At 71.2% G+C, this 43,256-nt stretch carries 40 protein-coding genes, 1 pseudogene and 1 riboswitch; of the genes and pseudogenes, 24 read left to right on the top strand and 17 right to left on the bottom strand.

Annotation, left to right across the window (positions count from 1 at the left end; translation table 11 throughout):
• A pseudogene (locus IE263_RS25775) lies at positions 1-158 on the bottom strand (esterase); the annotation flags it as partial.
• Positions 159-418: 260 nt separating this feature from the next.
• Here IE263_RS25775 and IE263_RS25770 point away from each other — a divergent pair.
• From IE263_RS25770 to IE263_RS25755, 4 genes are read left to right on the top strand one after another with little or no spacing between them, the layout of a single operon-like run.
• Positions 419-2,296 carry an amidohydrolase gene (locus IE263_RS25770; protein WP_189940164.1) on the top strand — a complete coding sequence of 626 codons (1,878 nt, stop codon included), beginning with the start codon at positions 419-421 and terminating at the stop codon, positions 2,294-2,296.
• Positions 2,297-2,341: 45 nt separating this feature from the next.
• A complete protein-coding gene (locus IE263_RS25765; protein ID WP_189940135.1) occupies positions 2,342-3,004 on the top strand; it encodes a hydrolase in 663 nt (220 codons plus the stop codon).
• 42 nt (positions 3,005-3,046) lie between these two features.
• Positions 3,047-3,565 carry a DoxX family protein gene (locus IE263_RS25760; RefSeq protein WP_189940134.1) on the top strand — a complete coding sequence of 173 codons (519 nt, stop codon included), beginning with the start codon at positions 3,047-3,049 and terminating at the stop codon, positions 3,563-3,565.
• Entirely contained in the window at positions 3,546-4,283 is a 738-nt protein-coding gene (locus IE263_RS25755; protein WP_189940133.1) for a YoaK family protein, read from the top strand. Before IE263_RS25760 ends, IE263_RS25755 begins: the two co-directional genes overlap by 20 nt.
• Positions 4,284-4,526: 243 nt before the next feature.
• Here IE263_RS25755 and IE263_RS25750 read toward each other — a convergent pair whose 3' ends face one another.
• From IE263_RS25750 to IE263_RS25735, 4 genes are all read right to left on the bottom strand, one after another.
• Positions 4,527-5,441, bottom strand: a complete 915-nt coding sequence (locus tag IE263_RS25750) for a helix-turn-helix domain-containing protein (protein WP_189940132.1) — start codon at positions 5,439-5,441, stop codon at positions 4,527-4,529.
• 113 nt (positions 5,442-5,554) lie between these two features.
• Entirely contained in the window at positions 5,555-7,432 is a 1,878-nt protein-coding gene (locus IE263_RS25745; RefSeq protein ID WP_189940131.1) for an AfsR/SARP family transcriptional regulator, read from the bottom strand.
• A 181-nt stretch (positions 7,433-7,613) separates the two neighbouring features.
• Entirely contained in the window at positions 7,614-10,454 is a 2,841-nt protein-coding gene (locus tag IE263_RS25740) for an AfsR/SARP family transcriptional regulator (RefSeq protein WP_189940130.1), read from the bottom strand.
• Between the two features lie 118 nt (positions 10,455-10,572).
• Complete coding sequence (locus tag IE263_RS25735; RefSeq protein ID WP_189940129.1) at positions 10,573-10,884, bottom strand: ANTAR domain-containing protein; 312 nt, start codon at positions 10,882-10,884, stop codon at positions 10,573-10,575.
• A gap of 292 nt (positions 10,885-11,176) precedes the next feature.
• On the opposite strand from IE263_RS25735, the gene IE263_RS25730 reads away from it, so the two are divergent.
• A complete protein-coding gene (locus IE263_RS25730; RefSeq protein WP_189940128.1) occupies positions 11,177-12,133 on the top strand; it encodes a helix-turn-helix transcriptional regulator in 957 nt (318 codons plus the stop codon).
• A 40-nt stretch (positions 12,134-12,173) separates the two neighbouring features.
• Here the strand turns inward: IE263_RS25730 and IE263_RS25725 are convergent, their stop codons facing one another.
• Positions 12,174-13,514, bottom strand: a complete 1,341-nt coding sequence (locus IE263_RS25725) for a glycoside hydrolase family protein (RefSeq protein WP_189940127.1) — start codon at positions 13,512-13,514, stop codon at positions 12,174-12,176.
• 182 nt (positions 13,515-13,696) lie between these two features.
• On the opposite strand from IE263_RS25725, the gene IE263_RS25720 reads away from it, so the two are divergent.
• From IE263_RS25720 to IE263_RS25705, 4 genes are all read left to right on the top strand, one after another.
• Entirely contained in the window at positions 13,697-14,719 is a 1,023-nt protein-coding gene (locus tag IE263_RS25720; RefSeq protein ID WP_189940126.1) for a LacI family DNA-binding transcriptional regulator, read from the top strand.
• 92 nt (positions 14,720-14,811) lie between these two features.
• Positions 14,812-16,155, top strand: a complete 1,344-nt coding sequence (locus IE263_RS25715; protein WP_189940125.1) for an ABC transporter substrate-binding protein — start codon at positions 14,812-14,814, stop codon at positions 16,153-16,155.
• A 65-nt stretch (positions 16,156-16,220) separates the two neighbouring features.
• A complete protein-coding gene (locus IE263_RS25710; RefSeq protein ID WP_189940124.1) occupies positions 16,221-17,228 on the top strand; it encodes a carbohydrate ABC transporter permease in 1,008 nt (335 codons plus the stop codon).
• A gap of 9 nt (positions 17,229-17,237) precedes the next feature.
• Positions 17,238-18,092 (top strand): carbohydrate ABC transporter permease, encoded by an 855-nt coding sequence (locus IE263_RS25705; RefSeq protein WP_189940123.1) that lies wholly within the window; start codon positions 17,238-17,240, stop codon positions 18,090-18,092.
• 70 nt (positions 18,093-18,162) lie between these two features.
• Here IE263_RS25705 and IE263_RS25700 read toward each other — a convergent pair whose 3' ends face one another.
• Positions 18,163-19,041: a sigma-70 family RNA polymerase sigma factor gene (locus IE263_RS25700; RefSeq protein WP_189940122.1), complete on the bottom strand. Its 879-nt coding sequence runs from the start codon at positions 19,039-19,041 to the stop codon at positions 18,163-18,165.
• An 83-nt stretch (positions 19,042-19,124) separates the two neighbouring features.
• Here IE263_RS25700 and IE263_RS25695 point away from each other — a divergent pair, with 83 nt between their 5' ends.
• Positions 19,125-19,574 carry a carboxymuconolactone decarboxylase family protein gene (locus IE263_RS25695; RefSeq protein WP_189940121.1) on the top strand — a complete coding sequence of 150 codons (450 nt, stop codon included), beginning with the start codon at positions 19,125-19,127 and terminating at the stop codon, positions 19,572-19,574.
• A gap of 314 nt (positions 19,575-19,888) precedes the next feature.
• On the opposite strand, the gene IE263_RS25690 is transcribed toward IE263_RS25695, so the two are convergent.
• The 4 genes from IE263_RS25690 to IE263_RS25675 all read right to left on the bottom strand — a co-directional run bounded on the left by IE263_RS25690 (position 19,889) and on the right by IE263_RS25675 (position 24,017).
• Positions 19,889-20,920: a LacI family DNA-binding transcriptional regulator gene (locus tag IE263_RS25690; RefSeq protein ID WP_189940120.1), complete on the bottom strand. Its 1,032-nt coding sequence runs from the start codon at positions 20,918-20,920 to the stop codon at positions 19,889-19,891.
• A gap of 75 nt (positions 20,921-20,995) precedes the next feature.
• Entirely contained in the window at positions 20,996-21,832 is an 837-nt protein-coding gene (locus IE263_RS25685) for an ATP-binding cassette domain-containing protein (protein ID WP_189940119.1), read from the bottom strand.
• Entirely contained in the window at positions 21,829-22,842 is a 1,014-nt protein-coding gene (locus IE263_RS25680) for an ABC transporter permease (RefSeq protein ID WP_189940118.1), read from the bottom strand. Before IE263_RS25680 ends, IE263_RS25685 begins: the two co-directional genes overlap by 4 nt.
• A 152-nt stretch (positions 22,843-22,994) precedes the next feature.
• Positions 22,995-24,017 (bottom strand): sugar ABC transporter substrate-binding protein, encoded by a 1,023-nt coding sequence (locus IE263_RS25675; RefSeq protein WP_189940117.1) that lies wholly within the window; start codon positions 24,015-24,017, stop codon positions 22,995-22,997.
• A gap of 248 nt (positions 24,018-24,265) precedes the next feature.
• On the opposite strand from IE263_RS25675, the gene IE263_RS25670 reads away from it, so the two are divergent.
• From IE263_RS25670 to IE263_RS25635, 8 genes are all read left to right on the top strand, one after another.
• Entirely contained in the window at positions 24,266-25,228 is a 963-nt protein-coding gene (locus tag IE263_RS25670) for a carbohydrate kinase family protein (protein WP_189940116.1), read from the top strand.
• Positions 25,229-25,450: 222 nt separating this feature from the next.
• Complete coding sequence (locus IE263_RS25665) at positions 25,451-28,012, top strand: GH32 C-terminal domain-containing protein (protein ID WP_189940115.1); 2,562 nt, start codon at positions 25,451-25,453, stop codon at positions 28,010-28,012.
• A 25-nt stretch (positions 28,013-28,037) separates the two neighbouring features.
• Positions 28,038-28,331, top strand: coding sequence for a putative quinol monooxygenase (locus IE263_RS25660; protein WP_189940114.1), 294 nt, complete (start codon positions 28,038-28,040; stop codon positions 28,329-28,331).
• Positions 28,332-28,575: 244 nt separating this feature from the next.
• On the top strand, positions 28,576-29,610 hold the full coding sequence (locus tag IE263_RS25655) for a LacI family DNA-binding transcriptional regulator (RefSeq protein ID WP_189940113.1): 1,035 nt from the start codon (positions 28,576-28,578) through the stop codon (positions 29,608-29,610).
• A 99-nt stretch (positions 29,611-29,709) separates the two neighbouring features.
• Positions 29,710-31,017 (top strand): extracellular solute-binding protein, encoded by a 1,308-nt coding sequence (locus IE263_RS25650; protein WP_189940112.1) that lies wholly within the window; start codon positions 29,710-29,712, stop codon positions 31,015-31,017.
• A gap of 74 nt (positions 31,018-31,091) precedes the next feature.
• Positions 31,092-32,045 carry a carbohydrate ABC transporter permease gene (locus tag IE263_RS25645; RefSeq protein ID WP_189940111.1) on the top strand — a complete coding sequence of 318 codons (954 nt, stop codon included), beginning with the start codon at positions 31,092-31,094 and terminating at the stop codon, positions 32,043-32,045.
• 1 nt (position 32,046) lies between these two features.
• Complete coding sequence (locus tag IE263_RS25640) at positions 32,047-32,964, top strand: carbohydrate ABC transporter permease (RefSeq protein ID WP_189940110.1); 918 nt, start codon at positions 32,047-32,049, stop codon at positions 32,962-32,964.
• A 99-nt stretch (positions 32,965-33,063) separates the two neighbouring features.
• The gene (locus tag IE263_RS25635; protein ID WP_189940109.1) at positions 33,064-34,527 is read left to right on the top strand and encodes a glycoside hydrolase family 32 protein; all 1,464 of its coding nucleotides are present in this window, start codon (positions 33,064-33,066) and stop codon (positions 34,525-34,527) included.
• A 25-nt stretch (positions 34,528-34,552) separates the two neighbouring features.
• Here the strand turns inward: IE263_RS25635 and IE263_RS25630 are convergent, their stop codons facing one another.
• The 3 genes from IE263_RS25630 to IE263_RS25620 form a co-directional block, all read right to left on the bottom strand.
• Complete coding sequence (locus IE263_RS25630) at positions 34,553-34,858, bottom strand: SCO0607 family lipoprotein (RefSeq protein ID WP_229911159.1); 306 nt, start codon at positions 34,856-34,858, stop codon at positions 34,553-34,555.
• A 237-nt stretch (positions 34,859-35,095) separates the two neighbouring features.
• Positions 35,096-36,100, bottom strand: a complete 1,005-nt coding sequence (locus IE263_RS25625; protein ID WP_189940108.1) for a YihY/virulence factor BrkB family protein — start codon at positions 36,098-36,100, stop codon at positions 35,096-35,098.
• Between the two features lie 169 nt (positions 36,101-36,269).
• Positions 36,270-36,755, bottom strand: a complete 486-nt coding sequence (locus IE263_RS25620; protein ID WP_229911152.1) for a MarR family winged helix-turn-helix transcriptional regulator — start codon at positions 36,753-36,755, stop codon at positions 36,270-36,272.
• Between the two features lie 165 nt (positions 36,756-36,920).
• On the opposite strand from IE263_RS25620, the gene IE263_RS25615 reads away from it, so the two are divergent.
• Entirely contained in the window at positions 36,921-38,075 is a 1,155-nt protein-coding gene (locus IE263_RS25615; RefSeq protein WP_189940107.1) for a PP2C family protein-serine/threonine phosphatase, read from the top strand.
• 119 nt (positions 38,076-38,194) lie between these two features.
• Here the strand turns inward: IE263_RS25615 and IE263_RS25610 are convergent, their stop codons facing one another.
• Positions 38,195-38,419, bottom strand: a complete 225-nt coding sequence (locus IE263_RS25610) for a heavy-metal-associated domain-containing protein (protein ID WP_189940106.1) — start codon at positions 38,417-38,419, stop codon at positions 38,195-38,197.
• 200 nt (positions 38,420-38,619) lie between these two features.
• Positions 38,620-38,802: riboswitch (cobalamin riboswitch) on the top strand.
• A gap of 30 nt (positions 38,803-38,832) precedes the next feature.
• Here IE263_RS25610 and IE263_RS25605 point away from each other — a divergent pair.
• The 5 genes from IE263_RS25605 to IE263_RS25585 all read left to right on the top strand — a co-directional run bounded on the left by IE263_RS25605 (position 38,833) and on the right by IE263_RS25585 (position 41,954).
• The gene (locus IE263_RS25605; protein ID WP_189940105.1) at positions 38,833-39,534 is read left to right on the top strand and encodes an energy-coupling factor ABC transporter permease; all 702 of its coding nucleotides are present in this window, start codon (positions 38,833-38,835) and stop codon (positions 39,532-39,534) included.
• The gene (locus tag IE263_RS25600; RefSeq protein WP_189940104.1) at positions 39,531-39,932 is read left to right on the top strand and encodes an energy-coupling factor ABC transporter substrate-binding protein; all 402 of its coding nucleotides are present in this window, start codon (positions 39,531-39,533) and stop codon (positions 39,930-39,932) included. Before IE263_RS25605 ends, IE263_RS25600 begins: the two co-directional genes overlap by 4 nt.
• A gap of 6 nt (positions 39,933-39,938) precedes the next feature.
• Positions 39,939-40,688, top strand: a complete 750-nt coding sequence (cbiQ, locus tag IE263_RS25595) for a cobalt ECF transporter T component CbiQ (RefSeq protein ID WP_189940103.1) — start codon at positions 39,939-39,941, stop codon at positions 40,686-40,688.
• Positions 40,685-41,542 carry an energy-coupling factor ABC transporter ATP-binding protein gene (locus tag IE263_RS25590; protein WP_189940102.1) on the top strand — a complete coding sequence of 286 codons (858 nt, stop codon included), beginning with the start codon at positions 40,685-40,687 and terminating at the stop codon, positions 41,540-41,542. The genes cbiQ and IE263_RS25590 overlap by 4 nt, the downstream gene beginning before the upstream one ends.
• 268 nt (positions 41,543-41,810) lie before the next feature.
• Positions 41,811-41,954 (top strand): hypothetical protein, encoded by a 144-nt coding sequence (locus IE263_RS25585; RefSeq protein WP_189940101.1) that lies wholly within the window; start codon positions 41,811-41,813, stop codon positions 41,952-41,954.
• A gap of 17 nt (positions 41,955-41,971) precedes the next feature.
• On the opposite strand, the gene IE263_RS25580 is transcribed toward IE263_RS25585, so the two are convergent.
• Positions 41,972-42,691: a DUF6766 family protein gene (locus IE263_RS25580; protein ID WP_229911151.1), complete on the bottom strand. Its 720-nt coding sequence runs from the start codon at positions 42,689-42,691 to the stop codon at positions 41,972-41,974.
• A gap of 82 nt (positions 42,692-42,773) precedes the next feature.
• A complete protein-coding gene (locus IE263_RS25575) occupies positions 42,774-43,181 on the bottom strand; it encodes a hypothetical protein (protein ID WP_189940100.1) in 408 nt (135 codons plus the stop codon).
• Between the last annotated feature and the right edge of the window lie 75 nt (positions 43,182-43,256).

Genomic DNA, 43,256 nt, shown 5'->3' with positions numbered 1-43,256 from the left:
TCCGGCTTGCCGATCTCGCCGGACTGCACCTCGTCGACGGCCTTGCGCCCTTCCGCCGGCGGCAGGTCGAACAGATACGGCGGGTTGGCGGTCGCCTCGGCGAACGCCGCGGCCTCGGGTTCCAGCACCGGTCGAACCGGCTCGACGACGTCGGACATGGGTGTCTCCAGCTGTTATCGGTGTGCGTGTTCCTGCCCGTCGACGCTAAATCCGCGGTGCGGCCGGACCTTGCCCACGCGTGCACCGGCACTGTCCTCACAGCGCACGGAGCACCGTGCGCTGTGAGCACTCATTCAGTGCGCTCAGGGAACACACGGCGTCTCGCGAACCGGTTTGAGTTGTCGGCGAAGCAACCGCGGTTCGTCGCACCGGACGCGCGATTGAAGGATTCCGGGAGGGATGTCACACCGTGTCAGCAATGCCGGTCGGCGGGCTGGTTCCCCAGGCCACCGACAATGCCGCGGAACTCGTCGTCCGCAATGCGCGGATCCATACGCAGGACGCGCGCCGCCCGCAGGCCGATGCGCTCGCCGTGCGCGGCGGTGTCATCACGGCCGTCGGCGACGACCAGGACGTGGCCGGGCACATCGGTCCGGACACGCGGGTGGTCGACGCGCTCGGCCGACGCGTGGTGCCGGGCCTCAACGACGCCCATCTGCATGTGATCCGCGGCGGCCTCAACTACGTCCTGGAGCTGCGCTGGGACGGCGTTCCCACCCTGCGGCAGGGGCTGGCGATGCTGCGCGAGCAGGCCGCCCGTACACCGAAGGGCCAGTGGGTGCGGGTGGTCGGGGGCTGGTCGGCGGAGCAGTTCGCCGAACGGCGGCTGCCGACCGTCGCGGAGCTGAACGCCGCCGCGCCCGACACGCCCGTCTTCGTCCTGCACCTCTACCAGTCCGCCGTCCTCAACCGGGCCGCCCTCAAGGCCGCGGGCTACGACCGGAACACCCCGGACCCGAAGGGCGGCCAGATCGTCCGCAGCCGCGACGGAGAGCCGACGGGCATGCTGCTGGCCGCGCCCAGCGCCCTGATCCTGTACTCGACGCTCGCCAAGGCCCCGGTGCTGGAGGGCGAGGACAAGAAGACCTCGACCCGGCACTTCCTGCGCGAACTCAACCGGTTCGGACTCACCTCGGCCATCGACGCCGCCGGCGGATTCCAGAACTTCCCCGAGAACTACTCCACCGTCGTCGACCTGGCGAAATCCGGCCAGTTGTCGCTGCGTATCGCCTATCACCTTTTCCCGCAGACACCGGGCCAGGAGATCGACGATCTCACCCGCTGGATCGAAACGGCCCGCCCCGAGGACGGCGACGAATGGCTGCGCCTGAACGGGGCGGGCGAGAACCTCACCTGGGCGGCCGCAGACTTCGAGAACTTCACCCAACCGCGCCCGGAACTCGCCGCATACGAGGCGGAATTCGAGAAGGCGGTACGGCTCCTCATGGAGAACGGCTGGGGATTCCGCCTGCACGCCACCTACGACGAGACCATCCGGCGCGATCTCGCCGTCTTCGAGAAACTCGCGGCCGAAGGCCTCTTCCCGGCCGGCAACCGCTGGCTGTTCGACCACGCGGAGACAGTCTCCCCGGCGAGCCTCGACCGCATCGCCGCCCTCGGCGGCGCCCTGTCCGTCCAGAACCGCCTCTCCTTCCAGGGCGAGGCGTTCCTACGGCGCTACGGCCCGGGCAGAGCCGCGGACGCCCCGCCGCTCACGGCCATGCTGGAGCGCGGGCTGACCGTCGCCGCCGGCACGGACGCCACCCGGGTGTCGACGTACAACCCGTGGGTCGCCCTGCACTGGCTGGTCAGCGGTCGCACGGTCGGCGACCTGACCCTGCGCCCGCCGTCGAACCGGGTCGACCGGCGGACCGCGCTCGCCCTGTTCACCCGGGCCGGCGCCGCGCTGACCGGCGAGGACGAGGTCAAGGGCGTGCTGCGGCCCGGCTGTTACGCGGACCTGGCGGTCCTCTCCGAGGACTACTTCTCCGTTCCCGAGGCGGACATCCCGCACATCGAGTCGCTGCTGACCGTCACCGGCGGCCGGATCGTGTACGCCGCCGGCGAGTACGAGGGCCTCGACGAGGAACTGCCGCCCGTCAGCCCCGGCTGGAGCCCGGTCGCCCGCTTCGGCGGCTACCGGGCGACCCCTCCCCCGGCCCGTGCGGGCGCCCGCCAGGCCGAACTGCTCGGCGAGGCCGTCGGCGAGTCGGAGGAGCAGCGGCAGTGGCGCGTGGGCCGCGGCCTCGTTCCGGAGGCCACGGACACACCGTTCGACCCCTGCTTCTCCCTCTGAACCATCTGTTCGCCCGTTTCAACCCATCAACCGAAAGGTTTCCCCATGGTCGACATCGCCGAGGTCACCGCGTCCCCCAGCCCCGACCTGCTCACGCCCGACAACTGTGCGGTGCTGTTCGTGGACCACCAGCCGCAGATGTTCTTCGGCACGGGCAGCGGCGACCGCACCGCGATCATCAACGCGACGCTGGGTCTGGCGAAGGCCGCGAAGGCCTTCGACGTGCCGGTCGTGCTGAGCACCGTGGCCGCCGAGTCGTTCTCCGGCCCGCTCCTGCCGCAGCTCGCGGACGTCTTCCCCGAGCAGAAGATCATCGACCGGACCACGATGAACGCCTGGGAGGACCTCGCCTTCGTCGAGGCGGTCAAGGCCACCGGCCGCAAGAAGCTGGTGATCGCCGGCCTGTGGACCGAGGTCTGCGTCGTCCTGCCCACGCTCTCCGCGCTCGCCCAGGGCTACGAGGTGTACGTCGTCACCGACGCGTCCGGCGGCGTCAGCCCGCAGGCCCACGAGCACGCGATCCAGCGCATGGTGCAGGGCGGCGCGATCCCGGTCACCTGGGTGCAGGTGCTGCTGGAGCTCCAGCGCGACTGGGCCCGTACGGAGACGTACGCCGCCACGACCGGCGTCGTGAAGGAGCACGGCGGGGCCTACGGCCTCGGCATCGTCTACGCGCAGGCCGTCATCGGCGCCCACGCGGCGGGCTGATCCCCGCACGGCACGGAAGAACAGGGAACAGGCAGGTACACGATGGACGCTGGACTGCTGGTCCTCCGGCTGGTGACGGGGCTCCTCATCGCCGGGCACGGGGTGCAGAAGGTGAGTTTCCTCCTCGGGGGACAGGGCCTCGCGGGCGGGACCGAGGAGTTCCGCCGCGACGGCTTCCGCGGCGGCCGGCTGACCGCGCTCGTCGCGGGCGGCAGCCAGCTCGGCGCCGGCCTGTTCCTGACCGCCGGGCTCCTCACCCCGCTCGCCGCGACGGCGGCGGCGGGCGTGATGACCGTCGCCGTCACGGTGAAGTGGCCCAAGGGCCTGTGGGTGCAGAACGACGGCTACGAGTATCCGCTCGTCCTCGTCGTCGTGTCGGCGGCGCTGGCCCTGACCGGGCCGGGTGGCTGGTCCCTCGACGAGGCGCTGGGCCTCACGCCCTGGCCCGGCTGGGTCGTGGCCGCGGCGATCGTGGCCGGCCCGGCCGGCGGGCTGCTCACCCGCCTGCTGCTGCAGGCACCACGGGCTGAGGAGGCGCGGTATGCGCGCGCTGCTGACTGACGCGCTGCGCACCCTCGCACCGCGCGGGGAGGAGCGTCATGGTCCGCTGCCGCCGCTGATGCTGGCGTTGACGGTGGTCACCGGGCTGGTGGACGCGGTGAGCTATCTGGCGCTGGGGCATGTCTTCGTCGCCAACATGACCGGCAACGTGGTGTTCCTGGGCTTCGCGCTGGCCGGTGCCGCGAACCTGTCCGCGCTCGCCTCCGTCGTCTCCCTGGCGGCGTTCCTCACGGGCGCGCTGGCGGGCGGCCGGCTCGGCGCACGGTTCGCGGCGCACCGGGGGCATCTGCTGCGGACGGCGACGGCGGCACAGACGGTGCTGGTCGCCGTCACGGTGGTCGTCGCCGCGGTCACCGACGGCCGGGTCGGCACCGGCGTGCAGTACACGCTGATCGTGTTGCTGGGTCTCGCCATGGGCCTGCAGAACGCGGTCGCCCGGCGCCTGGGCGTCCCCGACCTCACCACCACGGTGCTGACCCTGACGCTGACGGGTCTGGCCGCGGACTCCGCCCCGGCCGGCGGCGAGGCGCCGCGGCCCGGCCGCCGGATCCTGTCCGTGCTCGCCATGTTCCTGGGCGCGCTCGTCGGCGCGGTGCTCCTGCTGCACGGCCACCTCGTCCTGACGCTGGGACTGGCCCTGCTGCTGCTCGCGGTCACCGCCGTGACCACGCACCGGCTCTCGGCCGCGGACGCGCCGTGGGCGCGGCTCCGCGGCTGAGGCGGGGGCTCAGGGCCGGTCCGGCGGATCCTGCCGCAGACGCGTGGGCCGGCACGCCCTCCCCCGCTCCCGGCTTCTCCCCCGCTCCCGGTTTCTCCCCCACCCCTGGCTTCGCTCGAGCAGGAGGGACCCCCATGAGCGGGACGTGCCCCCACCGGCGTTGTCGTCGGTCGCCGGCTCCCCCGCGCCCGAACGGCCTCGCGCGGAGGCACCCCCGTCGCCCCGCTCACCTGCGTCGATGAGTCATCGCCGGTCTCCTGCGACCTGATCCGCCGGACAGCACACCTGGTGCCGTCCGGCGGCGTCCCGCCATTCGCGCGGGGACATGCCGTAGGCGGTGCGGAAGACCCGGCTGAAGTGCGTGGCACTCGTGAAGCCCCAACGGCCCGCCACCGCCGCGATGGTGCGGCTCCCCCGCCGGTGCCGTATCAGGTCGCGTCGGCACTCCTCCAGGCGGCGGCGCAGGATCCAGCGGCCGACCGTGGTGCCCTCGTCCCGGAACAGTTTGTGCAGATAGCGCACGGAGATGTGGTGGGCGCGGGCGAGGGTCTCCGGGGAGAGGTCGGGGTCGGTCAGGTGGAGTTCGACGTACTCGAGGATCCGCCCCAGCACCGGTGCCTGCCCGTCCGGCGTGCCCGGCGTGTGCGCGCCCACCTGCTCGGCGGCGAGGGTCGCCAGGAGGTTCACGGCGTTCCAGGCGAGCATCTCGCCGACCGAGGGCCCGGCCTGGGAGGCGGTGCGGGCGAGGTCGGACAGCAACGGCGACAGCAGTGTGCCGAGCCGGGACGCCCGCCTGACCGGCGTCCGTGTGATCCGTCGTGCGTCGGCGGGCGTCAGCCCGAGCAGATCGTTCGGGACGAGGAACACCGTCGCCCGGAACCGCTCGGGGAAGTCCAGGGCCGCCGGGCGTCGCACGTCGTAGAAGCAGAGGTCGCCGGGGGCGAGGTGCAGGGGGGCGGGCTCGGTGTCGGGCGGGGCGGTGACACCTCGCAGGCCCACGAAGAGGTATGCGCCGCGGTCGGTGGCGTGGAGCCGGTACGGCTCCGGATGCGGACCCGGCTCCCCCGGCAGCCGGCCCGGCCCGCGCTCGCCGGTCACGATCTCCACGCCCAGGGGCGTCGGGGAGACCCGGACGTCGATGGTGGTGGTAGTGGACATCCGCCGTTGCCTCCGGAGCGCCTGTGGTCTCGTCGCCGGGACAGTAGGTCGGGGCATGTGCAAAAAGTGTGACAGCGAAGTGAGAACGCCTGCGTACGGCGCCCGGGAGGCCCTCAGGGCACCTCCGACAGCCCTTGTTCCTGCGTGAGTTCGGCCGCGAAGACCCGCAGCAGATCGTGCAGGGAGTAGCGGCCGGGCGTGTGCTCGGTGACGAGGTGGGCGTCGGCGAGTTCACCGAGGAGCAGGCGGGCCCGGCGGACCGGCAGCCCGGTGAGTGCCGCGGCCCCGGCCGGGGTGAGGTCGGGTCCGGTGTGCCGGGGCAGCAGCCGGAACAGGCGGGCGCTTTCCGGGGACAGCAGGCGGTACGAGCCCAGGAAGGCGGCGCGCACGTCGGGCGTTCCGTCGGTGGCGGTGAAGGCGTCCAGACGGCTGTGGCAGTCGCGCAGTTCGGCGGCAACGGTGGAGAGGGCGACGTCCCGTCGGCCGGTGACGCGTGCGGCGACGGCGGACAGGGCCAGGGGAAGCCGGCCGCACCGGGCGACGATCTCGTCACCGGCGCGGGGCTCGGCGGCCAGACGATCGGCGCCGATCCGCAGGGCCAGCGTCTCGCGCGCGTCCTCGGCGGAGAGCGGCTCCAGGCGCAGCGGACGGGCGCCCGAGGCGATCAGGCCAGGCAGGGCGTGGCGGCTGGTGACCAGCGCCAGGCAGCCCGGTGCGGCGGGCAGCAGCGGACGCAGCTGCTCGGTGCCGGTGGCGTCGTCGAGCACCACGAGGACGCGCCGGCCGGCCAGCAGGGTGCGGTACAGACCGGTCAGGGCGGCCAGGCCGTCCGGCATGCGCGGCGCGGCCACGCCCAGCGCGGCGAGCATCCCGCGCAGCGCCTCCTCGGGCTCCACGGCGGGCCCGGCCGGGTCGAACCCCCGTAGTGGGACGTGGAGTTGGCCGTCCGGGAAGTGGTGGGCCGCCCGGTGTGCCCAGTGCACGGCGAGCGTGGTCTTGCCGACGCCCGCCATCCCGCCGATCAGCACGGCCGCCGGCGCCTCCGCACCGCCCGGTGACGGCCCCGCTCGGTCCGTCAGCCACTCCAGCTCGGCCCCGCGGCCGGCGAAGGCGGCGAGGTCGGGGGGCAGTTGGGCGGGACGGGCGAGCGGTGGCCCCTCCGGGGTGCCGCCGCTGCCGACCCGTACGGCCGGCACCTCCCGTCCGAGGTCCACCGTGGGCCCGGACGTCAGCCGCCCCACCTCCTGGCGGAGCACCCGGGTGTGCGCCGCCGCGAGTTCGGCGCCCGGGGCGATGCCGAGTTCCGCCGTCAGCCGCCGGCGGACGTCCTCGTACGCCTTCAGGGCCTCCGCCTGGAGGCCGCAGGCGGCCAGGGACAGGACCAGCCGGGCGTGCAGGGGCTCGTCGAGGGGATCGAGGGCGGCGGCCCGGCGCAGGGCGGGCAGGACCTGCTCGGCACGGCCGCACAGCAGGGCCGCGTCGGCCGCCAGCCCGGCCGTGTGCAGGAGTTCGCGTTCGACGGCCGTGAACTGGACATGCTCACGCGCGGACGCGGGGATCCCCATCGCCACCGGGCCGCGCCACTCCTCCAGCGCTTCGGTGAAGCTCCGGGCCGCCGTCTCGGGCCGCCCGGTGGCCGCCGCCCGCTTGCCCTGCCGGGTCAGTTCGCGGAAGCGCAGCAGGTCGACCTCGTCCGGTTCCGCCGCCAGGAGGTAGCCGCCGGGGCGGCGCAGCAGGCGCCGGCCGGGGGCGCGGGGCGGCAACTCCGGTTCCAGCAGGCGTCGCAACGCACCCGCGTAGCGGCGCACCACGTTCTGTGCGCTGGCGGGCGGGCGTTCGGCCCAGAGCACGTCGAGGACCTCGCTCGTGGGCACGGCCCGGCCGGTGTGGGCCAGGAGCAGGGCGAGGAGGGCGCGTTGCTGGGGGAACCCGAGATCGAGTTCGTCGTCCTCCCGCCACGCCCGGACGGGCCCCAGCACCTCGAACCGCATCGCCCCACCCTGCTCCGTCCCGGCTCCCCGCCGTCCCACCCTGGGAAAGACCTGTCGTACGGGTCTGCCCGACAGCGCTGTGCATCAAGAGCCCGTGCACTCCGGGTCAACGCCCGGGCCTCTCCGGGACCACGAGATCGGTGAGGACGGTCGCAGCGGGCGCGGTGGTGCGGTGCTCCGGTCAGCAGGCTCCGGCATGGCCGTCCCGTCCGCTCAGGCGGGCCTGGACGCGCTCGGCGTCGGGGTGGTCCAGGGACCTGAGCAGTGTGAGCGCCTGTTCCCAGGCGGTGCGGGCGCTGTCGTGGTCGCCCATGGCGCGGTGGGTGTCGCCGACGCGGGTGAGGATGTCGGCCTCGACGTAGGGCACTCCGAGGTCACGCAGGAGGGCGAGGGCGTTGCGGTAGCCGAGGAGGGCGTGCGGGTGGCGGCCGAGGTGCTGGTGGGCGTAGGCGATGCTGTCCCAGGTGGCGGCCTGGCCGTAGCGGTCGCCGAGCTCCTGGAGCATGGTCAGGGCTTCGAAGCAGTGCGTCAGGGCCTGTTGGTACTCGCCGAGCAGGGCGTGGTACCAGCCGACGGAGTTCAGGACGCTGGCCTGTGCGGCGCGGTCACCGAGGGCGCGGAACAGGTCGAGGGCGAGCTGGTTGTGGCGCAGAGCGCCGGGGAGGTCGCCCTGCTGGTCGCGTTCCCAGCCGAGGCTGCGGTGGGTGTGGGCGCGGCCGGCGTCGTCGCCCAGCTCGGTGAAGAGCGCGAGGGCGCGTTCGAGGCGGGGGACGGCATCGCCGTGCAGGCCGAGGCGGCCCTCGATACGGCCCAGTCCGCGCAGCCCGCGGGCCTCCAGGACCGGGTCGGCGAGACGCCGGGCGGCGTCGAGGGCGACGCGCTGCACGGCGAGCCCGTCGTGCCAGTGGCCGCGCCGGTCGAAGAACGGCTCCAGGGACCAGGCCAGGTGGCAGGCGAGACGTTCCTGCACGCCGGCGGCGGCCGTGTCGACGACGGCGAGCAGCACCGCGTGCTCGGCGGTGAGCCAGGCCAGGGCCTGGTCGTCGTCGGCGAGCGGTTCGGGGTGCACGCCCTCCGGTGCGGGCGGCGGGGGCAGCGGATCGGAGGCGGGGGCGAGCAGCCGGTCGGCGGTGTGGGCGGTGTGCAGATAGTGGTGGTGGAGCCGGTGCAGGGCCGCCTGCCGCTCGTCATCGGTGTGCTCCTCGTCGACGAGTTCGGCGGCGTGGGCGCGCAGCAGGTCGTGGAAGGCGTAGCGGCCGGGGCTGTGCTCGGTGACGAGGTGCAGGCCGGTCAGCTCGGCCAGCAGCGGCCGGGTCCGGCGCACCGGCAGGCCGGCCAGGGCGGCGGCGGCCGGCAGGGAGAAGTCGGGGCCGGGGTGCAGGGCGAGCAGCCGGAACAGCCGGGCGGCCGGGTCCGAGACCTCCCGTGAGGACCACGAGAACACCGTGCTCACGTCGACGGAGGCGTCGGAGCGGGCGAAGGCGTCGAGGCTGCCGTGGGCCTCGCGGAGCTCGGCGGCGACGGCCGCCAGCGGGAAGTGGGGGTGGACGGCGGCGCGGGCGGCGACGCAGGCGAGGGCGAGGGGCAGTCCGGCGCACAGTGCGCCGATCTCGTCGGCGGCGTCCGGCTCGGCCTCGACCCGCTCGGCGCCCAGGCGGCCGACGAGGAACGCCCGCGCCTGGGCGAGGTCGAAGGGCCGCAGGGTGAGGGCGCGGGCGCCGTGGGCGGCGACCAGCCCGGACAGTTCGTCGCGGCTGGTGACGATGGCGAGGCAGCCGGGCGAGCCGGGCAGCAGCGGCCGTACGTGGTCGCTGTCACGGGCGTTGTCCAGGACGACGAGGACGCGCCGTCCGGCCAGGACGCTGCGGTAGAGCGCGGCCTGCGCGTCCACACCGTGCGGCACCCGGTCGGGCGGCACGCCGAGGGCGTCCAGGAAACCGCGGACGGCCTCCCCCGGCTCCATGACGGCGCCGGACGGGTCGAAGCCGCGCAGATTGACGTAGAGCTGCCCGTCGGGGAAGCGGTCGGCGACGCGATGGGCCCAGTGCACGGCGAGGGTGGTCTTGCCGACACCGGCCATGCCGCCGATGGCGCTGATCACGACGGTGCCGGCGGACGGCTCGGCTCCGCCGGACAGGGCGAGGATCTCGTCCAGTTCGGCGTGGCGGCCGGTGAACGCCGGTATGTCGTAGGGAAGTTGGGCCGGTGCGGTGAAAGCGGCCGGTGCGGACGGGGCGGGCGGGCTCACCTCGTCGGCGGTAGCCGACTTCAGCACGGCCTCGTGCGCCTCGCGCAGCTCCGGTCCCGGATCGATCCCCAACTCCTCGGCCAGCCGAAGCCGTACGGCGTCGTACACGCCCAGTGCCTCCGGGCGGCGGCCCGCCGCCGCCAGCGCGAGGATCAGCCCGGCCTGCACGGGTTCGTCCAACGGGTGGTCGGTGGCGGCCAGTTGCAGCTGGGGCAGGATCGCGTCCGGCGTCCCGGCCCGCAGCGCCGCGTCGGCCGCTTCCCGTACGGCTGCGAGCCGTTCGCGGTCGGCCGCGCCGAACGCCGGGTGGGCACGGGCCTGTTCGGGAAGCCCGGCGGCGACCGGTCCTTGCCACAACGACAGGGCCTCGGTGAGCAGTTCCACCGCCCGCACCGGCGACTCCCCCGTGACCCGGCGCGCCGCCTCCCGCAGCGCGCGGAACCGAAGCAGGTCCAGACAGTCACCGTCGGTCACCAGCCGGTACCCGCCCGCGTCCCGCATCAGCCAGCGGCCCGCGGCACGCGGGGCGAGACCGGGTTCCAGCAGGCGCCGCAGCGAACCCACGTGTCTGCGGACCACGTTGACCGCGCTGCGCGGCGGACGCGTCCCCCACAGCACGTCGACGATCTCGTCCACGGCGACCGGCTGCCCGGCCCTGACCAGCAGCAGCGCCAGAAAGGCCCGCTCCTGCGGCCCTCCGGGCTCCAGCTCCGTCTCCCCCCGCCACACCCGCACGGGCCCCAGGACCGCGAACCGCACGGGCTCCAGCGGCACGTCTTCCCCCTCCGACAGTTCTCCCCCGAGGTCGACTGTACGTCACCACGGATATTACCCAGAGTTACCCAGGAAGGAAGGGCGGGGAGTCGCTCAGGAAGGACGGACCGGGGAGACCTCACTCCGCTTTCACGCGCCGCAGGGCGTCCGTGAGCGCGTGGTGGATCTCGTCGGGCAGCCAGTGGCAGTGGGCCCCCTGCACCACGTACTCCGCGACCTCCCGCAGTTTGGTGTTGGTGCGCTGGGAGATCTCCCTGAGGACCTCCCAGCCCTGCTCGGGCCGAAGGTGGGCGACGGCGATGACCACGCCGATCGCCTGGTCGACGACGGCGTGGGAGGCGACGGCCTGCCGGAGCTGGCCGACCTCCTCCTCCAGGACGGCGATCCGCTCGTTGAGCTCCACCTCCGTCAGCTGCTCCTCCGCTGGCATGGCGAACCGTCTCTCTCCTGGACCGGGGTACGGGCGGCCGACGTCCCCGGTGACATCGCGGGACCGTCCCGTCCCAGCCTGCACGCCACGCATCCGCCTGTCTGCACGCACGACGAACACCGTCGCCGGGGTCGGTCCGGAAAACGAACCCGGGCCCTGCATGCGGGCCCGCATGCAGGGCAGGCGAGAAGGGCGGGCGACCGGCGGTCCTGCCTCGCCGCGGTCGTCGCGACGAGCCGCCGACCGTCCCGCCCTGCCCCGCGCAGGCCGCCTGACATCGGACGAGGCCTTCATGGACACGCTGTTCTTCGACAGTGACGACCTGGACCTGACCGAGGACTTCCTCAGCCGGGCGTACGCACGCATGCAGATCGGCAGCAACGACCCGCAGGACAGCCGGGCGCGGATCACGCGCTCCGCGATGCCGTCGGTGACGGTGGACGAACTCGACCTGAACTTCGAGATGAGCTACTCCGTCACACCCCTGGGCCGGATCTGCCTGTGCCTCGTCCACGACGGCACCATCGAGGACCATGCCTTCGACGGCGTCCGGGACGCCTTCGGCCCCGGTGACATGGTGTCCATCGCCCCACCGGACCTGCCGTACTCGGGCCGGATCTGCAACGCCCGCTACAACATCACGATGCTGGAGACCGATCTGCTCGCCCAGGTCGCCGCCGGCGCGCCCGGCCGCAGACCCGAACCGGTACGGCTGACCGGCCACCGGCCCCACTCACCGGCCGCGGCCCGGCACCTGCGGCACTCCATCGGCTACCTGCGCGACCACGTCCTGAGCGACCCCGACATCGCCGACCAGCCCCTGATCGCCTCCACGGCCGCCCAGCACCTGGCCGCCGGCGTGCTCGCCGCCTTCCCCAACACCGCGCTCACCGACCCCACCGCGGCCGACCGCAACGACGCCCACCCCACGACGCTGCGCCATGCGCTGGCCTACATCGAGGACCACGCCGACGAGCCCATCACCGTGGCCGACATCGCCGCGGCCGCCCATGTCACGGTCCGCGCCCTCCAGTACGCCTTCCGACGCCACCTGGACACCACCCCGCTGGCCCATCTGCGCCGGGTACGCCTGTCCCACGCCCACGCCGACCTGCTGGCCGCGACCCCGCTGGACGGCACCAGGGTCACCGACATCGCGGCCCGCTGGGGCTTCTTCCACCCCAGCCGCTTCGCCGCCCTGTACCGCGAGGCGTACGGCCACCCACCGCACCGGACCCTCGCCGGCTGAGCGGTTTCGTTCGGATCACAGGGAGGCCGGTCGCCGTTCCTCAGGGGCCGGGCCAGACGGCCGAGGCGTCGTCGCGGTCGGGGTCGGGCAGGCGGATCGGGCGGACGGGGATCGTGCGGGTACGTCCGTCCGTGACCGCTGTCCACGAGGCGGGGCGGCCCGAGTAGCACAGGGTGGTCAGGGCGAAGACGCCGTCGGCGTACACCTCGACGTACTCGCCGATGGTGAGGATCCGCAGGGTCGTGGCGGGCTCGGTCAGGACCGTCTCGCCGAGGCGGTGTCCGTCGGGGCCGGTCACCCACAGGTTCTTGCCGTCGCAGCCGACGACGAGGGCGGGCCGTTCGCCTTCGTCGGTACGGGCGCGCAGGGTGATCTCCACGGGGCCGGTGACGTCGAGGTCGCCGACCGCGTGCAGGGCGGGCCGGTCGGTTTCCTCGCCGAGCCAGTCGTCCAGGCCGGGCCACCATTCCAGGCGAGGCGCGGAATCGCCTCGCACCACAAGGGACTTGGGCTGAGCGAGCATGCCGCGGCAGCGTTCGCCCGAGTCGCTGAGACCGACCTGGCGCGGCGTGGTGTGCAGCACGACGCGGGAGCCGTCGGGGGCGGCGATGATCCGCGGGGCGTAGGAACCGGTCGGACCGAGAGGGCCACGGCGGGTCCAGGGGCCGCGCAGGCTCGGCGCGGTCCACGACTCGAAGCCCCGGGTGGCGCCGATGGAGCCGAGCAGCAGCCAGCTGCCGTCGTCGAGGCGTTCCAGGACCGGGCACTCCAGCTCGTCGACGTCGCCCGGCGAGACGAGCGGCGGGTGGACGGTCCAGTGCTCCAGGTCGTCGGAGGTGGCCCAGGCGACGCAGCCGCTGACCTCGACCGGGAGGGAGGCGTCGCTCGCGCAGACGACCATCACCCAGCCGTCCGTCTCGTCGTCGCGTACGACGAAGGGGTCGCGCCAGCCCATCCGCTCGCCGGTGCGGTACCAGCGCGGGTCCGCCTCGAGCAGCGGTCCGGTGCCGTGGCGCCGCCAGCCGGTGCCGTCGGTGCGGTCGGAGTAGGCCAGCCCGACCGACTGCAACGGCCAGCCACCCGCCGTCAGTCCGCTCACGCCCGTGTAGAACATCGCCATTCCGCCGCCGTGCCGGACGGGGTGCATGGTCCACACCGCCTGCTGGTCGAAGCGGCCGGGCAGGCCGACCCCGAAGGCGGTGCCCTGCGGCTGCCAGCCGACCAGGTCGGTGGAGGTGGCGCGGCCGTAGGAGGTCTCCATCCGCAGGTGGTCGAACTCGGCCGTCCAGGGCCCCTGCAGATGCAGCACCGCGTACGTGCCGTCCTCGTCGCGGAGGAGGGCGAAGTCGTTCACGCAGAGGCCGGGCGGGGCGTATCGCATGGGCAGTTCCTGTCGGCTCACAGCGCCCAAACGCATGCGCTGACCATCGATCAAAACGGGTCTCACTTTGGAATCGGCCCAAGTAAATATGAACGCAAACGCTTGCGCAACAGCGGGGTCGGGTTTACGGTCACGTCACCCACAGCTCACACCGAGGTGACATCAACGGGAGGAACCGCACCGTGACGGCCAGCATCAACGACGTCGCCCGCGCCGCCGGCGTCTCCGCGTCCACCGTGTCCCGCGCCCTGCGCGGCCGGCCGGGCGTCTCCGACGAGGTGCGCTCGCAGATCGCGGCCGTCGCCGCCCAGCTCGGCTACACCGCCTCCCGCTCGGCCTCCAGCCTGGCCAGCGGCCGCACCTACACCATCGGCGTCCTGGTCCCGTACGTGGGCCGCTGGTTCTTCGGCACCGTGCTGGACGCGGCCGAGAAGGTGTTCAGCGCCGCCGGGTACGACGTGCTGCTGTACAACCTGGGCTCGGCGGAGACACGCAAGCGCTTCTTCACCAGACTGCCGGTCCGCAAGCGGGTGGACGCGGTGCTGTCGCTCCTCATCCCTGACGACGCGGAGTCGGCCGCCCTGCGCTCACTGGGGGTGCCGCTGGCCACCACGGTCGGCGGCACCCGGCCCGGCTTCACCGTCGTCGGCATAGACGACCGGGCCGGCACCGAGAGCGCCGTACGGCATCTGGTGAACCTCGGCCACCGCCGCATCGGAATGATCTCGGGGGCCAGCGGTCCGCTGCACTGGACCACCCCCATCGAGCGCCGCAACGCCTACCTGGACGTCCTGGCCGACGCGGGCATCGAGCACGACCCGGCCCTGGAGGCGGACGGCGACTACACCGTCGAGGGCGGCGAGCGGGCCATGACCGAACTGCTGGCCGCCTCCCGCCCGCCGACGGCCGTGTTCGCGCAGTCCGACGAGATGGCGATGGGCGCGCTGCGCGCCCTGCGCCGCCATCGCCTGAAGGTTCCGGAGGACGTGTCCGTCGTCGGCTTCGACGACCACGAACTCGCCGACGTGGTCGGCCTGACCACCGTCGCCCAGCCGGTCGCCGAGCAGGGCGCCGAAGCCGCCCGTCTGCTGCTGCGCCAGCTGGACGACCCCGACGCGGCACCGCCCGCCGGTCAGGTGCAGATGCCCATCCGCCTCGTCCTGCGCGAGACCACCGCGCCGCCCCGGCCGCGCGGACCGCAGTGACCCCCACCCCGCAAGCCCCACACCCCATGCCCCCACGCCTCGACAAGCACTCCCGCACCTCACACCCTCACCACAGCACGGAGGCCCAGACCATGAGCTCGACCAGCAGAAAGTACCGCCGCACAGCCTGTACGGGCCTGGCTCTCGCCCTGCCCCTGGCGGCACTGGCCGCCTGTGGCGGGGGCGGCGGCACCGACGCCTCCGCGGAGGGCGGCAGCGGCAAGGGCACCATCAGCGTCTGGGCCCACCAGGGCCAGAAGAGCGAGGACGCCGCCCTGCAGGCCGCGGTGAAGTCCTTCAACTCCTCGCAGAGCGACATCAAGGTCGAGCTGAAGCTGATACCGGGCAACGACTACACCAAGACCATCACCGCCACCAACGCCTCCGAGCTGCCGGACGTGCTGGAGTTCGACGGCCCGACCATGGCGAACTTCGTCTACAACAAGAAGCTCGCCCCGATCGACGACTACGTCTCCTCCAAGACGATGGCCAACGTCACCGACGCGAACAAGTCGCAGGGCGAGATCGGCGGCAAGCACTACGGCCTGGGCATGTACGACTCGGGTCTCGGGATCTACGGCAACAAGAAGCTGCTGGACGCGGCCGGCGTGAAGTACCCGACCAGCCTGTCCGACGACTGGACGGCGGAGCAGTTCACCGCCGCGCTCAAGGCGCTGAAGGCCAAGGACTCCGACGGCAGGACCCTCGACATCCAGGAGAACAACGGCCTGGCCACCGAGTGGGGCACCTACGGCTTCGCCCCTGTCGTCTGGTCGGCCGGCGGCTCGCTGATCAAGGGCGACAAGGCGGAAGGCGCCCTCGACACCCCGGACGTGGTCTCGGCGCTGAAGACCGTCCAGTCCTGGAAGACCTACGTCGACCCCAACACCGACGGCAACGCCTTCGCCAAGGGCCGCGTCGCCCTGAGCTGGGTCGGCCACTGGATGTACCCCACCTACAGCAAGGCCCTCGGTGACGACCTCGTCGTCCTGCCGCTGCCCGACTTCGGCAACGGCCCCAAGACCGGCCAGGGCTCCTGGGCCTGGGGCATCGGCGCCGACACCAAGAACGCCAAGGCCGCCGGCGCCTTCCTCGACTACCTCCTCAACGACACCAACGTCACCGCGATGACGACGGCCAACGGCGCCCCGCCCGCCACCCGGACCGCCCTCGCCGCGAGCCCTCTCTACAAGCAGGGCGGCCCGCTCCAGCTCTTCGCCGACCAGCTCGCCAAGCCCTGCGGCGACAGCGACATCAGCACGTCCTGCGTCGCCGTCACCCGCCCGGTGACCGCCGGATACCCGACCGTCACCGCCAAGTTCAGCGAGGCCCTCAACTCGATCTACGGCGGTGCCGACCCCAAGGACGCCCTGTCCAAGGCCGCCCGCGCCATCGACCAGGACTTCTCCGACAACGCCGGCTACCAGATCCCGTAGGACCCATCGGCCAGGGGCGGGCCGGCGCAGACCGCGCCCGCCCCCGCCGGGAACAGGACCCATCCGTGAAATCCGTCGAACCGGCGCCCGCCGCGCCCCACGCCCGGGAGCAGGCCCCACCCGTGACCGCCGCCAAGCCCGCGCGTCCGGCGCACCCTGTGCGCCCCGGGCGCAGGAACCGCGACTGGTTGCACGGACTGCTCATGTCCACGCCCGCCGTCGCCGGGCTCATCGCCTTCGTCGGCATACCGTTCGGCTACGCCGTCGTCCTCTCCTTCTACAACGTCCGCCTCGGCTCCCCGCTGCCACCGTCCTTCTTCGGCCTGGAGCAGTACCGCCGGCTGTTCACGGACCCCGACCTGTCCGGCCCGTTCCTGCGGGCGTTGCTGAACAACCTGACCTTCGCCGTCGTCGTCGTACCCGTCCAGACGGGCCTCGCGCTCGGGCTGGCGATCCTCCTCAACCGCAAGCTCAAGGCGATCGGCCTGTTCCGGTCCTTCTTCTTCATGCCGGTCGTCTTCCCGATGGCGCTGGTCGCCGTGATCTGGCGGCTCATCCTCGCCCGCAGCGACCAGGGCATGCTCAACTCCGCGCTGGACGCGGTCAGTTTCGGAAACTGGGGGGCCTTCGACTGGCTCGGTGACTCCGCCACCGCCATGGCCTCGATCATCGTGCTGTCCGTCTGGCAGGGCGTCGGCTTCCAGATGGTCATCCTCCTCGCCGGCCTCCAGCAGATCCCGGGCGAGCTCTACGAGGCCGCCCAGCTCGACCGGGCCTCCCGCTGGCAGCAGTTCCGCCACGTCACCCTGCCCGGCATCCGCGGCACCCTCGTCTTCGTCGCCATGCTCACCTCGGTGCTGTCCTTCCGCGTCTTCGACCAGGTCTACGTCCTCGTCAAGGGCGGCGGCCTCAACGAGGACGCCACCCGCACCGTGATGTACCAGGCCGTCACCACCGCCTTCGACCGGAACAACATCGGCCAGGCGTCCGCGATCACCGTCGTCTTCTTCCTGATCGTCGTCGCCCTGACCCTCATCCAGCGCCGCGTAGTCCGGCCCGACAACGAGGACTGAGGACTGACCATGAGCACCCACACGGGCCTCACCCGCACGCCCCTGCGCCGTTTCCTCGACTACGCCGTCCTCAGCGTGCTGGCGTTCGTCTTCGCGCTGCCCGTCCTCTACCTCTTCATGGGCAGCCTCAAGCCGTCGGACGAAGTCCTCAACGGCCTGTCCGGCTTCCTCCCCACCCACCTGTCCTTCGACAACTACACGGCCGTTCTCGACAGCCTCAACTCCGACAGCACCGGCTACTTCTGGCGCTTCATGGGCATCTCGCTGCTGCTGTCGTTCGTGGTCGTCACGGGCGGGCTCTTCGTCAACTCAATGGCGGCGTACGGGCTGTCACGGCTGAAGTGGCGCGGCCGGAACGCCGTCTTCACCCTCATCCTGCTGCTGATGCTGGTCCCGTTCGAGTCGGTGGCCGTCCCGCTCTTCTACATGTTCAACGACCAGCGCAACACCCTGTTCATCCAGGCGATCCCGTTCATCGCCAACGCCTTCTCGGTCTACCAGTTCCACACGTTCTTCCGCTCGATCCCGCCGAGCATCGAGGAAGCCGCCCGCCTCGACGGCGCAGGCCCCTGGCGCACCTTCTTCGCGATCATCGTCCCCATGTCGAAGCCGGCCTTCGCCTCCGTGGCGATCCTGACCTTCCTCACCCAGTGGGGCTCCTTCCTGTGGCCGGTGCTCATGGTCTCCGACCCCTCGGTACGCCCCCTGCCGCTGGAGATGAGCGTCTTCCAGGCCCAGCTTCCCCCGGACTGGGGGCAGATCCTCGCCTTCGGTGTCCTCCTCGTCCTGCCCGTTCTGATCGTCTTCGCCTTCTTCCAGCGCTGGTTCGTCCAGGGCGTCGCCAGCTCCGCCGTCAAGGGCTGAGCGGCTTCCTGAGGAGCCGTTGTCCCCAACGGGACTTCGGCGCTCGGCGACGACCCGTCCCGGCAGGGACTCACGCCGGATCCGGCAGGTCCATCAGCGCGAGCCTGGCCGGGTCGATCACGACCGTGATGTCGGTGATCCGGCCGCCGACGACGGTGAACGCGAGGACCGAGAGCGGGGTGCCGTCCTCGCGCCAGGACATGATCCCAGGGAGGCCGTTGACGAGCACCGCCCGCCCCTGTGCGGCTGCGCCGGCGGACAGTCGCGCGCCGGCTGCGACCTTGGTGGCGCCGAGGGTGACGACTACGCCGGACGGGGTGTCGACGGTCAGTTTCACCTCGGGGTCGAGTACCCGCAGCAACTCCTCGAAGTCGCCGCGGCGAGCCGCCGCCAGGAAGGCCTGGACCACATCTCGCTGCTCCCGTCCGACGCCGGTCGGCCGCTCGATCGCCCGCACCTTCCTGCGGGCGCGGCTGGCGAGCATCTTGGCGGCGGCGGTGGACTTGCCGAGGATCCGGCCGATCTCGTCGAACGGCACCGCGAACAGGTCGTGCAGCACGAACGCCAGCCGCTCGCTCGGCCCGAGCGACTCCAGGACGACGAGCAGCGCGAGCCCGACCGAGTCGGCGAGCACCGCGTCGTCCTCGGGAACGGGACTGTCGTCGAGCGTCACCACGAGCTCGGACATGCGGTCGTCGTAGGACGCCTCCGGGCGGGCCTGGCGCGATCGCAGGACATCGAGGCTGATCCGGCCGACCACTGTGGTCAGCCAGCCGGCGAGGTTGTGGATGGTCGCCGCGTCCTGACGGGAGAGGCGCAGCCAGGCCTCCTGGACGACGTCCTCGGCGTCGGCGTGCGATCCGAGCATGCGGTGGGCGACCGCGCGCAGCCGGTCACGCTGGGCTTCGAACGCCTCGGCCATCGGGTCCGTCGGGCTGGTGTCGGACATGTTGTTACCTTCCTCGGCTCTGTTCCGTCGTGGGTGATGACGGGCCCGGAGGGGCTCAGGTAACCGATGAAGGAGCAGCACTGATGGAAGCACGCGTGAACGGCCCGGCGAACCCCGATGTGATCACAGCGATCCAGCACCTCTACAAGGCGATTCACGCCGGGGGCGTCGACAGGCGCCTGCTGTCGCTGGTCCATCTGCGTACCAGCCAGATCAACGGCTGCAGCCCGTGCGTTTTCGCCTCGATCGAGTCGGCGCGGAAGGCCGGTGAGACGGACGAGCGGCTGCACAACGTGGTCGCGTGGCGCGAGACGCCCTTCTACACCGAGGAGGAGCGGGCGGCCCTCGCCCTGACCGAGGCCGCCACCCGGCTCCAGGACGGCGCACCGGGCGTGACCGACGAGATCTGGGACGCCGCCGCCGACCACTTCAGCGAGGAGCAGCTGAACGCGATCATCCTGGAGATCGCGATGACCAACTTCTTCAACCGGATCAACCGCACGATCCGAGAGCAGGCGGGCAAGACCTGGTGAGCCGGGCGGGGCGTCATCCTCCGGAGGCCGCGCCTTCCTGACGTCAAGGGATGACGCCCCGAGCCGGCAGAGGGTCTACCGGCGCTTCGCCCAATGGAGCCGAGTGAACAGCACCCCTCCGTGGAGACGCTGCACGATGGTGAGTCGCGTGCAGAGAACCACTGAGCCTGAAGCCGCTGTGGCCCGCTTGTGGCAGGAACGCCTGCGCGCGGATGCCGGCCCACAACCCACCAGATGAAACGACCTCCGAGAGCGTGCCGACGAGGGCGCCCCCGTAACCTGTGGCCCGCGCCGCGCTCCTACGGAGGCGACCTTCATGCCTCCCGCGTCGCGAGCGCGGGCTGCTCGCCCGAGCCCCGGACGATCAGGCGGGTGGGGACGGTGATGGTGCGGGCGCGGGAGCGGTCGCCGTCCAGGCGGGAAAGGGCGGTGGTCGCCGCCGCTCTGCCGATTTCCTCGGGGTCCTGGGCGACGGCGGTCAGGGCCGGCTCGAGTGCCTCGGCCAGCGATACGTCGTCGAAGGCGACGACGGCCACGTGCTTGCGCTTGCTGCGGGCCAGTTCGGCGACGATCCCCAGGGCCATGATGTTGTTGCCGGCGAACAGGGCGGTGGGGGGATCGGCCAGGCCGAGGAGCTGGGAGGTGGCGGCGGAGGCGCCGTGCTGGTCGTGGGCGTTGGTGACCAGCGAGCGGTCGTAGGGGATGCCGGCCTTCTGCAGGGCCTCGCGATAGCCCGCCAGACGCTCGCGGCGGGTGTACAGCTTGACGGGCAGGTCACCGACGAAGCCGATGCGCCGGTGCCCGTGGGCGATCAGATGGGCGACGCCGTCGTGGGCGCCCGCGCGGTTGGAGCTCACGATGCTGTCCGTGGCGAGGCCGGCTCCTGGTCGGTCGAGAAAGATCACCGGCAGTCCGGCCGTACGGTGGGACTTGAGGTGGGAGTGGTCGGCGCCGACGGACGGCACGACGATCAGGATGCTGACCCGCCGGGCGAGGAACTTGTCCGTCAGGGCGCGTTCGCGGTCGGGGTCGTCCGCGGAGGAGCCCATGAGCAGGGTCAGTCCGCGTTCGCGGGCGGTGTCCTCGATCGCGCGGGCCACGGCTCCGAAGAAGGGGTTGGCGACGTCGGGGATGACCAGTCCGACGGTGGTGTCGGGTCCGCCGACGCGGATGTTGCGGGCCATCAGGTTCGGCTGGAAGCCGAGCTTGGCCACCGCGGCGAGAACCTGTTCCCTGGTCTGCGGGGAAGCGGGACCGTCCTCGTTGAGGACGCGGGAGACCGTCTTGGCGCTGACGCCGACCTCTCGGGCGACATCGGCCAGGGTGGGGCGGCGGTTGGCTGCCATGGAGAAACCGTCTCCTGTGGGCTCTCGGTTCCGGCCGCGGCCTCGGCCGGAAACCAGGAGAGCCGGGTCGTGCTGTCAGGTGGCCTGGACTCCGGCGGCCTTCGCCGCCTCGGAATCCGCTACGACGGTGTCTCCGGCCTCGTCGACGGTGAGCGCGCCGGTCATGATGGCGACGACCTCCGCCATGGAGTAGTCGGAGGGCTTGATCACGGCCGCGCGCCGGCCGAGGCGGTGGACGTGGATCCGGTCGGCGATCTCGAACACGTGCGGCATGTTGTGGCTGATCAGGACGACCGGCATGCCCTTGTCCCGGACGCGGCGGATGAGGTCCAGCACCTGGCCGGACTCCTTGACGCCGAGGGCGGCGGTGGGTTCGTCCATGACGACGACGCTGCGGGCCCAGGCGACGGAACGGGCCACCGCGACGGCCTGCCGCTGTCCGCCGGAGAGCGTCTCGACCGCCTGCGTCAGCGAGCGCAGTCCGATCTTCAGGTCGGCCATGTGCTCGGCGGCCTCCTGGCGCATGCGCTTCTTGTCCAGCATGCGGAAGACACTGCCGAGGACGCCGGGGCGGCGGAGCTCGCGTCCGAGGAACATGTTCGAGGCGATGTCCATGGAGGCGGCCACGGCGAGGTCCTGATAGACCGTCTCGATGCCGTGGGCGCGGGCGCTCTGCGGTCCGGAGAAGGTGATGGGTTCGCCGTTGAGCCGTATCTCGCCCGCGTCCGGGACCAGCGCGCCGGTGAGTGCCTTGATCAGGCTGGTCTTGCCGGCCCCGTTGTCACCGATGACGGCGAGGACCTCACCGGGCATCAGGTCGAAGTCGGCTCCGTCGATGGCGGTGACATGGCCGTAGCGCTTGACCAGCCCGCGGGCCTGCAGCACGGGGGTGGGAGAGGAGGTGGCGGTCATCGGGCCTTCTTCCGGGAGATCTGGTCGACGGTCACCGCGAGGATCACCAGGACACCGGTGATCAGGGTCTGGTAGATGGAGGCGACGCCCATCAGCTGCAGGCCGTTGCGGAAGACACCGACGATGAGAACACCGATGAAGGTGCCCAGGACGGACCCGCGTCCGCCGAAGAGGCTGGTGCCGCCGAGGACCACGGCGGTGATGCTGTCGAGGTTGTCGGTCTGTCCGGCCTGGGGGTCGCCGACCCCGGTGCGGGAGATGAGCAGCAGGGCGGCGATGCCGTACAGCAGACCCGCCACCGTGTAGATGCCGACGGTCAGGCGGGAGGTGCGGATGCCGTTCAGCCGCGCCGCTTCCTGGCTGTTGCCCAGCGCGTAGACGTGCCGGCCCCAGCCGGTGCTGCTCAGCGCGTAGGCGAGGAGGAGGAACAGGGCGATGGTGACCAGGGAGCCGTAGGTGATGTCGGTGTGGCCGAGCGGGAAGGTCTGCCCGAGGGCCGTCAGCGGGCCCGGCAGGTTGGTGACCGTCTGCTCCTCGGAGTAGATGTGGGTCAGCGCGAACGCCACGTTGAGCATGCCGAGGGTGACGATGAACGGCGGCAGCGGGATCTTCTGCACCAGCAGCCCGTTGAGCAGCCCGAAGCCGCCGCAGACGGCTATGCCCAGGGCGATGGCGGCGAGCGGGGGCAGGGAGCCCTCGGCGGCCATCTTGGCGATCATGATGCTGCCGAACGCCATCACGGCACCGCACGACAGGTCGATACCCGCCGTGAGGATGATGAGGGTCTGTCCGATGGCGAGTGTCCCGACGACCATGACCTGCTGCACGATCAGCGAGAAGTTCCCGCCGGTGAGGAACTGGTCGGTCGAGAGGGAGAAGAAGGCGCAGGCCAGGAGGAGGGCGACCAGCGGGCCGGTGGTCGGCGCCGTGAGCAGTCTGCGGGCCGTGCTCGGTGCCTTGAGCTCTGCATAGGGCGAGGACGTGCTCGGGGGCGTGGTCGTGGCTGTCATGCGAAGTCCTTGTCGGAAGACAGATGTCCTTGTCCGTCCCTGCCGGAGGCCAGGGGGAAGAGGAGACGAGGGGGCGGCCGTCCCCCGATCGGGGAGGAGGGGCCGACCGCCCCGCTGAGGGGAAGGCGGCGTCGTACGGTCCTCGGGGCGGCTCAGCCCCAGCAGTTCTCCAGGCCGTAGGCGGTGTCCTTGGACGTGACCCCGGCCTGCGCCTTGTCGGTGATCAGGGTGACACCCGTGTCCGTGTAACCGGACGCCTTCTTGCCGTCCTTGGCGTACGTCACGACGGCCTTGACGCCCTCGGCGGCCATCTTCAGCGGGTACTGCTGCGAGGTTGCGGCGATCTTGCCGTCCTTGACAGCCGTCGTGCCGGTGCAGCCGCCGTCGACGGAGACGATCAGGACGTCCTTCTCCCGGCCCTTGGCCTTGAGCGCGGTGTACGCGCCCAGCGCGGCCGGCTCGTTGATGGTGTAGACGACGTTGATGCCGGGCTCCTTCTGGAGGCAGTTCTCCATCGCCGTCTGGCCCTTGGCCTGGTCGCCGCCGGTGTCCTGGGAGCAGACGATGGAGGAGTCGCCCTCCTTGACGCCGAAGCCCTTCAGGAAGCCGTCGTGCCGCTGGACGCCGACGGACACACCCGGTGCGAGGTCGAGCGTGGCTATCTTGGCGGTCTTGCCCTTCATGGCGGCCTTGGCGTACTGGCCGATCAGCTCGCCGGCCTTGAGGTTGTCGGTGGCGAAGAGGGCGTCGACCGCGCTCTCCGGCTCGGTCGGCGTGTCCAGGGCGATGACGAGGACGCCCTTGGCCTTGGCCTTCTCGATCGCGGGCACGATGGCCTTGGAGTCGCTCGGGGTGATCAGGATGCCCTTCACACCGGAGGCGACCATGTTCTCGATGGCCGTGACCTGACCGGCGTTGTCGCCGTCGAACTTGCCCGCGGCGGTGACCAGCTTGGCGCCGTTCTCCTTGGCGGCCTTCTCCGCGCCCTCCTTCATCTTCACGAAGAACGGGTTGGTGTCCGTCTTGGTGATCAGGCCGACCTTGATCTCGCCCGAGCCGGAACTCGAGGAGCCCGATCCGGAGCCGGACCCGCAGGCCGTCAGGGTGAGGGCCGCGACGCCCGTGACCGCGGCAACTCTGAGGAGGGAGGAGGACAGACGAGTGGTGCGAGACATGATCGACTCCTGTGGGATAGCGGGCAGCACGGGGTTGGGATCAGAGCATGCCGCCCGGGGTGTCATCGTTGACTTATGTCATCGTTGACACTGCCTGGCGAGGATGATGGACTCCGCTTCCCGGCAACGTCAATGCCTTGCACTCGTCACAAATCGGCAAACATCCGCGACCGCCGCCCACCGTGGCTGTCCGGCGGCCGCCCCGACGCGCCCGGTGTGCCCGTACGCCCGTCAGAGAAGAGCAGCCCATGAGCCCGCGTCAGATCACCGTCCTGGGGGAGTGCGTCGCGGACGCGTTCGCCGAACCCGCGAGCACCTCGAACGAACTCGCCCTGCGTGTACTGCCGGGCGGCGGACCTGCGAACACGGCAGTGTCCCTGGCCCGTATCGGCACCCCGGCGCGCTTCCTCGCGCGCCTGTCCGGCGACGTGTTCGGCCGCCTGTTCCGGGCCCATCTGGAGGCGTCGGAAGTGGACCTGTCGGACGCCGTCCAGGCCGCCGAACCCAGCACGCTGGCCGTGGCGGAGCTGGACACCCAGGGGCAGGCCGCGTTCTCCTTCCATGCGCAGAACACGGCCGACTGGCAGTGGACGGCCGAGGAACTGAACCGGGTGGACCTCTCCGGAACCGCCTGCCTGCACACCGGATCCCTGGCCCTGGTCCGGGAACCCGGTGCGGCGGTGGTGGAGGACTTCCTGGCCTCGGCCGCCCCGCACGCGACCATCAGCATCGACCCCAACGTCCGGCCGCTGCTGGTGCACCCCGACGTCTACCGCGCCCGGCTGGCGCACTGGTGCGCCCTCGCCGACGTGCTGCGGCTGAGCGAGGACGACCTCCAACTCCTGCTGCCGGGCACGCCGCCCGAGCAGGCGTGCGACATCTGGCACGCGGCCGGGGCGCGGCTCGTCGTGATCACGCGCGGAGCCGACGGCGCCCTGGCCTCGCTCGACGGCGAGCGGGTCCAGGTGCCCGCCGTTGCGACGAGTGTCGTCGACACGGTCGGGGCGGGTGACTCCTTCACCGCCGGTCTGCTGCACCACCTCGGCGCCCGCGGGCTTCTCGGCGGCCGGCTGACAGAACTCCGCCTCGACGACGTTGCGGAAGCATGCCGGTTCGGCGCCCGCGTCGCAGCCCTGACCTGCTCTGTCGCCGGTCCCAACCCGCCCTGGCAGAGCCAGTTGGCGCAGCTCGCCACGGCCGACCGCGCATGACGGGCGGGCAATCCGCTCAGGTAGACATGACCGCCGAACCGTTGACGCATCGGCCGGATTGCCCCCATCATCGGGCCACTCGATGTCATCGATGACACAAGTCAACGATGACACCCCTTGCCGGCGCCGTGGACGTCGGCGCCGGCAAGGCGTCACTTTTCGGCCGGTTCCGCGCCGGGCAGCAGGCTCCGCTGCGCGGACGGCCGCGGCACAGGAGACACCATGAGCTCTGGACGCGTATCCCGGCATGCCCGCACACGGATGATCGCGGCGGTGGCAACCGTCTGCGCCCTGTCCGCAGCCCCGCTCGCCCCTCAGGCCGTCGCCGCCGACACCCCGCCGTACACCGAGACCTACCGGCCCCAGTTCCACTTCACCCCGGAGAAGAACTGGATGAACGACCCCAACGGCCTCGTGTACTTCAAGGGTGAATATCACCTTTTCTACCAGTACAACCCGAACGGTAACTCCTGGGGCGACATGTCCTGGGGGCACGCGGTGAGCAAGGACCTCGTGCACTGGACGGAGCTGCCGCTCGCCCTGTCGCACGACGACGAGGAGATGGTGTTCTCCGGCAGCGCGGTCGTCGACTGGAACAACACCACCGGGTTCGGCACCACGAAGAACCCGCCCATGGTGGCGATCTACACCAGCTTCAACAAGGCCACGGGCATCCAGGCGCAGTCGCTCGCCTACAGCACCGACCGCGGCCGCACCTGGACCAAGTACCAGGGCAATCCCGTCATCGACATCGGCTCCAGAGAGTTCCGTGACCCCAAGGTCCAGTGGTACGAGCCGACCAAGAGCTGGCTGATGACGGTGTCGCTGTCCACCGAGCACAAGGTGCAGTTCTACTCGTCGAAGAACCTCAAGGACTGGGACCTGCTCAGCGAGTTCGGGCCGGCCGGCGCGACGGGCGGCGTGTGGGAGTGCCCCGACCTGTTCCCCCTCGCGGTCGACGGGGACGAGAACAACATCAAGTGGGTCCTGGTCGTCAACATCAACCCCGGTGGCATCGCGGGCGGTTCGGCCGCCCAGTACTTCGTCGGCGACTTCGACGGCACGAAGTTCACCGCCGAGGACAAGGGCACCTACACCCCGCCCAGCGGCACGGTGGTGCAGGACTTCGAGAGCACCGACTTCGGTACGTGGACGACGACCGGCACCGCGTTCGGCGCGGGGCCGGCGGCCGGGGCACTGGCCGGGCAGGGGGCCGTCGAGGGCTTCGACGGCAAGGGCCTCGCCAACAGCTTCCACTCAGGTGACGGCACCACCGGCACCCTCACCTCACCCGAGTTCACCGTCGACAGCTCCTACCTGAACTTCAAGGTCGGCGGCGGACGGCACCCGCACGAGGCCGGAACCGTCATGGAGCAGGGGCCTCCGCCCGCGGGCACGGTCCTCGCCGACTTCGAGGGCGGCAGCTACGGCGACTGGACGAAGACCGGAGACGCCTTCGGCTCGGCACCGGCCACCGGCACCCTCCCCAACCAGCAGGAGGTCTCCGGATTCCTGGGCAGCGGTCTGGTCAACACCTACCTGAACGGCGACTCCACCACCGGCACCCTCACCTCGCCGGAATTCACCATCGACAAGAACCACATCAACTTCCTCATCGGCGGCGGCAACCACCCCGTCGGCTCCGCCAACCCCACCGCCCTCGAACTCCTCGTCGACGGCCAGGTGGTGCGCAGCGCCACCGGAAAGGACGCCGAGGCACTCAACTGGGCTTCCTGGGACGTCAGCGACCTCGCCGGCAAGAAGGCGCAGCTCAGGATCGTCGACGACAACACCGGCGGCTGGGGTCACCTCAACGTCGACCACATCATGCTGTCCGACACCAAGGCCCGGCCCGTCTCCCAGGAGACATCCGTCAACCTGATCGTCGACGGCGAGGTCGTCCGCAGCGCCACCGGCTCCAACAGCGAGACCCTGGACTGGGCCTCCTTCGACCTGCGCCCCTACGCGGGCAAGAAGGCACGCATCCAGGTCGTCGACATGAACACCGCCGGCTGGGGCCACATCCTGGCCGACCGGTTCACCGCCGCCGACGCCCCCGCCAAGTCCGTCGTGCAGCGCGCCGACTGGGCCGACTACGGCAAGGACTACTACGCGGCGGTGTCCTGGGAGAACGCTCCGGGCGGTAAGCGGTACATGGTCGGCTGGATGAACAACTGGGACTACAGCGGCGCCATCCCCACCTCCCCCTGGCGCGGAGCGCAGAGCGCACCCCGGGAGATGGCCCTGCGTACGATCGACGGCCGAGTTCGGCTGACCAGCAAGCCGGTGGCAAGCCTGGAGTCCCTCCGCGAGAAGAGCCCGGCGACGGCATCCGGCGTCACCGTCAAAAGCACCACAAAGCCCCTGATCGGCCCTGCAGCCAGGGGCAAGGCACTCGACATCGAGGCGACCTTCTCCCTCAAGGACGCCGAGCGCTTCGGCCTGAAGGTGCGCACCGGCGCCGACGGCGAGGAGACCGTCATCGGCTACGACACCACGACCCAGGAGCTGTACGTCGACCGCACCCGCTCAGGCGCCGTGGACTTCAACAGCACCTTCCCCGGCGTCCAGCGAGCCCCGCTCCAGGCCAGGAACGGCAAGGTGAAGCTGCGGATCCTCGTCGACTGGTCGTCCGTCGAGGTCTTCGGCGGCAGCGGCGAAGCGGTCATCACCGACCAGATCTTCCCCGACCCCACCAGCCAGGGAGTGGAGGTCTTCGCCGAGAACGGCTCGGTGAAGCTGGACGGTGCCCGCGTCTGGCACCTCGACTCCTACCGCGACTGACCCCGACCCCGGAGGACACATCACCGTGAACAAGACCCTGCTCGCCGAGTTCACCGCCCGCGAGGGAGCGGAGGACGAGGTCGCCCGCCTGATCCTGGACTACGCCAAGAAGGTCCGCGAGGAGGACGGCAACCTCGCCTTCGACGTCTACACCAAGGCGTCCAACCCGCGCGCCTACTGGATCTTCGAGGTGTACCAGGACGAGGACGCCTTCCAGGCCCACCTGAAGGCCCCGTACGGCGGCCCGTTCAACGCCGCACTCGTCCCCCTGATCGAGGAGGACGCCTCGGTGCTGACTTTCCTCGATCCGGTGGCGTGACGACCCCTCGATCCGGTCACATGACGGCCTCTTGATCCGGTGACATGACGTCAGCCGGGCCCGCCTCGCGGGCCCGGCCCTTGCCATGCCCTGAGCGCGTGCCCTCCTGCGCCCCTTCCAGCGGGTCGGCTGCCGCCTCGCGTCGACGTCGCTCAGCCACGAGTTCGTAACGAGCCGTTGACAGGAGCGCCTCGCGGGGCGCAATCTCATCCCGCACTCACTGGCCAAAACGATTGGGCACAACATGGGCAGTCGGATCGGGATCAAAGACGTGGCGGCTGCCGCCGGCGTCTCGACCACGACCGTCTCCCACATCCTCAACGAGGTCGAGGGCAAGCGCATCAACCCCGAGACCCGGCAGCGCGTGCTCGAAACGGCCCGGGAACTGGGGTACGCGCCCAACGGACTGGCGCGGGGGCTGCGGCTGAAGCGCTCGAACACGATCGGCTTCGTCAGCGACCAGATCGCCACCACTCCGCACGCCGGCCGGATCATCCTGGGAGCGCAGGAGGAGGCGGCCAAGCACGGCCTCCTGCTGCTCATGCTGAACACCGGCGGCGACCCGGAGTTGGAGCGCAAGGAGATCGACCTTCTGCTGCAGCGCCAGGTCGACGGCGTGCTGTACGCCTCCATGTACCACCGGGTCGTGGAGGTGCCGGAGCGGCTGCGGTCGGTCCCCACGGTGCTGCTCGACGCACGCTCGGACGACCCGGCCGTTCCCTCGGTGGTACCGGACGAGATCCAGGGCGGCCACACCGCTGTGAGCGAACTGCTCCGGCACGGTCACCGCCGTATCGGTTTCATCAACAACGTCGACGACATCCCGGCCACCCACGGACGCCTTGAGGGCTACCGGCGTGCTCTCGCCGAGGCGGACATCGCCGAGGACCCCCGGCTGGTGGTGGCCGAGACCAGCGAACCCGCCGGCGGGTACCGGGCGGCACTCACGCTGCTGCGGACCACACCACGGCCCACCGCGTTGTTCTGCTTCTCCGACCGGATGGCGATGGGCGTCTACCACGCCGCCACCGAACTGGGGCTGTCGATCCCTGACGACCTGTCGGTCATCGGCTTCGACGACCAGGAACTGATCTGCGACGGCTTGTTCCCCGGCCTGACCACCGTCGCCCTGCCGCACTACGAGATGGGGGCGCGCGCGGTCGCACAGCTGCTCGCGCTCACGGCCGCCCCGGACCAGGAGCCTGGTCCGGTTGCTCAGGAAATGCTGCCCTGCCCGCTGGTGGTACGGGCATCGGTCGCTCCGCCGCCCCGACTCTGACCCCGGAACGGCGAAGCACCCACCGATACAGGCGGCCGTCAGCACCGGCCGCCGGCACGGTCTGCCAGGACCGTGCCCAGTGAAAATGGAGGAACCCAGGTGGAATCGAGAACCAGGCGCCTCGCGGTATCGAGCATAGCCGCCCTTGCCGCGGCGGCGCTCGTGGGCGGCTGCGGTGGCAGCGGGAACACCGGCTCGTCGGGCGCCGACGGCAACACGCTGATCCTGTGGACGCACAACGCCGGCAACGCCGCCGAGTACGGCGTCGTGAAGCAGATCGTCAAGGACTTCAACGCCGGCCAGAGCACGTACAAGGTCAAGATCCAGGCGTTCCCGCAGGGTTCCTACAACGACTCGGTGGTGGCCGCCGCTTCCGCCAAGAAGCTGCCGTGCATCCTCGACGTCGATGGACCCAACGTCCCGAACTGGGCCTGGGGCGGGTACCTCGCGCCGCTGGACCTGTCCCAGGGCAAGGTCGCCGTGAAGGACCAGCTGCCCAGTACGGTCGCCACATACCAGGACAAGACCTATGCGTTCGGGTTCTACGACGTGGCTCTGACCATGTACTCCCGCAAGTCGGTGCTGAACAAGTACGGCATCCGCGTCCCCACCTTCGACAAGCCCTGGACCGAGGACGAGTTCATGGGCGCGCTCGCCAAGATCAAGGCGGGCGGCGAGTTCAAGAACACCCTGGACCTCGGCACGGCCGACACCGGTGAGTGGTTCCCGTACGCCTACTCCCCGATACTGCAGAGCTTCGGCGGCGACCTGATCGACCGCTCGACCTACAAGACCGCCAAGGGCGCGCTGGACGGCGAGAAGGCCGTCGAGTGGGGCAAGTGGTTCCGCTCGATGGTCACGAAGGGCTACGCGCCGCAGAAGTCCAGCAAGAGCCCCGCCGACGACTTCCGCAACGGAAAGACCGCGATTCAGTGGGACGGCAGCTGGTCGGCCCAGGCCAACACCGACAAGTTCGGCAGCGATCTGGCGATCCTCCCGCCGGTCGACTTCGGGAACGGACCGAAGATCGGTGGAGCGTCCTGGCAGTGGGGCATGAGCTCGACCTGCGCCAACAAGGAAGGCGCCCAGGCCTACCTGAACTTCTCCCGGCAGACGAAGTACTTCGTGGACTTCGCGAAGGCCACCAACACCATCCCCGCCACCGACGCGGCAGCGGCACAGGTCAAGGGCTACGAAGCGGGCGGTCGGTTCAACATCTTCCTCAAGGCGGCGCAGGAGTTCGCGGTGGTCCGGCCCGTCACCCCGGCCTACCCCTACGTTTCCACGGTGTTCTCCAAGACGGCTCGGGACATCCTGGCGGGCGCCGACGTCAAGGGCGCCCTCGACCGAGCCGTCAGCGAGATCGACACCAACCTGAAGACGAACAACTTCTACGCCGGCAGCTGATCGCGCCCGCCCGCCCCGGCGGACGCGGCTCCTCCCTCCGCCTTCGCCGGGGCGCATACCTGCCTGGATGCCCCATGACCACCACAATGCCCAAGAGGTCCTCCCCGCCTCCCGCAGCCGCCGTGACACCGGCGCGGCGTACGTCACGCATGCGTGCGCGCCGCAGGGAAAGCATCGCCGCACTCGGGATGGTGAGCCCCGCCGTCTTCCTGCTGGTGATGTTCATCGTCATCCCCGTGGTGCTGACCTTCGCGCTGGCGTTCACCAACGCTCGTCTGATCTCCCCGACCCCGGCCCGGTTCACGGGACTGCAGAACTTCCGCACCCTGCTGGACGACCCGCTGTTCTACAAGTCGCTGCGGAACACCTTCTCCTTCGCCACCGTCGTCGTCCCGCTGCAGGGCGGCCTGGCGCTGGTGCTCGCCCTGCTCGTCAACGCCAAGGTCAAAGGCGTCAACTTCTTCCGCACCGTCTACTTCCTCCCGGTCGTCACCTCGATGGTCGTGGTCTCCATCCTGTGGACGCTGCTGTACCAGAAGACCGGGCTGGTCAACGAGTTCATCTCCCACCTCACCCTCGGCCAGGTACAGGGGCCGGACTGGCTGACCAACCCCTCCACGGCCATGCCCGCCATCATCGTCATGTCCGTCTGGCAGGGCGTCGGCTTCCACATGGTCATCTGGCTGGCCGGACTGCAGACCATCCCGCAGGACCTGTACGAGGCGGCCGACATGGACGGGGCCACCCGCTGGGTGCGCTTCCGGCACGTGACCTGGCCCGGCCTCAAGGCCACCCGCACCTTCGTGCTCATCACCATCACCATCAACGCGTTCGCCCTGTTCACCCAGGTCGCCGTGATGACGCAGGGCGGGCCCCTGGACGCCACCAGCACGGTCGTCTACCAGGCCGTGCGGACGGGATACAGCCAGCAGCAGACCGGATACGCGTCCGCGATCTCCCTCGTCTTCTTCGTTCTGGTGCTGGCCGTCTCCCTCGTCCAGCGCTTCCTCACCCGGGAGAAGGACTGACATGACCTCCGTGTCCCCCGCCCCCGCACGCCCGGGCCGCCGCCCGCGGAGGCCGTCGCCGCGCCGGATCGCCCTGCAGGCGGCGCGCATCGCTCTCGCGCTGTTCTTCTCCTTCCCGATCGTCTTCATGCTGGTGTCGTCGTTCAAACCCGACGAGCAGATCTTCGGCGACCTGGACGGCATCAAGGCGTTCCTGCCGGTCGGCCATCTGTCCCTGGACAACTACACCGGGGTGTTCGAGCGGGTGCCCGCCATGCGGTTCCTGCTCAACTCCCTCGTGATCTCCGCCATCACCGTGGCACTGAGCATCTTCATCAACAGTCTCGCGGCGTTCGCCCTGTCCCGCATGCGCTGGCGCGGCAAGAAGATCGTCCTCACCGCCGTGATCGCGACGCTGATCGTGCCGTTCGAGACCTTCGCCCTGCCGATGGTCTGGTGGGTCAACCAACTGCCCTGGCTGCAGCTGGAGGGCGGCCGGCTCGTCGTGACCGAAGGCTGGCTGGACACCTACCAGGTGCAGATCCTGCCGTTCATCGGCAACGCCCTCTTCATCTTCCTCTTCCACCAGTACTTCCAGAGCATCCCCAAGGAACTCGACGAAGCGGCGGTCATCGACGGGGCGAGCTGGTTCGGCATCTACTGGCGCATCGTCATGCCGCTGTCCGGTCCGGCGATCGCCACGGTGGCCATCCTGGCCTTCCTGCCGATGTGGAACCAGTACCTGTGGCCGCTGATGGTCGTCCAGAGCGAGGACCTGCGGCCGGTCATGGTCGGCATCGACTACTTCTTCCAGCTCAACCCCTCCTGGGGCGAGATCATGGCCTACTCGTCGATGATCACCGTGCCGGTGCTCGCGCTGTTCGTGTCCTTCCAGCGTGCCTTCGTCAACAGCATCGCCTCCAGCGGCGTCAAGGGCTGACCCCCGCCGTACACCTGCACCCGACCCCACTTCTTCTGCCACCCACCTGCTTTTCTGCCACCCCCCTGTGTGCCTCGCGCACCCTTCGAAAGGCTCCGTGTGCCCACGCCGCCCGCCGACCCCCACCTGCCCGCCGTACACCTGCGCCCGCACCGCAACTGGATCAACGACCCCAACGGGCTGGTCTTCCACGACGGCCACTATCACGTGTTCTTCCAGTACAACCCCTACGCCCCGCAGCATGCGAACGTGCACTGGGGCCACTTCCGCAGCCCGGATCTGATCACCTGGGAAGAGCTCCCGGTCGCCCTCGCCCCCACCCCCGGCGGCGACGACGCCGACGGCTGCTTCTCCGGCAACGCCATCTCCGTCGACGGCCGGATGCTGGCCTTCTACTCCGCCCACCGCACAGACCGCTGGTGGCAGCCGGTCACCACCGCCCAGTCGTACGACGGCGGCCACACCTGGACCAAGCGACCCGAACTGCTCATCCCGCAGCCACCCGCCGACACCACCATGTACCGGGACCCCTACGTCTGGCAGCACGACGGCCGCTGGCGCATGCTGGTCGGCTCGGCCCTCGCCGACGGCCGTGGAGCGGCGCTGCTCTACGAGTCCGACGACCTGGAACACTGGACCTACCGCGGTCCCTTCCACACCAGCGCCCAGGGCGACGCCGCCGACCCGGCCGGCTGGGAATGCCCCCAGTACGCGTCCTTCGGCGACCGCGGCGTCCTGATCGTCAGCGACTGGACTCCACAGGGCGGCCCGAGCCGTGTGACGGTCCACACCGGCCATGAGGAACACGGCCGGTTCACGGCGACCGCACCCCCCGTACGGCTGGACCACGGGCCGGACTTCTACGCCCCGGCCCTGCTCAAGGCTCCCGAGGCAGATCGCTGGCTGCTGTGGGGCTGGTCGTGGGAGGCCCGCGACGGTTCCTGGGCGCACGAAGCCGGTTGGGCGGGCACCCTGACGCTCCCGCGCGAACTCACCCTGGCCGACGACGGCACGGTCGGCCAGCGCCCGGCCCGCGAACTGCTCGCCCTGCGCGGCGAACGCGTACTGCACCGCACCGGACACGTGACCAAGAGCGAGCCGGCAGAACTGGGCCAGGTCAGCCGTACCTTCGACCTCACCGCCGCGCTGACCCCCGACACCTCCGGTACGAGCGGGCTGCGCCTGATCACCTCAGCCGACGGTGCCGAACACCTCGACATCACCCTCGACCCCGCCGCCGGCCGGCTCACCGTGGACCGCAACCGCGCTTCCCTGGATCCACGCGCACGTCCAGGCACGTATGCCGTGTCCTGTCCGGCCGTGAACGTCCCCGGCACACCCGTCGAACTCCGCGTGGTCGTCGATCGCTCGATCGCGGAGATCTACCTCGCCTCCGGCCAGGTACTCACCATCAGGTTCTACCCGGTCGGCGACGGACCGTGGCGACTGCAGGCCCACACCACGGGTGCCGGCGACACCGGCTTCACCGTGGAAGCGTGGGACCTGCGTCCGAGCGGGACCCATCCCTCACCACTCTTCGCGCGCCAAGAGCAGCACACGTGATGTGCAACGGAACGGCCCGGTCGTCTCACTCGCCCGCGGGCACCTCGATGACCTTGCCGTTCTCGTCGAGGGTACGGGTGCTCCAGTACTCGTCCCACTTGTCGCCGACGTGCTCGGGGACCTTGCCTTCCGGGTAGCGCGCGTATCCCGCCGGCGGTTCCTCACCGTTGGGCACGCAGGAGCTGCCACTGCTCCCCACGGCCAGAACCGGGTACTCGCCGCCTCCACAGCTCGCCTCCTCGATGGAGCAGCCGGTGAGCAGCGCCGCGCTCAGACCGACCAGCGACAGGCCCAGGACGGACCGCCTCACCCCACGGCCGATCGCGGACATCGGGGACTGAACTCGGTTGCCGGTACGCACGTTTGACTCCCTCTCGTCGTCTTGTGCGACCAGCCTCCTCGAGGCGGGGCCGGCCCTCATGAGTACGTGTACTCAGGTGGCGTGGGCCGGCCTACCCGAGTCGGGCCACGCCTCCTGACCACGGGTGACCGCGTGGACGAGGAGGACGCCGGTTGCGGCCGTCACGGGGGCCGGGGCCGGGGCCTGACGCGGCAGCCGCCACGCCCCTCATTCCAAGCGACGCTGGTCCTCCTCGGTCCAGGCGCGGGTGTCGCGGGGCGGCACGTACGGCTCCTCGTCGCGGGGCAGTCCGCCCGCGACGGCGCGCTGGCGGGCCAGTTCCGCGTCGAACTCCAGGCCCATCAGGATCGCGATGTTGCTGATCCACAGCCACATCAGGAACACGATCACGCCGGCGAGCGTGCCGTAGGTCTTGTTGTACGAGGCGAAGTTGGCCACGTAGAACGCGAAGCCGGCGGAGGCGATCAGCCACATCACCAGGGCCAGCACACTGCCCGGGGTGATCCAGCGGAACCCGCGCCCCTTCACGTTCGGCGTCGCCCAGTACAAGAGCGCGATCATGACGGTGACCAGGACGACCAGCACCGGCCACTTCGCGAACGACCACACCGTCAGGGCCGTGTCCCCGATGCCGAGCGCGGTCCCGGCCCGGTGGGCCAGGGCACCCGTGAACACCACGATCAACGCGCTGATCACCGCCAGCACGAGCAGGACCACCGTCACGCCGACCCGGACCGGCAGCACCTTCCACACCGGACGGCCCTCCGGCATGTCGTACACGGCGTTGGCGCTGCGGATGAACGCGGCGACGTACCCGGAGGCCGACCACACCGCCAGGACCATGCCGACGACCGCCATGATCGAGCCGATCCCGCCACGGCCCTGGAGTTGCTCCACCGCGTCGCTGACGATGTCCCGGGCCGAGCCTGGCGCGAGTTTCCGCAGATTATCCAGGACCTGGTCCGTCGCCGACCGGCCGGCGACGCCCAGCAGGGACACCAGGACCAGCAGGGCCGGGAACAGCGACAGCACACCGTAGTACGTCAGGGCGGCCGCACGGTCGGCGAGTTCGTCGTCCTGGAACTCCTTCAGCGTGCCCTTCAGCACCGCCCACCAGGACCGCTTCGGCAGTTGGCCGGGTTCGTCCGGCGCCCGTCGCTCCACCTGCTCGTTCGGGCCCGGCGACGGCCGGGGTTTCGATGTCCGTGCCATGGCTTCGGAGTAACCCCACCGGCCCGGCTCATGCGCCGATCCGAGACCTTTGCCACAGTCGACGCAGGTCGGGGCGGCTTCGGGGTACCCGCCGTCCAGGGACGGATGCCCGTCCGGGAGACACGGACAGACGGAGGTGAGACAGAGCCGCACACAACGCGCCCGGCATTCAGGCGGTTTGGCTGCCCGCGTCCTCGGCGTCGTCATGGATCCGCGTCGCCGCCGCGTCGCAGAACGCCTCCAGTCCCTCCAGCAGCGCTACCCGCCTGGCGGCCGGCATCAGGGCCAGCACCGCCCGCAACTCCCGCTCCCTGCGCACCCGCAGATCCGCGAGGAAGGCCCGGCCCCTGCCGCTGAGATGCAGCCGCACCTCGCGCCGGTCGACCGGGCTCACCACGCGTTCGACGAAGCCCGCGGCCTGCAACCGGTCGCACAGCCGGCTGGTCGACGGCGGCGTGGAGGCGAGCGAGTCGGCGAGGGTGCGCAGGTTGATGCCGTCGTGGTGCTCGAGCATCAGCAGCACGCGCAACTGGGACGCGGAGGCGGGCGCGGTCGAGGCCCGGCCCCACAGAACTTCCAGCAGCTCGGCGGCCGTCGAGGTCACCCGTGCGACCTCGTCGGGCTCCGGGCGATGGCGGAAGGCGGTCACGGTCACACTCTCGCAGGCGCTGGGACGACCGCCAGCGTACTAGGCGCCCCCAACCGGCCGGAGCTGCCCCCGGAGCACCGGCGCGGCCGGGTCGAGAGGCCGCCGCGCCCGGCCGCCGTCGTACGAACGAGACCGGTCAGTGACCGGCGAAGGGTTGGTGTATTCACCATCGTGAACAGACTTCTGACCGCCCAGCGCGCCCTGCGGACGGCGGCACCCCACGAGCTGCTCGACGCTGTCCGCCGTGTACTGGTCGAGCAGTACACGGCGGACAGCGTCGAGCTGTACCTGGCCGACTACGGCCTGACGGTGCTGCGACCGGTGTCCGTGCTCCCGCACGTCCCGGAGCCGGTGTCGGTGCACAACAGCCCGGCCGGCCGGGCCTTCGGCGCGCAGGAACCGTTCGTGGAGCCCGCCCGGAGCGGTCTGGTGCGCGCGCACCTGCCCGTGACCGTGCGCGGCGACCGGCTCGGCGTGCTGTCGGTGACCCTGCCGGACCAGGTCACCGACGTCCTCGCCGAGTTGGCGGAGATCGCGCGTGCGCTCGGACACGAGCTGATCGTGGCCGAGCGGGACACCGATCTCTATCTCCGGGCACGCCGCGAGGACCGGCTCACTCTGGCCGCGGAGATGCAGTGGCAACTCCTCCCGGGCCGCTCCCGCACCCGCCCCGAGTTCGAGCTGGGCGCCCAACTGGAGCCCGCCTACGCCCTCCACGGCGACACCTTCGACTGGTCCACGACGGCCGACCGTCTGATGCTGTACGTCACCGACGGCATGGGTGAGGGCATCGAGGCCTCCCTGCTGACCAACCTGGCCGTCAACGCGCTGCGCAACGCACGCCGGGCCGGCATCCCCCTCGCCGACCAGGCGGCCTTGGCGGACCAGGCGGTCCACGCCCACTACCGGGGCCGCTGTTACCTGTCGGTCCTCATGTTCGACTTCGACCTCGCCACGGGACACGCCCAGGTGGTGGACGCCGGATCCCCGCAGCTGCTGCGGCTGCGCGGCGGGACCGTGGAGCGCGTCGCCTTCGACGCCCAACTGCCGCTGGGCATGTTCGAGGAGACCGACTACGTCGCCCAGGACTTCCGGGCCGAGCCCGGCGACCGGCTCGTCTTCGTCAGCGACGGTGTCCACGCGGTCGCCTCCCCCGGCGGAGAGACGTACGGGGACGCCGCCCTGGCCCGGGCGATCCTGTCCACCCGCCTGCTGCCCGCGGCCGAGGTCCCGCACGCCGTCCTGCGGGAGTTGACGGACCATCGCGGCAGGCGGCTGCCGGACGAGGACACCCTGGTGGTCTGCCTGGACTGGCGCGGCCGCTGATCGGGAACCGCTCCGGCCCGGCCGCCCGTGGTGGCCACGACCGACGGCAGCACCACCGCCGGCGGCCTCGGGCCCGGGCCCGGGCGGCGCCGGACGGCTGGTGCGCGACCCGACGTCCCTCAGGCCGCCGCGTGAGGTGCGGACTCCGTGGCCCGGTAGCCCGCCTCGTCGATCGCCGCGCACACGGCGTCGCCGTCGACGATCTCGCCGCGCACGGTGACCCGCCCCGCCCGGACGTCGACGTCGACCTCGGTGACACCGGACACCTCCACCAGCTTCTCGGCGACGCCGGCGGCGCAGCGGCCGCACCTCATACCGGCCACGGTGTAGGTCTTCTCGGCCACGGCGGGTGCTCCTGTCGCCAGTTCACCGGTGACTGCGCCCCCGGTGGTGTCCGGGGCGCGGCAGCAGGTACGGGGCGGCTCCCCGGCGTGTTCAGCAAGCGCGTACCGCGCCGCCGCGAGCCGCCCGTGCGCCGGTGCGTGAGCCGTCGTCCGCCGTCCGCGCGCCCCCGTTGCCGCTTGTCAGCGCCCCTGTCGGCGCACTACTGTCACCACGCCTTGGTGAACGGGAAATCCGGTGTGATGCCGGTGCGGCCCTCGCCACTGTGATCGGGAAGTCCGGCTCCGGCCCTCAGGGGCAGCCACTGGGTCCTCGGACCCGGGAAGGCGGAGTACGGGCGGTGGTACCCGTCAGCCAGGAGACCGGCCAAGGCGCGTCAACCATCCACGAGGTGCTGGAGAGGGTCTGCTGAGCCATGCACATAGCCGAGGGTTTCCTTCCTCCGGCGCACGCGGTCGCCTGGGGCGTCGCGTCGGCGCCGTTCGTCGTCCACGGAGTCCGCGCACTCAACCGTGAGGTCAGGGAGCACCCCGAGAGCACCCTGCTCCTCGGTGCCTCCGGAGCCTTCACGTTCGTCCTGTCCGCGCTCAAACTGCCCTCGGTGACCGGGAGTTGCTCGCACCCCACCGGAACCGGGCTGGGCGCCATCCTCTTCCGGCCGCCGATCATGGCGGTGCTCGGCACCATCACCCTGCTCTTCCAGGCCCTGCTGCTCGCCCACGGCGGCCTGACCACGCTCGGCGCCAATGTGTTCTCGATGGCGATCGTCGGGCCGTGGGCGGGCTACGGGATGTACCGGCTGCTGCGCCGGTACGACGTGCCGCTGATGGTCGCGGTGTTCTTCGGCGCGTTCGTCGCCGACCTGTCCACCTACTGCGTGACCAGCGTGCAGCTGGCGCTCGCGTTCCCCGACCCGAGCAGCGGGTTCCTGGGCGCGCTCGGCAAGTTCGGCTCCATCTTCGCCGTCACGCAGATTCCGCTCGCGGTGAGCGAGGGTCTCCTCACGGTGCTGGTGATGCGCCTGCTCGTGCAGTCCAGCAAGGGCGAACTCACCCGGCTGGGCGTGCTGGTGACCGGCAGGCAGGCGCAGAACGGGACGGAGGCGGTGGCCCGATGAGCCGGAACACGAAGATCAACGTCCTGCTGCTGCTCGTCGTGGTCGCGCTCGCGGTGCTGCCGCTGGCCCTGGGACTCGGCGACCACAAGGAGGAGCCGTTCACGGGCGCCGACGGCGAGGCGGAGACGGCGATCACCGAGATCGAGCCGGACTACGAGCCGTGGTTCTCGCCGCTGTACGAACCTCCGTCCGGGGAGATCGAGTCGGCGCTCTTCTCCGTCCAGGCGGCCCTCGGCGCGGGCGTCCTCGCCTACTACTTCGGCCTGCGCCGGGGCCGGCGCCAGGGCGAACAGCGGGCGCGGGCGGAGCTGGAGGCCCCGGACACCCCGAACGCCCCGGACACCCCGGACACGGCGAGCGCGCCCGACGCCGAGAAGTCCACGCAGGGACGGGTCTGAGCGCTCGTGCTGCCGATCGACGCGGCGGCGCACAGCAGCCGCTGGCGCCACCGTCATCCCGTGGACAAGGCCGTGCTCGGCCTCGGCCTCACCGTGCTCGCGATCTCGCTGCCGCCGTGGCCGGGCGCGGCCCTGGTGCTGGTGACGGCGCTCGCCCTGCTGCTGGGCCCGGCGGGTGTGCCGGCCCGCCGGCTGTGGCGCGCCTACCGGGTGCCGCTGGGCTTCTGCGCGACCGGCGCGGTCACACTGCTCGTCCAGGTGGGCGGGCCCGAGGGGTTCGTGAGCCTGGCCGACGGCGGGCCGGTGCGCGCGGGGGAGCTGATGCTGCGGACCTCGGCCGCGTCCCTCGGCGTCCTGCTGTTCGCGTTCACCACGCCGATGTCCGACCTGCTGCCGCGTCTGGTGCGGGCCGGTGTGCCCGCGCCGGTCGTGGACGTCGCCCTGGTGACGTACCGCATGAGCTTCCTGCTGCTCGACTCCGTGCGCCGGATCCGGGAGGCCCAGGCGGCCCGGCTCGGGCACACCTCCCGGGCCGCCGAGTGGCGTTCCCTGGCCGGGCTCGGGGCCACCGCGTTCGTGCGGGCCTTCGACCGGGCGGCGCGGCTCCAGGCCGGGCTCGCCGGACGCGGCTATGACGGCACCCTGCGCGTGCTGGTGCCCGAGGCCCGCGTCTCCGTCCGCTTCACGGTGGCCGGCGCCGGGCTCCTCGTGGCGCTGGCCACCCTCACCTTCGTACTGGAAAGGCCCCTGTCATGAGCGAGCTGGTCGTCCTGCGGGGCGCCTCCTTCGCGTACGAGGACGGTCCGGCCGTGCTCGACGGCCTCGACTTCGAGGTGCGCGAAGGACGCGCGCTCGCGCTGCTCGGCCGCAACGGCAGCGGCAAGACGACGCTGATGCGGCTGCTCAGCGGCGGACTGCGCCCGCACACGGGCACGTTGACGGTCGAGGGGCAGCCGGTGACGTACGACCGCAAGGGGCTGACCCGGCTGCGGACGACGGTCCAGCTGGTGGTGCAGGACCCGGACGACCAGCTGTTCGCCGCGTCCGTCGCGCAGGACGTGTCGTTCGGGCCGCTCAACCTCGGTCTGCCCGACCCCGAGGTGCGGGACCGGGTGGAGGAGGCGCTCGCCGCGCTGGACATCACCGCCCTGGCCGACCGGCCCACCCATCTGCTCTCCTACGGCCAGCGCAAGCGGACCGCGATCGCGGGCGCCGTCGCGATGCGGCCGCGCGTGCTGATCCTCGACGAACCGACCGCCGGACTCGACCCGGACGGCCAGGAGCGCCTCCTCGCCACCCTCGACGCCCTGCGCGCGTCCGGCACGACGGTGGTGATGGCCACCCATGACGTCGACCTCGCCCTGCGCTGGGCCGACGACGCGGCCCTGCTCACCCCCTCCGGCGCCCACACCGGCCCCGCGGCCACCGCCCTGGCCCGCACGGACCTCCTCCACCAGGCGGGCCTCCGGCTGCCCTGGGGCATCGCGGCCACCCGACTGCTGCACGCCCAGGGCTTGTTGACCGAAGGGGAACCCGGCCCCCGCAGCCCCGACGAACTGGCCGCCTTGGCGAAGGCGCCCGCCTCTCCCCCGGTCCCGGCCGACGGCTGATCCCCGGCGCGTGTCGGCGCGCCACCCGGTGGAACCCGGTGTCATGGAAGAAAGGTCCGCCGAAGCCCGAGAGGCCGTGTGTCCCCTGTCCCCGACACCACCTACCGTCGCGTCCACGAAGACGTCACGAGCCGGGCGGACACGCTCTGGGGCGTCGCGACGGCGCTGAACCGACCCCGAGTACGCCTTCGCGGAGCGGCGGTCGGCCGCGCTTCTGACGGACGAGCTGCACCGGGCCGGATTCGACGTACGGCAGGACGCGGCCGACATGCCGACCGCCTTCACCGCCCGTGCGGGCGAGGGCCGCCCCGCGGAGGCGCCGGCTTGCACCGCGGTGGACGTTCTGTCCGACGCGGGCCTGCGGGCCGAGGCGTGGCGCGGGCTGCGAGGCACCGCCGGCACCCCGCGCTGAGCACGGCCGGCGCGGTGTCAGCCCTCGACGCCGGTGGCGTCGTGCGCGGAGCCGACCGGCTTCGACTCCGGTGAGCCCCGCTGCCGCAGGTAGATCGACAGCACCGCCATCGAGGCGACGGCGAGCAGTTCGGACTGCCAGTTCTGCAGCGTGCGGTTCCAGAAGTCGGCGGCGCTCAGGTAGTCGAACCAGCTGACCGGGGCCTGGAGTTGACGCAACTGTTCCTCGTTGTACGCGGCGACACCTGTGATCGACTGCACCAGCCAGGAGAGCACGAAGATCGTGCCCATGACCAGCAGCAGGGAATTGGAGTACAGCGTGCGCCGCCAGCCGGGGGCCGCGGCCCACTTGGGCGAGCTGTCCCTGGCGTGCTCGCCGACCAGTTGGTCCTTGTCGGACTCGGTGCCGGACCTGCCGGGCTCCTTGGACTCCGGTGAGCCGCGCTGCAGCAGCCAGACGGTGGCACCGATGTAGAGCGAGAACTGCAGGTACTCCGACTGCCAGTTCTCCGCCACGTCGACCGCGAAGTCGGAGGAGGTCACGTACGTGCCGAAACCGACCGGCTGCAACTGGTCGGCGCGCATCTGGTGGTTGAAGTCGGCGTGTCCCGCGATCGCCTGCCCGGCGAGGGTCAGCAGGAACGCGACGGTGAAGAACAGCCCCAGCCCGTTGTCCCGTACGAAGCCCCACAGGCCTCGGGGCTCCGAGGCCGTGGTCCGGGACGCGGGCCCGCTCACCGCTGCATCAGTCCCACGGCCGCGAGGTAGGCGAGGCCGACCCCGACGAGCAGCAGGATCGCCGTGAACATCGTGCGCACGCTCACCCGCTCTTGATCTGGCACCGGTAGGGCAGGTGCGGCCGCTGCCGGCAGCCGGCGGCGACCACCTTCCAGCCGGTGGTGAAGTGGGAGAGGAACAGGGTGTCCCCGGCGAGCACCGCCCGCGCCTGGTTGCCGTAGACGTCCGTCCCGCGCACGTCTCCGCCCGCGGGGAGCGATTCCTCGCTGAGTGCCTCGGCGCACGGGGTGCCGGCCGACTGCTCCAGTTCCTCCCGGGTGCCCGGCGCGAGGGCCGCGCACATCCGGTCGTACGCGCTCTCGCCGAGTGCCGTCTCGAACGCGGCCGCGGCCGCCCGTACGTCGTCGCGGCGTTCGGAGACCGTGCCGCACGCGCCGACGGTGCCGGCGAGGACGACCGCGACGGCCGTGCTCCACGCTCGTCCGGCCACCCCACCACCTCCGCATCCGTGCCACACTCGGACCTGCCCGGCAGTACACCGCACGCGGCGGCACGGGGGCCGCTT

Origin of the sequence: Streptomyces aurantiogriseus, assembly GCF_014649375.1 — a bacterium.
In the GTDB taxonomy this organism is placed as follows: domain Bacteria; phylum Actinomycetota; class Actinomycetes; order Streptomycetales; family Streptomycetaceae; genus Streptomyces; species Streptomyces aurantiogriseus.
The sequence above is the reverse complement of the archived record's forward strand: the minus strand, read 5'-3'. Positions and strand labels throughout refer to the sequence as shown.

Excerpts from the sequence above, each read along its gene's own strand:
- IE263_RS25770 (WP_189940164.1), top strand. The coding sequence starts at position 419 with ATGCCGGTCGGCGGGCTGGTTCCCCAGGCCACCGACAATGCCGCGGAA.
- IE263_RS25765 (WP_189940135.1), top strand. The coding sequence starts at position 2,342 with ATGGTCGACATCGCCGAGGTCACCGCGTCCCCCAGCCCCGACCTGCTC.
- IE263_RS25760 (WP_189940134.1), top strand. The coding sequence starts at position 3,047 with ATGGACGCTGGACTGCTGGTCCTCCGGCTGGTGACGGGGCTCCTCATC.
- IE263_RS25755 (WP_189940133.1), top strand. The coding sequence starts at position 3,546 with ATGCGCGCGCTGCTGACTGACGCGCTGCGCACCCTCGCACCGCGCGGG.
- IE263_RS25750 (WP_189940132.1), bottom strand. The coding sequence starts at position 5,441 with ATGTCCACTACCACCACCATCGACGTCCGGGTCTCCCCGACGCCCCTG.
- IE263_RS25745 (WP_189940131.1), bottom strand. The coding sequence starts at position 7,432 with ATGCGGTTCGAGGTGCTGGGGCCCGTCCGGGCGTGGCGGGAGGACGAC.
- IE263_RS25735 (WP_189940129.1), bottom strand. The coding sequence starts at position 10,884 with ATGCCAGCGGAGGAGCAGCTGACGGAGGTGGAGCTCAACGAGCGGATC.
- IE263_RS25730 (WP_189940128.1), top strand. The coding sequence starts at position 11,177 with ATGGACACGCTGTTCTTCGACAGTGACGACCTGGACCTGACCGAGGAC.
- IE263_RS25725 (WP_189940127.1), bottom strand. The coding sequence starts at position 13,514 with ATGCGATACGCCCCGCCCGGCCTCTGCGTGAACGACTTCGCCCTCCTC.
- IE263_RS25715 (WP_189940125.1), top strand. The coding sequence starts at position 14,812 with ATGAGCTCGACCAGCAGAAAGTACCGCCGCACAGCCTGTACGGGCCTG.
- IE263_RS25705 (WP_189940123.1), top strand. The coding sequence starts at position 17,238 with ATGAGCACCCACACGGGCCTCACCCGCACGCCCCTGCGCCGTTTCCTC.
- IE263_RS25700 (WP_189940122.1), bottom strand. The coding sequence starts at position 19,041 with ATGTCCGACACCAGCCCGACGGACCCGATGGCCGAGGCGTTCGAAGCC.
- IE263_RS25695 (WP_189940121.1), top strand. The coding sequence starts at position 19,125 with ATGGAAGCACGCGTGAACGGCCCGGCGAACCCCGATGTGATCACAGCG.
- IE263_RS25690 (WP_189940120.1), bottom strand. The coding sequence starts at position 20,920 with ATGGCAGCCAACCGCCGCCCCACCCTGGCCGATGTCGCCCGAGAGGTC.
- IE263_RS25685 (WP_189940119.1), bottom strand. The coding sequence starts at position 21,832 with ATGACCGCCACCTCCTCTCCCACCCCCGTGCTGCAGGCCCGCGGGCTG.
- IE263_RS25680 (WP_189940118.1), bottom strand. The coding sequence starts at position 22,842 with ATGACAGCCACGACCACGCCCCCGAGCACGTCCTCGCCCTATGCAGAG.
- IE263_RS25675 (WP_189940117.1), bottom strand. The coding sequence starts at position 24,017 with ATGTCTCGCACCACTCGTCTGTCCTCCTCCCTCCTCAGAGTTGCCGCG.
- IE263_RS25670 (WP_189940116.1), top strand. The coding sequence starts at position 24,266 with ATGAGCCCGCGTCAGATCACCGTCCTGGGGGAGTGCGTCGCGGACGCG.
- IE263_RS25665 (WP_189940115.1), top strand. The coding sequence starts at position 25,451 with ATGAGCTCTGGACGCGTATCCCGGCATGCCCGCACACGGATGATCGCG.
- IE263_RS25655 (WP_189940113.1), top strand. The coding sequence starts at position 28,576 with ATGGGCAGTCGGATCGGGATCAAAGACGTGGCGGCTGCCGCCGGCGTC.
- IE263_RS25645 (WP_189940111.1), top strand. The coding sequence starts at position 31,092 with ATGACCACCACAATGCCCAAGAGGTCCTCCCCGCCTCCCGCAGCCGCC.
- IE263_RS25640 (WP_189940110.1), top strand. The coding sequence starts at position 32,047 with ATGACCTCCGTGTCCCCCGCCCCCGCACGCCCGGGCCGCCGCCCGCGG.
- IE263_RS25630 (WP_229911159.1), bottom strand. The coding sequence starts at position 34,858 with ATGTCCGCGATCGGCCGTGGGGTGAGGCGGTCCGTCCTGGGCCTGTCG.
- IE263_RS25625 (WP_189940108.1), bottom strand. The coding sequence starts at position 36,100 with ATGGCACGGACATCGAAACCCCGGCCGTCGCCGGGCCCGAACGAGCAG.
- IE263_RS25605 (WP_189940105.1), top strand. The coding sequence starts at position 38,833 with ATGCACATAGCCGAGGGTTTCCTTCCTCCGGCGCACGCGGTCGCCTGG.
- IE263_RS25600 (WP_189940104.1), top strand. The coding sequence starts at position 39,531 with ATGAGCCGGAACACGAAGATCAACGTCCTGCTGCTGCTCGTCGTGGTC.
- IE263_RS25590 (WP_189940102.1), top strand. The coding sequence starts at position 40,685 with ATGAGCGAGCTGGTCGTCCTGCGGGGCGCCTCCTTCGCGTACGAGGAC.
- IE263_RS25585 (WP_189940101.1), top strand. The coding sequence starts at position 41,811 with ATGCCGACCGCCTTCACCGCCCGTGCGGGCGAGGGCCGCCCCGCGGAG.